The 53,383-nt window shown below is 64.8% G+C and carries 60 protein-coding genes (2 of these 60 only partly in view); 34 read left to right on the top strand and 26 right to left on the bottom strand.

The window, feature by feature from the left end; all coding sequences use genetic code 11:
• From ACVWW6_RS31265 to ACVWW6_RS31245, 5 genes are all read left to right on the top strand, one after another.
• Positions 1-586: the 3' portion of an alpha/beta hydrolase gene (locus tag ACVWW6_RS31265; protein WP_456681990.1), read on the top strand. It extends 185 nt beyond the left edge of the window; the window shows 586 of its 771 coding nt (coding positions 186-771); the start codon falls outside the window, past its left edge; its stop codon occupies positions 584-586.
• 192 nt (positions 587-778) lie between these two features.
• Positions 779-1,273, top strand: coding sequence for a DUF302 domain-containing protein (locus ACVWW6_RS31260; RefSeq protein WP_028171152.1), 495 nt, complete (start codon positions 779-781; stop codon positions 1,271-1,273).
• Between the two features lie 511 nt (positions 1,274-1,784).
• A complete protein-coding gene (locus ACVWW6_RS31255) occupies positions 1,785-4,619 on the top strand; it encodes an ATP-binding protein (protein WP_456681989.1) in 2,835 nt (944 codons plus the stop codon).
• Positions 4,620-4,769: 150 nt separating this feature from the next.
• Positions 4,770-5,531: an SDR family NAD(P)-dependent oxidoreductase gene (locus ACVWW6_RS31250; RefSeq protein WP_304553072.1), complete on the top strand. Its 762-nt coding sequence runs from the start codon at positions 4,770-4,772 to the stop codon at positions 5,529-5,531.
• Positions 5,532-5,698: 167 nt separating this feature from the next.
• Positions 5,699-7,321 carry an ABC-F family ATP-binding cassette domain-containing protein gene (locus tag ACVWW6_RS31245; RefSeq protein ID WP_456681988.1) on the top strand — a complete coding sequence of 541 codons (1,623 nt, stop codon included), beginning with the start codon at positions 5,699-5,701 and terminating at the stop codon, positions 7,319-7,321.
• Here ACVWW6_RS31245 and ACVWW6_RS31240 read toward each other — a convergent pair.
• Positions 7,318-8,292, bottom strand: coding sequence for a glycerophosphodiester phosphodiesterase family protein (locus ACVWW6_RS31240; RefSeq protein WP_456681987.1), 975 nt, complete (start codon positions 8,290-8,292; stop codon positions 7,318-7,320). The genes ACVWW6_RS31245 and ACVWW6_RS31240 overlap by 4 nt on opposite strands.
• A 148-nt stretch (positions 8,293-8,440) precedes the next feature.
• Between ACVWW6_RS31240 and ACVWW6_RS31235 the strand changes: the two genes are divergently transcribed.
• The gene (locus tag ACVWW6_RS31235) at positions 8,441-9,316 is read left to right on the top strand and encodes an MBL fold metallo-hydrolase (RefSeq protein ID WP_456681986.1); all 876 of its coding nucleotides are present in this window, start codon (positions 8,441-8,443) and stop codon (positions 9,314-9,316) included.
• Between the two features lie 186 nt (positions 9,317-9,502).
• Here the strand turns inward: ACVWW6_RS31235 and ACVWW6_RS31230 are convergent, their stop codons facing one another.
• A complete protein-coding gene (locus ACVWW6_RS31230) occupies positions 9,503-9,751 on the bottom strand; it encodes a hypothetical protein (RefSeq protein ID WP_011086960.1) in 249 nt (82 codons plus the stop codon).
• Positions 9,752-9,999: 248 nt separating this feature from the next.
• Between ACVWW6_RS31230 and ACVWW6_RS31225 the strand changes: the two genes are divergently transcribed.
• Positions 10,000-10,458, top strand: a complete 459-nt coding sequence (locus ACVWW6_RS31225; protein ID WP_456681985.1) for a cupin domain-containing protein — start codon at positions 10,000-10,002, stop codon at positions 10,456-10,458.
• 7 nt (positions 10,459-10,465) lie between these two features.
• Here the strand turns inward: ACVWW6_RS31225 and ACVWW6_RS31220 are convergent, their stop codons facing one another.
• Entirely contained in the window at positions 10,466-11,428 is a 963-nt protein-coding gene (locus tag ACVWW6_RS31220; protein WP_456681984.1) for an alpha/beta hydrolase, read from the bottom strand.
• A 106-nt stretch (positions 11,429-11,534) separates the two neighbouring features.
• On the opposite strand from ACVWW6_RS31220, the gene ACVWW6_RS31215 reads away from it, so the two are divergent.
• The 3 genes from ACVWW6_RS31215 (at position 11,535) to ACVWW6_RS31205 (ending at position 14,826) form a co-directional block, all read left to right on the top strand.
• Complete coding sequence (locus ACVWW6_RS31215) at positions 11,535-12,212, top strand: nitroreductase (protein ID WP_038966804.1); 678 nt, start codon at positions 11,535-11,537, stop codon at positions 12,210-12,212.
• Between the two features lie 271 nt (positions 12,213-12,483).
• A complete protein-coding gene (locus ACVWW6_RS31210; protein WP_456681983.1) occupies positions 12,484-14,499 on the top strand; it encodes an FIST N-terminal domain-containing protein in 2,016 nt (671 codons plus the stop codon).
• 123 nt (positions 14,500-14,622) lie between these two features.
• On the top strand, positions 14,623-14,826 hold the full coding sequence (locus tag ACVWW6_RS31205; protein ID WP_028171162.1) for a hypothetical protein: 204 nt from the start codon (positions 14,623-14,625) through the stop codon (positions 14,824-14,826).
• A gap of 59 nt (positions 14,827-14,885) precedes the next feature.
• Here the strand turns inward: ACVWW6_RS31205 and ACVWW6_RS31200 are convergent, their stop codons facing one another.
• Genes ACVWW6_RS31200 through ACVWW6_RS31190 form a run of 3 tightly spaced genes read right to left on the bottom strand, consistent with a single transcriptional unit; the run spans position 14,886 to position 17,507 of the window.
• The gene (locus ACVWW6_RS31200; RefSeq protein WP_028171163.1) at positions 14,886-16,007 is read right to left on the bottom strand and encodes an HD-GYP domain-containing protein; all 1,122 of its coding nucleotides are present in this window, start codon (positions 16,005-16,007) and stop codon (positions 14,886-14,888) included.
• Between the two features lie 49 nt (positions 16,008-16,056).
• Positions 16,057-16,389, bottom strand: a complete 333-nt coding sequence (locus ACVWW6_RS31195; RefSeq protein WP_028171164.1) for a PilZ domain-containing protein — start codon at positions 16,387-16,389, stop codon at positions 16,057-16,059.
• A complete protein-coding gene (locus ACVWW6_RS31190; protein WP_456681982.1) occupies positions 16,386-17,507 on the bottom strand; it encodes a DUF2336 domain-containing protein in 1,122 nt (373 codons plus the stop codon). Before ACVWW6_RS31190 ends, ACVWW6_RS31195 begins: the two co-directional genes overlap by 4 nt.
• Before the next feature lie 300 nt (positions 17,508-17,807).
• Between ACVWW6_RS31190 and ACVWW6_RS31185 the strand changes: the two genes are divergently transcribed.
• Together ACVWW6_RS31185 and ACVWW6_RS31180 are read left to right on the top strand one after the other, a co-directional pair.
• On the top strand, positions 17,808-18,755 hold the full coding sequence (locus ACVWW6_RS31185; protein WP_060911788.1) for a helix-turn-helix domain-containing protein: 948 nt from the start codon (positions 17,808-17,810) through the stop codon (positions 18,753-18,755).
• Positions 18,756-18,805: 50 nt separating this feature from the next.
• Positions 18,806-19,396, top strand: a complete 591-nt coding sequence (locus ACVWW6_RS31180; protein WP_038966812.1) for an NADPH-dependent FMN reductase — start codon at positions 18,806-18,808, stop codon at positions 19,394-19,396.
• A gap of 19 nt (positions 19,397-19,415) precedes the next feature.
• Here ACVWW6_RS31180 and ACVWW6_RS31175 read toward each other — a convergent pair whose 3' ends face one another.
• Together ACVWW6_RS31175 and ACVWW6_RS31170 are read right to left on the bottom strand one after the other, a co-directional pair.
• Positions 19,416-21,497: a methyl-accepting chemotaxis protein gene (locus ACVWW6_RS31175; protein WP_456681981.1), complete on the bottom strand. Its 2,082-nt coding sequence runs from the start codon at positions 21,495-21,497 to the stop codon at positions 19,416-19,418.
• 96 nt (positions 21,498-21,593) lie between these two features.
• The gene (locus tag ACVWW6_RS31170) at positions 21,594-22,034 is read right to left on the bottom strand and encodes a DUF1810 domain-containing protein (RefSeq protein WP_161535115.1); all 441 of its coding nucleotides are present in this window, start codon (positions 22,032-22,034) and stop codon (positions 21,594-21,596) included.
• 192 nt (positions 22,035-22,226) lie between these two features.
• Here ACVWW6_RS31170 and ACVWW6_RS31165 point away from each other — a divergent pair, with 192 nt between their 5' ends.
• The 3 genes from ACVWW6_RS31165 to ACVWW6_RS31155 all read left to right on the top strand — a co-directional run bounded on the left by ACVWW6_RS31165 (position 22,227) and on the right by ACVWW6_RS31155 (position 24,096).
• Positions 22,227-23,177, top strand: coding sequence for a DUF2778 domain-containing protein (locus tag ACVWW6_RS31165; RefSeq protein ID WP_456683199.1), 951 nt, complete (start codon positions 22,227-22,229; stop codon positions 23,175-23,177).
• 66 nt (positions 23,178-23,243) lie between these two features.
• Positions 23,244-23,501: a hypothetical protein gene (locus tag ACVWW6_RS31160; RefSeq protein WP_038966815.1), complete on the top strand. Its 258-nt coding sequence runs from the start codon at positions 23,244-23,246 to the stop codon at positions 23,499-23,501.
• A gap of 91 nt (positions 23,502-23,592) precedes the next feature.
• Entirely contained in the window at positions 23,593-24,096 is a 504-nt protein-coding gene (locus tag ACVWW6_RS31155; RefSeq protein ID WP_456681980.1) for an SMI1/KNR4 family protein, read from the top strand.
• A 187-nt stretch (positions 24,097-24,283) separates the two neighbouring features.
• Here ACVWW6_RS31155 and ACVWW6_RS31150 read toward each other — a convergent pair whose 3' ends face one another.
• Both ACVWW6_RS31150 and ACVWW6_RS31145 read right to left on the bottom strand, forming a co-directional pair.
• Positions 24,284-26,101 (bottom strand): tannase/feruloyl esterase family alpha/beta hydrolase, encoded by a 1,818-nt coding sequence (locus tag ACVWW6_RS31150; RefSeq protein WP_456681979.1) that lies wholly within the window; start codon positions 26,099-26,101, stop codon positions 24,284-24,286.
• A gap of 34 nt (positions 26,102-26,135) precedes the next feature.
• Entirely contained in the window at positions 26,136-26,393 is a 258-nt protein-coding gene (locus ACVWW6_RS31145) for a hypothetical protein (RefSeq protein ID WP_028171174.1), read from the bottom strand.
• 244 nt (positions 26,394-26,637) lie between these two features.
• Here ACVWW6_RS31145 and ACVWW6_RS31140 point away from each other — a divergent pair, with 244 nt between their 5' ends.
• Both ACVWW6_RS31140 and ACVWW6_RS31135 read left to right on the top strand, forming a co-directional pair.
• Positions 26,638-27,192 carry a MarR family winged helix-turn-helix transcriptional regulator gene (locus ACVWW6_RS31140; RefSeq protein WP_028171175.1) on the top strand — a complete coding sequence of 185 codons (555 nt, stop codon included), beginning with the start codon at positions 26,638-26,640 and terminating at the stop codon, positions 27,190-27,192.
• Between the two features lie 102 nt (positions 27,193-27,294).
• Positions 27,295-28,386 carry a TRAP transporter substrate-binding protein gene (locus tag ACVWW6_RS31135; protein ID WP_028171176.1) on the top strand — a complete coding sequence of 364 codons (1,092 nt, stop codon included), beginning with the start codon at positions 27,295-27,297 and terminating at the stop codon, positions 28,384-28,386.
• Positions 28,387-28,575: 189 nt separating this feature from the next.
• On the opposite strand, the gene ACVWW6_RS31130 is transcribed toward ACVWW6_RS31135, so the two are convergent.
• From ACVWW6_RS31130 to ACVWW6_RS31105, 6 genes are read right to left on the bottom strand one after another with little or no spacing between them, the layout of a single operon-like run.
• Positions 28,576-29,358 (bottom strand): ABC transporter ATP-binding protein, encoded by a 783-nt coding sequence (locus ACVWW6_RS31130; RefSeq protein WP_211433923.1) that lies wholly within the window; start codon positions 29,356-29,358, stop codon positions 28,576-28,578.
• Positions 29,346-30,401: a dihydrodipicolinate synthase family protein gene (locus tag ACVWW6_RS31125; protein WP_456681978.1), complete on the bottom strand. Its 1,056-nt coding sequence runs from the start codon at positions 30,399-30,401 to the stop codon at positions 29,346-29,348. Before ACVWW6_RS31125 ends, ACVWW6_RS31130 begins: the two co-directional genes overlap by 13 nt.
• A gap of 6 nt (positions 30,402-30,407) precedes the next feature.
• Positions 30,408-31,229: a GNAT family N-acetyltransferase gene (locus ACVWW6_RS31120; RefSeq protein ID WP_456681977.1), complete on the bottom strand. Its 822-nt coding sequence runs from the start codon at positions 31,227-31,229 to the stop codon at positions 30,408-30,410.
• Positions 31,216-32,253 carry an NAD-dependent epimerase/dehydratase family protein gene (locus ACVWW6_RS31115; RefSeq protein WP_456681976.1) on the bottom strand — a complete coding sequence of 346 codons (1,038 nt, stop codon included), beginning with the start codon at positions 32,251-32,253 and terminating at the stop codon, positions 31,216-31,218. The genes ACVWW6_RS31120 and ACVWW6_RS31115 overlap by 14 nt, the downstream gene beginning before the upstream one ends.
• Before the next feature lie 11 nt (positions 32,254-32,264).
• Positions 32,265-33,035, bottom strand: a complete 771-nt coding sequence (locus ACVWW6_RS31110; RefSeq protein ID WP_375762661.1) for an ABC transporter permease — start codon at positions 33,033-33,035, stop codon at positions 32,265-32,267.
• A gap of 45 nt (positions 33,036-33,080) precedes the next feature.
• Positions 33,081-33,767, bottom strand: coding sequence for a TetR family transcriptional regulator (locus tag ACVWW6_RS31105; RefSeq protein ID WP_456681975.1), 687 nt, complete (start codon positions 33,765-33,767; stop codon positions 33,081-33,083).
• Positions 33,768-33,867: 100 nt separating this feature from the next.
• Here ACVWW6_RS31105 and ACVWW6_RS31100 point away from each other — a divergent pair, with 100 nt between their 5' ends.
• The 5 genes from ACVWW6_RS31100 (at position 33,868) to ACVWW6_RS31080 (ending at position 37,358) form a co-directional block, all read left to right on the top strand.
• Positions 33,868-34,872, top strand: a complete 1,005-nt coding sequence (locus ACVWW6_RS31100; RefSeq protein ID WP_404522484.1) for an ABC transporter substrate-binding protein — start codon at positions 33,868-33,870, stop codon at positions 34,870-34,872.
• Between the two features lie 311 nt (positions 34,873-35,183).
• A complete protein-coding gene (gene minC, locus ACVWW6_RS31095; protein ID WP_011086984.1) occupies positions 35,184-35,879 on the top strand; it encodes a septum site-determining protein MinC in 696 nt (231 codons plus the stop codon).
• Between the two features lie 21 nt (positions 35,880-35,900).
• Positions 35,901-36,716: a septum site-determining protein MinD gene (gene minD, locus ACVWW6_RS31090; protein ID WP_011086985.1), complete on the top strand. Its 816-nt coding sequence runs from the start codon at positions 35,901-35,903 to the stop codon at positions 36,714-36,716.
• Positions 36,713-36,994 (top strand): cell division topological specificity factor MinE, encoded by a 282-nt coding sequence (gene minE / locus ACVWW6_RS31085; RefSeq protein WP_011086986.1) that lies wholly within the window; start codon positions 36,713-36,715, stop codon positions 36,992-36,994. The genes minD and minE overlap by 4 nt, the downstream gene beginning before the upstream one ends.
• 178 nt (positions 36,995-37,172) lie before the next feature.
• Positions 37,173-37,358, top strand: a complete 186-nt coding sequence (locus ACVWW6_RS31080; RefSeq protein WP_028171184.1) for a hypothetical protein — start codon at positions 37,173-37,175, stop codon at positions 37,356-37,358.
• A 19-nt stretch (positions 37,359-37,377) separates the two neighbouring features.
• Here the strand turns inward: ACVWW6_RS31080 and ACVWW6_RS31075 are convergent, their stop codons facing one another.
• On the bottom strand, positions 37,378-37,629 hold the full coding sequence (locus ACVWW6_RS31075; RefSeq protein WP_456681974.1) for a hypothetical protein: 252 nt from the start codon (positions 37,627-37,629) through the stop codon (positions 37,378-37,380).
• Between the two features lie 92 nt (positions 37,630-37,721).
• Entirely contained in the window at positions 37,722-38,114 is a 393-nt protein-coding gene (locus ACVWW6_RS31070) for a hypothetical protein (RefSeq protein WP_011086989.1), read from the bottom strand.
• A gap of 128 nt (positions 38,115-38,242) precedes the next feature.
• Between ACVWW6_RS31070 and ACVWW6_RS31065 the strand changes: the two genes are divergently transcribed.
• Positions 38,243-39,025 (top strand): SDR family NAD(P)-dependent oxidoreductase, encoded by a 783-nt coding sequence (locus ACVWW6_RS31065; RefSeq protein ID WP_456681973.1) that lies wholly within the window; start codon positions 38,243-38,245, stop codon positions 39,023-39,025.
• 1 nt (position 39,026) lies between these two features.
• On the opposite strand, the gene ACVWW6_RS31060 is transcribed toward ACVWW6_RS31065, so the two are convergent.
• A complete protein-coding gene (locus tag ACVWW6_RS31060; RefSeq protein WP_028171187.1) occupies positions 39,027-39,257 on the bottom strand; it encodes a DUF6894 family protein in 231 nt (76 codons plus the stop codon).
• A gap of 533 nt (positions 39,258-39,790) precedes the next feature.
• Positions 39,791-40,792 carry a hypothetical protein gene (locus ACVWW6_RS31055; protein WP_456681972.1) on the bottom strand — a complete coding sequence of 334 codons (1,002 nt, stop codon included), beginning with the start codon at positions 40,790-40,792 and terminating at the stop codon, positions 39,791-39,793.
• 274 nt (positions 40,793-41,066) lie between these two features.
• Here ACVWW6_RS31055 and ACVWW6_RS31050 point away from each other — a divergent pair, with 274 nt between their 5' ends.
• Entirely contained in the window at positions 41,067-41,720 is a 654-nt protein-coding gene (locus ACVWW6_RS31050; RefSeq protein ID WP_011086992.1) for a L,D-transpeptidase, read from the top strand.
• 30 nt (positions 41,721-41,750) lie between these two features.
• On the opposite strand, the gene ACVWW6_RS31045 is transcribed toward ACVWW6_RS31050, so the two are convergent.
• The gene (locus tag ACVWW6_RS31045; protein ID WP_028171189.1) at positions 41,751-42,185 is read right to left on the bottom strand and encodes a COG4315 family predicted lipoprotein; all 435 of its coding nucleotides are present in this window, start codon (positions 42,183-42,185) and stop codon (positions 41,751-41,753) included.
• A gap of 119 nt (positions 42,186-42,304) precedes the next feature.
• Positions 42,305-42,769, bottom strand: coding sequence for a MarR family winged helix-turn-helix transcriptional regulator (locus ACVWW6_RS31040; protein WP_011086994.1), 465 nt, complete (start codon positions 42,767-42,769; stop codon positions 42,305-42,307).
• A gap of 103 nt (positions 42,770-42,872) precedes the next feature.
• Between ACVWW6_RS31040 and ACVWW6_RS31035 the strand changes: the two genes are divergently transcribed.
• From ACVWW6_RS31035 to ACVWW6_RS31015, 5 genes are all read left to right on the top strand, one after another.
• Positions 42,873-44,795: an FAD-binding monooxygenase gene (locus ACVWW6_RS31035; protein WP_456681971.1), complete on the top strand. Its 1,923-nt coding sequence runs from the start codon at positions 42,873-42,875 to the stop codon at positions 44,793-44,795.
• A gap of 145 nt (positions 44,796-44,940) precedes the next feature.
• A complete protein-coding gene (locus tag ACVWW6_RS31030) occupies positions 44,941-45,942 on the top strand; it encodes an SH3 domain-containing protein (protein ID WP_456681970.1) in 1,002 nt (333 codons plus the stop codon).
• Positions 45,943-46,104: 162 nt separating this feature from the next.
• The gene (locus tag ACVWW6_RS31025) at positions 46,105-46,383 is read left to right on the top strand and encodes a hypothetical protein (protein WP_028171192.1); all 279 of its coding nucleotides are present in this window, start codon (positions 46,105-46,107) and stop codon (positions 46,381-46,383) included.
• A gap of 217 nt (positions 46,384-46,600) precedes the next feature.
• Complete coding sequence (locus ACVWW6_RS31020) at positions 46,601-46,780, top strand: hypothetical protein (RefSeq protein ID WP_028171193.1); 180 nt, start codon at positions 46,601-46,603, stop codon at positions 46,778-46,780.
• 72 nt (positions 46,781-46,852) lie between these two features.
• Complete coding sequence (locus ACVWW6_RS31015; RefSeq protein WP_011086999.1) at positions 46,853-47,173, top strand: hypothetical protein; 321 nt, start codon at positions 46,853-46,855, stop codon at positions 47,171-47,173.
• Between the two features lie 21 nt (positions 47,174-47,194).
• On the opposite strand, the gene ACVWW6_RS31010 is transcribed toward ACVWW6_RS31015, so the two are convergent.
• The 3 genes from ACVWW6_RS31010 to ACVWW6_RS31000 form a co-directional block, all read right to left on the bottom strand.
• Positions 47,195-47,764, bottom strand: coding sequence for a TetR/AcrR family transcriptional regulator (locus ACVWW6_RS31010; RefSeq protein WP_456681969.1), 570 nt, complete (start codon positions 47,762-47,764; stop codon positions 47,195-47,197).
• On the bottom strand, positions 47,764-48,108 hold the full coding sequence (locus tag ACVWW6_RS31005; protein WP_456681968.1) for a DMT family transporter: 345 nt from the start codon (positions 48,106-48,108) through the stop codon (positions 47,764-47,766). The genes ACVWW6_RS31010 and ACVWW6_RS31005 overlap by 1 nt, the downstream gene beginning before the upstream one ends.
• A 213-nt stretch (positions 48,109-48,321) precedes the next feature.
• On the bottom strand, positions 48,322-48,987 hold the full coding sequence (locus tag ACVWW6_RS31000; RefSeq protein WP_011087002.1) for an O-methyltransferase: 666 nt from the start codon (positions 48,985-48,987) through the stop codon (positions 48,322-48,324).
• A 97-nt stretch (positions 48,988-49,084) separates the two neighbouring features.
• Between ACVWW6_RS31000 and ACVWW6_RS30995 the strand changes: the two genes are divergently transcribed.
• From ACVWW6_RS30995 to pdxY, 3 genes are all read left to right on the top strand, one after another.
• A complete protein-coding gene (locus ACVWW6_RS30995) occupies positions 49,085-49,729 on the top strand; it encodes a TetR family transcriptional regulator (RefSeq protein ID WP_456681967.1) in 645 nt (214 codons plus the stop codon).
• Positions 49,730-49,821: 92 nt separating this feature from the next.
• Entirely contained in the window at positions 49,822-50,463 is a 642-nt protein-coding gene (locus ACVWW6_RS30990) for an FMN-binding negative transcriptional regulator (RefSeq protein WP_456681966.1), read from the top strand.
• Positions 50,464-50,597: 134 nt separating this feature from the next.
• Positions 50,598-51,410, top strand: coding sequence for a pyridoxal kinase (gene pdxY / locus ACVWW6_RS30985; RefSeq protein WP_456681965.1), 813 nt, complete (start codon positions 50,598-50,600; stop codon positions 51,408-51,410).
• Positions 51,411-51,414: 4 nt separating this feature from the next.
• Here pdxY and ACVWW6_RS30980 read toward each other — a convergent pair whose 3' ends face one another.
• Positions 51,415-52,701 carry a hypothetical protein gene (locus ACVWW6_RS30980; RefSeq protein ID WP_456681964.1) on the bottom strand — a complete coding sequence of 429 codons (1,287 nt, stop codon included), beginning with the start codon at positions 52,699-52,701 and terminating at the stop codon, positions 51,415-51,417.
• A 330-nt stretch (positions 52,702-53,031) separates the two neighbouring features.
• Between ACVWW6_RS30980 and ACVWW6_RS30975 the strand changes: the two genes are divergently transcribed.
• Together ACVWW6_RS30975 and ACVWW6_RS30970 are read left to right on the top strand one after the other, a co-directional pair.
• The gene (locus ACVWW6_RS30975) at positions 53,032-53,196 is read left to right on the top strand and encodes a Flp family type IVb pilin (RefSeq protein ID WP_202633019.1); all 165 of its coding nucleotides are present in this window, start codon (positions 53,032-53,034) and stop codon (positions 53,194-53,196) included.
• A gap of 163 nt (positions 53,197-53,359) precedes the next feature.
• Positions 53,360-53,383: the beginning of a hypothetical protein gene (locus ACVWW6_RS30970; protein WP_028171201.1), read on the top strand. It continues 180 nt past the right edge of the window; only the first 24 of its 204 coding nucleotides appear in the window; the start codon lies at positions 53,360-53,362; its stop codon lies off the right edge, out of view.

The raw sequence follows: 53,383 nt of genomic DNA, 5'->3' as shown, positions 1-53,383 counted from the left end.
CACGCTCGTGGAAAATCCGCTCACCTCGCTCGTCGCTGACGTCGATGCCACCAAACAGGCGCTGGCGAAACAGGACGGCAGGACCGTTCTGGTCGGCCACTCCTGGGGCGGTATGGTGATCACGCAAGCCGGCAACGATCCCAAGGTTTCGGCGCTGGTCTATGTGTCCGCCTTCGCGCCGGAGGTCGGCGAATCCCTGGCGTCGCTGGCAAAGGCCGGCCCGCCGACCGAAGGCGGCAACGCGATCCATCCCGACGCGAAGGGCAATCTGTACATCGATCCCAAGATTTTTCCGTCGGCCGTCGCGGCTGACCTTCCTCCGGAGATCGCTGAGCACCTGGCCAACTCGCAGCTTCCGTTGAATCACGTTGCGTTCGAAGCCCCCGTCAGCATTGCGGCCTGGCACGACAAGCCGGCGTTCGATGTCATCACCACGAAGGACAAAGTCATCGCGCCCGAGGCCCAGAAATTCTTCGCGACAAGGATGAAGGCTCAGACGACGGAAGTCGCCGGCAGCCATGCCTCGCTTGTCGTGCACGCGAAGGTGGTCGCTGAGGTGATCGAAAAGGCCGCGCTCGTGAAGTGACGGTACGACTCCCGGCGCAGTCGCGCCGGGAGCGCCCACGCTCGCGGTGCGCCTGCAAGGGCGACGGCGCGAGTCGGCCAAGCCGCAGGAGCGCCAGCGATATCCTGAAGGAAGGTTTCGATCGCCGCGCTACCCGGCGCGTTCCGATGCGATCGAGCCACTTCATCCATGACAGTTGGTACGGAAGATAAGATGAAAATCCAAAAAGTCGAAGTTGAGCGCTTCAGCCTCACGAGTTCAAAGCCGTTCGACGCCGTCGTGGCTGCGCTCAAGTCGGCGATCGGTCAGCCTGACATTGTCGAATTTTTCAGGGCGACGAGGGCCACAGAATCCTTCCCGGATTTAAAGCGCATTGTACAGAGCGGCCTGGGTCGCACCGACCTTATGCTCTTCGCCGAGTTCGACTTGGGCGACATCTTGCGTCGGGAAAATGGATCCAGGACGCCGAGGATCATACGGCTTGTGGTCGGAAATCCACTCATCATGAAAGAAATGGTCAAGCACGTGCCCGACGCCGGATCTTACGCTCCGGTCACAGTGCTCATTGATGAGCGTGCCGACGGCGTGCACGTCTCTTATGATAAAATGGAGAGTTATCTGCGGCATTATGGCAGTTCGGAAGCCCTTGCCGTCGCCCAAAATCTCGATGCGAAAATCACCGCTTTGCTACGCGAATGTGCAGGCTGAAACGTTCTGATGACGTCTTTGGCTGATGGAAGTGAGTAATTCATACCAATCGCGGAACGCGACGGCCGTTGTCACGGTGCGAGCCAGACGTTGGAAGGAACACTCTGCGCCACGGCGACATGACGAACCATGGGGAGATCGGCCTGATGCAGACGGTCGGGCTCCACAAGCCCGACAGCCATGAACCCTAGATCCCGGGGCGTATTGCGGGAATTTGGCGGCCAGGAGCACACGCCGGCAAAGGGAAGGGCAAGCGCAGCTTGCGACTGGCGGCCTCGCTCAAGCTGATGCGAAGGGCCTGAGGGGCCGCATGTGCCTCGCGAAGCTCGCAATAAAAACGTGCGAATTTGCAAAGACGCCAAGCTGTGACTGACTGTCACATGGAAGAAGCGCTCGCGGCACTGCGATGATTTGAAAGCAGTGCGTCAACTGCTGCCCACTGCCGATTGACGCGCAGGATTGCGAGGCGAGCGGCTATTCCTGTGCACGAAAGCTCAAGGAAAGGCCCGTTATGGTCATGAGCATCGACTCTGCTGAAAGTTCCGATGCGGAAGTATTCTTCGGTCGCTTCCAACTGGACAAGCGTCGTCGGCAACTCCTGAAGGATGGAGTTGAAGTTCGGATCGGCTCGCGCGGTTTCGACATACTGATTGCGCTGACCGAGCGCGCCGGCGAACTCGTCAGAAAACGCGATCTCCTATTCTCCGTGTGGCGTGACGTCGTCGTCGACGAGGCCGTCTTGAGAGTGCACGTGGCCTCCCTTCGCCGGGCCTTGGGCGAAGGTCAGGATGGCGCGCGCTACATCGTCACTGTTTCCGGTCGGGGCTATAGTTTTGTGGCTCCGATCGAGCGCAAACGTGGCAATGGGCTTGCATCTTCTGGATACGTTCCGCCCCCCAGGCATGGACGCCAATTCCCGTCGATCCCCAGATTGTTCGTTGGACGGGACGAAGTCGTCGACGACCTCTGTGCGCTCATCGTGAAGCAGCGTTTTGTCAGCGTCGTTGGAGCTGGCGGTATCGGCAAGACTACCGTGGCCGGGGCTATCATTCGCCGGCTACAACCCGAATTTGGCGATGAAGGCGCCGTTTTTGTCGATTTGGGCGCGGTTGACGAACCTGGCCTAGTCGCTGGGGCGGTTCTCTCCGCGGTCGGCTGCCCGCTCGGAGGAGCCGATGCCCTTGCGGAACTTCTGGGGTTCGTTGCCGGTAAGCGAATTCTAATCGTTCTGGATAGTTGCGAACATCTTCTCGATGCGTCCTCGCATTTGGCCAGCCAACTGTTTCAGTGTACTTCCGGCGTTTGTCTGCTTGTCACGTCGAGGGAGGCATTGAACGTCGAGGGCGAGATTGTGCACCTTCTCAGCCCTCTTGCTTGCCCAATCGACGACGTTCCGAGCGCCGCGGATGCGATGGCGACCCCGGCAGTGAGGCTGTTTATGGATAGAGCCTCATCCGCTGGTTTCGAGGGGGCGCTGAATGACGCTGATGCGCCGGTCGTTTCCGAAATATGTCGCCGTACCGATGGCATCGCGCTGGCGATCGAACTGGTCGCCAGCCGAGTGGGGACCTATGGCCTTCGGGGTGTTGCGGGTCTGCTGGCCAGCGATATGGAGCTGTCACTGACAGGCCAGCGAAACGCTGTCCCACGACACCGCACGCTCCAAGCGATGCTCGATTGGAGCTTCAGGTTGCTTGCCGAAAGCGAACAGCGTGTTCTTTCCCATCTTTCCATATTTGTCGGTCTGTTCACGATTGAGGCTGCCTGCTCCGTTGCCGGAAGTGGGGAGCGAAAAAGCGCCGAAGTCGAAATCGCGATTGCGAGGTTGGTGGACAAATCGCTCGTCTGGGTTCATCTGGTCGGTGATACCGTGTTCTATCGTTTACCCGATGTGACGCGCACGTATGCTGCGGCCAAGCTCGTGGAAATCGGGGAGGCTGAACGGGTTTCCCTGCGCCACGCGCTCTATTTCGGTGCTTTTTTCAAGGCAATCGCGCTCGAGCAGGGGGCTTACGCTGACATCGGACGTTATTCGCCTCACATCGGAAACGTGCGGAAGGCACTCGAGTGGAGCTTCTCAAAAGAGGATCGCTCGATCGGCATCGAGCTTGCCGCAGATTCCGCCCCTTTGTTTCTCGGTCTGTGGTTGCTGGTCGAGTGCCGGCGTTGGTCGGGGTTGGCACTGAAAGCGATTGCGAATTTCGGCCGACTCTCGCATCGAGAGGCACGCTTGCAGGAGGCATATGCAGTCTCGTCACTGCATACCTTGGGTAATACGACCGAAGTTCAGGCCGCCATACGGCGCGGGCTGGCACTTCACGAGGCGAGCGAAGAAGCATTGCCACAGCTGCGACTGTTGGCCGGACTCAACCTTTTCCTCACAAGGCTCGGCGACTTTGAAGGAGCATTGGCTGCAGCGACGAGATGCAGAACTGTAGCCGAGCTAAGCGGTTCATTGAGCGACAGAATTATCGCCGAATGGATGCTGGCGGCGGCTTGCCACCTCGCTGGCGATCAAGTCGCCGAGGTGGCGCATTGCAAGTGCGGTTTCGAGCTGGAGACGTCAATTGGTCGGCTCGACATCAATCTGTTTGGATATGATCACCGTCTGCGCGCCGAGATCGCACTGGCACGTTCTCTATGGTTGCTGGGCTCCCGCAAGCAAGCTCGCAAGCAGGCGCTTGAGGCGATGAACGAGGCAGCTCGGTTGGCCCCGGCGGCGAACTATTGCATGGCGGTGGTCCACTCCGTCCCGGTGCTGCTGTGGAGCGGGAACACCGGTGACGTTGCCGACCATGTCGATCGTGCAATCTCACTGGCTGAGAAGCATTCTCTCCGAGGTCATGCAGCAGCCGCTCAGGCTCTGAGGGGAGAGTGGCTTTTCATGAGCGGGAGGCCCGCGGACGGCGTCGAGGCGCTGCGTCAGGCGCTGAGAGGGCTCCACCGTGAGCAACTTCACATGGTCATCCCGGCGGCATCCCGCGCGCTCGCCGATGGACTTGCTCGAAGCGGAAGGTATGACGAGGCGCGCGAGACCATTCAATCGGCAATTCTATTTGCGGAGCGGATGCGCCAGACGTTCTGGATGCCGGAATTGCTACGCACGCAGGCGCAAATCATCCTGACGAGCCCAAATCCCGACCGCAAGGCAGCAGAGCTGGCGCTTCGTCGATCGATGGATAGTGCAAGAAGCCAACGAGCATCAGGGTGGGAGCTGAAGGCCGCTGTTCCGCTGGCGCGGTCGATGAAAAATCGAGGCCGAGGAGCTGATGCGCACGCGCTGCTTCAACGGGTCTTCGAGGCACGTCCAGAAGTATCGAGGTCGACTGCCCGTCCCTTCCATTGAGCGCTTCGGGTGCAAGATGTCGATCTGGCCAGTCTCCAGGTGACCCGGCAGACGTCAGAATTTTTCATTTTCTAACAGCTTCTAACGCGCGCCGCGCTTCGGAGCGGCGGTAGCGTCAATCTGCCGGATTGGGGTTATCAGGAGAGCGTGATGAAGCAGCGGGGAAGAATTGCGTTGATCACCGGCGGAAGCCGAGGCCTCGGGCGAAACACGGTGCTCAATCTCGCACGGCGAGGCGTCGATGTCATGTTCACCTACCATTCGGCCGTCGCCGAGGCCGAAATGGTCACGCGAGAGGTCGAGCAAATGGGGCGCAGAGCGAGGGCCTTGCAACTCGACGTCGGACGAACGAGTACATTCGAAACCTTCGTCTCGCAAGTTCGAGAGGCACTGGGCGAAATTGGCGCGATCCGTTTCGACTATCTCGTCAACAATGCCGGTATTTCCCACCATAATTCACTTGAGAAGACGACCGAAGCAGAGCTCGACGACATATACCGGGTGAACTTCAAAGGCGTCTTTTTTCTCACCCAAAAATTGCTTCCATTGATGAGTGACGGTGGCCGGATCGTGAACCTCTCGAGCGGGCTCGCACGGATCATCATTCCCGGAAGCGGTCCCTACGGCGCACTGAAGGCCGCAATCGATGTGTTGACCCGCTACCAGGCAAAGGAATTCGCCTCTCGCGGGATTGCCGTCAACGCGGTGGCTCCGGGTGCGGTACAGACAGATTTCAGCGGAGGGATGGTCCGGGACAATCCGGAGCTTAACAAGCAGGTTGCCGGGATGACGGCCCTTGGCCGGGCTGGCGTTCCCGATGACATCGGCCCGATGATCGCATCGTTGCTGTCTGACGATAATCGCTGGGTCAATGCGCAGCGGATTGAGGTTTCGGGGGGCATGGCGATTTAGCCTGCCAGGAGGCGCAGACGGCCGCTCCGACCGGCTCCTGCTGCGGTCCAGCCCTGCCATGCAATATTTACCCGCTGGCAACCGGTGCCTCCGGGCCCCGCCGGGCTTCCCCTGGGAGCCCGCATGGCCTATGACGCTGCAACGCAAAATTCCCCCAAAATGACCCCATGATCCGCCTCGACAACGTCAGCAAGCAAGCCGGCCACCAGATCCTGTTCATCGAAGCCTCCGCGGCCCTCAACAAGGGCGAGAAGATCGGCCTCGTCGGGCCGAATGGCGCGGGAAAGACGACCCTGTTCCGGATGATCGCCGGTGAGGAACTGCCCGACGAGGGACAGGTCTCGACCGATCGCGGCATCACGATCGGCTATTTCAACCAGGACGTCGGCGAGATGTCCGGCCGCAGCGCCGTGGCCGAGGTGATGAACGGCGCCGGTCCCGTCAGCGAGGTCGCAGCCGAGTTGCGCCAGCTCGAGGCTGACATGGCCGACCCTGACAAGGCCGACCAGATGGACGAGATCATCGCGCGTTATGGCGAGGTGCAGCACGCCTTCGAGGAGCTCGACGGCTATGCGCTCGACGGCCGGGCGCGCGAAGCGCTGTCCGGCCTGGGCTTCAGCCAGGAGATGATGGACGGCGATGTCGGCAAGCTCTCAGGCGGCTGGAAGATGCGCGTGGCGCTCGCTCGCATCCTCTTGATGCGTCCCGACGTCATGCTGCTCGACGAGCCGAGCAACCATCTCGATCTCGAGAGCCTGATCTGGCTGGAAAAATTCCTGCACGATTACGAAGGCACGTTGCTGATGACCTCGCACGACCGCGAGTTCATCAACCGTGTGATCTCCAAGGTGATCGAGATCGATTCCGGCTCGCTCACGACCTATACCGGCGACTACGAGTTCTACGAGCAGCAGCGCGCGCTGAACGAGAAGCAGCAGCAGGCGCAGTTCGAGCGCCAGCAGGCGATGCTCGCCAAGGAGATCAAGTTCATCGAGCGCTTCAAGGCGCGTGCTTCGCATGCCGCGCAGGTGCAGAGCCGGGTGAAGAAGCTCGACAAGATCGAGCGGGTCGAGCCGCCGCGCCGCCGCCAGAGCATCGCGTTCGATTTCCCGCCGGCACCGCGCTCGGGCGAGGACGTCGTGGCGCTCAAGAGCGTCCACAAGGGCTATGGCAGCAAGCGCATCTATGACGGCCTCGATTTCATGATCCGTCGCAGGGAGCGCTGGTGCGTGATGGGCGTCAACGGCGCCGGCAAGTCGACGCTGCTCAAGCTCGTCGCGGGTGCGAGCGAGCCGGACCAGGGCACGGTGGCCCTCGGCGGCAGCGTCAAGATGGGCTATTTCGCCCAGCACGCGATGGACCTGCTCGACGGCGAGCGCACCGTGTTCCAGTCGCTGGAGGACGCGTTCCCGACCGCGGGGCAGGGCTCGTTGCGCGCGCTCGCCGGCTGCTTCGGCTTCTCCGGCGACGACGTCGAGAAGCGCTGCCGCGTGCTCTCGGGCGGCGAGAAGGCGCGCCTCGTGATGGCGAAGATGCTGTTCGATCCGCCGAACTTCCTGGTGCTGGACGAGCCGACCAACCATCTCGATCTCGCCACCAAGGAGATGCTGATCACGGCTCTGTCGGATTTCGAGGGTACCATGCTGTTCGTCTCGCACGACCGGCATTTCCTGGCGACGCTGTCGAACCGCGTGCTCGAGCTGACGCCCGAGGGCATCCACCAGTTTGGCGGCGGCTACACCGAATATGTCGCGAGGACCGGGCAGGAAGCGCCGGGGTTGCGGAGCTAGTCTTTGCTCTTGCCGGCGATCGGCTCGATCTCGTTGGTCCAGATCCCGCCGGAATAGCCTTGCGGGAGCCGGGCGAACAACTCCGGCGTATCGATGCCGGAGGAGAACTCGCCGCCGGTGTAAGGGCCGAGCACGAAGACCGCGCTGTTGGAGCCGATCATCCGAGCGAGGAAGCGATCCGGCCAACCCCATAGCCAGGGCGCGACATTGATCGGGACCAGCACCATCGCGTCGCGGCAGGCGGCCGGCATCAGGCCGGTCCAGCCATAGCCGATATAGCCGAGCAGGCAGCGCCGGATCGCCCCGCGTGATATCGTGCGGACCTCCGGAGTGAGGCGACGGATCACCTCGATCGGCTCGTCACCGCCGTAGACCATGATCATCCGCCGTCGCTCGGCCGGCAGCGCGTTCAGCACGGCCGCGAGCTTCTCGCCCTCGTTGGCATCGCGGCTCTTCACGTTGACGAGGAGCCGCCGGTCTGGGAAGGCGGCAAACACGTCCGAGAGCGTCGGCATCATCCCGATGCCCTTGCCGCGAAACGGGAATGTCCTGCCGCCGTCGGCGGTGTAGCCATAGCCGATGTCGAGCGTTTTCAGCTTTGTCATGCTCTGCTCGCGCGTGACGCCCTGGCCGTCGGTGCGGCAGTCGAGCGTCCAGTCGTGGAATACGGCGAACTCGCCGTCGGTGGTCGGGTGCACGTCGAGCTCGACCACGTCGGCGCCGGCCTCGAAGCTGGCTCGCATCGAGCGGAGGGTATTTTCGAGATAGTCGTGCGTCGGCGGCAACATCCGCGCAGCGGTGCAGGTGTCGTTCTTCACGTCGCGCTCGTCGAAGCGCTGCGCCATGCCGCGATGGGCTAGTAACACCGGCTTGCCGTCGCGGTGCGGCGCCAGAAGACTGGTGTTGTTGATGTAGACGCCGGCGGCGGCGGCGATCAGGACTGCCGTCGCAAATCCGAGTTTCCTGCGCACTGTTTCTTCCCCAATTCCGAGATGATCGTCGGTGGCGTTTGGGGTTGATTTGCGGCGATCGTCACGCATAGGTGCCGGACGCGTTGCGCGGCTTGAACGGTCCTGTGCTGCCCGCTACGCTCTCTGCAAAAAAGGGAGCAAAGCAACCATGAAGCAACTGCGGATCGGCGACATCACCATCGACGCGGTGATCGAGCGGGAAGGGCCATGGCGGCGGCCGCAGGATTTCTTCCCGGCCTATGACAAGGGCGTGTTTGCCCGCCATCTGCCGACGATGGAGCCGGAGGTGTTCGACGCCGCGCGCGGCATGATGGTCATCACCTATCAGACGTTCGTCGTGCGCACGCCGCGCTACACAATCCTGGTGGACACCTGTACCGGCGAGGACAAGGGGCATCCGCCGCCGTTCGACTTTCCCGGCAAGGAGCGCTGGCGCAACGAACTGTTCGCGCTCGGCATCTCTTTCGAACAGATCGACTACGTCTTCTGCACGCACCTTCACATCGATCACACCGGCTGGAATACGACCTTGCGTGACGGCCGCTGGGTGCCGACGTTCCCGAATGCGAAATACGTCTTCCACAAGGGTGAGTATGCGGCCTGGGAGGCCGAGAACGCCAAGGGCAGCAACCCGCCCGGCACCGTCTTCCGCGACAATTGCCTGCCGATCGTCGAGGCCGGGCAGGCGCTGCTGGTGGACGATGATTACGCGCTCGATGACACCGTGACGCTGACGCCGACGCCGGGGCATTCGCCCTGCCATTGCTGCGTCAACATCTTCTCGAAGGGCCAGCGCGCGGTGGTCGCGGGCGATCTCATGCATCACCAGATCCAGTGCCGTGAGCCGGACTGGTCGGCGATGCCGGATTGGGATGCGAAACAGTCGGCGGTCTCGCGGCGAAAGTTCTTCGCCTCCGTCGCCGACACCGACACGCTGATCCTGCCGATCCATTTTCCGGCGCCGACGGTCGGGCTGATCAAGCCGCTGGACGGGGCGTTCGACTACCGGTTCAAGCGGGAGTGATGGCGGCGAAACTCGTAAGCGCGTAGGCAGGTCTCGTGTCCCGGACGCGGTGCGGCGCGCAGTGACGCTCCGCTGAGCCGGGACCCATCTCTCGGAATGCACGTGAAAGCGTGGGCCCCGGCTCTGCAGCGCATCGCTGAAGAAGCGCTGCGCTGCGTCCGGGGCACGAGAGTGTCGCAGCCCGCGTTACGCGCTGACTTCGCACTTCTTCATGAAGCTGTTCTTGGCGGCACCGGCCAGCGGCTTGCCGTCGGCGCTGACGGCCTTGGGCGTGCAGGCGTCGGCCTTGCACTTCTTCAGGAACGAGGTCTTGGCCGCTCCCGCCAAGGGCTTGCCGTCCTTGCCGACGGCCTTGCTCTCGCAGGTGTCCTCCGCGAAGGCCGAGCCTGCTGCAAAGGTGGCGACGATCGCAGCCAGGAAAATACGTTTCAGCATGGGTGTCTCCCTAAACCAGAAATGGTGCGGAGATTGGAGCCGGGAATCGTGGCGCAATCAAGCAGGATCGGCGCGTGCCGGGCGCGGGCGCTGATATTTTCGCAGCGCGCGATGAATGCATTTCGCCTTGACGCGCGCGGCTCCGGGCCGGCCTCCGGATTCGCGCCCGCCGCTTGCTGCACTGCGCGCTGACCGCGCGGCCGAGACCTGTTAGGCTGATCCCATTCCAGCAGGAACGGAGTGTTGCCATGGACGCCGTGACGAGCCCGCAGACCGCCGACCAGCATTCTCATCTGGTTCAACCCTCGACAATGGAATGGCAGAAGACGCGCTTTCCCGGCTGCGAGGCCAAGACCTTGCTGTTCGATCGCGGCACGGGGCTGATGACGGCGTTGATGCGCTTCGCGCCGGGATCGGTGCTGCCCGATCACGAGCATGTCGGCATCGAGCAGAGCTACGTCATTGAAGGCGCTCTCGTCGACAAGGAGGGCCCAGCCAAGGGCATCGCCTGCAAGGCCGGCGAATTTATCTGGCGCGAGGCGGGCAGCCGCCACGCCGCCTGGTGTCCGGACGGGGCCTTGATCCTTGCGATCTTCCAGGTGCCGAACAAGTTCTTTGAAGCCGACGGCCGCGTCGTCGATGCCGCCGGTCAGGATTGGGACGAAACGTGGGGGCACACGGCGGCGCAGCGGGCGCCGCGCATCTAGCCGGTCCTCATATGCCGCGCGCGAGCAGCGCCTTGAAGTCGGCGCGCGCACGCTGCGCCTCGGCCCGCGCGACGTCCGAGGCGTCGCCGAGACCAAAATAACCGTGGATCAAGCCTGGGCCCTCATGGTGCTTGACGCGCACGCCGGCGGCTTCCAGCGCCCGGGCATAGGCGGCGCCCTCGTCGCGCAGGGGATCGAACCAGGCGGTGGCAACGATCGCGGGTGCGAGGCCGGCAAGCGAAGCCGCGCGCAGCGGTGAGACGCGCCAGTCGGCGCCGTGGCCGGGATCGGCGAGATAATGGCCGCAGAACCATTCCATCACGGCGCGGGAGAGGAAGTAGCCGTCGGCATTCTCCGTGCGCGAGGGAAAGCGCGCGTTCTCGCGCGCATCGGCATAGTGGCCTGCGACGTCGGTCACGGGATAGACCAGCAGCTGCGCGGCGAGCTTGATGCCGGCATCGCGGCAGGCAATCGCGGTGGCGGCCGCGAGATTGCCGCCGGCGCTGTCGCCGGCGACGCCGAGGCGCCTTGAGTCGCCGCCAAATTCCGCGACGCGGTTGAAGATGTCACGCGCCGCGGCAAAAGCATCCTCGAAGGCGCCGGGAAAGCGCGTCTCCGGCGGGCGACGATAGTCGACGGAGACGACGACCGCGCCGGTCTCGATCGCAAGGTTGCGTGCCTGCCGGTCATGGGTCTCGAGATCGCCCGCGACCCAGCCGCCGCCGTGAAAAAACACCACGGTCGGCGCGGGATCGGAGCCGATACGGTAGAGGCGCGCATCGAGCGGGCCAGCGCCGCCTTTCACCTTGATATCCTGCACCGTATCGACCGGTGGCGGCGGCACGGCCGCGCGCGCGGCAGCCAGTGCGCGCAAGGAATCACGGGCGCTCTGTGGCGTCATCGTGGTCGGATCGCGCAGCGGCAGCAGCGGAATGATCTGGGCGATGACGGGATCGAGCGGTGCGGCCATTGCGGGTCCTTCCACGGCTGGGTTCTTGGTCTTGCTTGCGGGTTAGCATAGATTTTGCGCGCCGCATCGGCAACTGCCGGACGGGTCTGCGCCAGGGAGGTTGAGGTTGGAATTCGAAACGTTGGTTCAGTCGCGCCGCAGCGTGCGCGGTTTCAAGAACAAGCCGGTGGCACGCACCGTGATCGAAGCGATCATCGAGAGCGCCAAGCGCGCGCCGTCGTCGATGAACACCCAGCCCTGGCACGTTCATGTGCTGACAGGCAGCCCGCTGGAAGAGCTGCGCCGCCGCAACATGGAAGAGATGGTCGGCGGCGCCAAGGTCAAGCGCGACATCATCAGCCATGGCGAGTACCAGGGCGTGCATCGCACCCGGCAGGTCGATATCGCCAAGAAGCTATTCGGCGCGATGGGGATCGCACGCGACGACAAGCCGATGCGACAGGACTGGGTGCTGCGCGGCTTCCGCCAGTTCGACGCGCCGGTCTCGCTGGTCTTGACCTATGACCGCGTGCTCGATCCCGGCGCGGTCTGCCATTTCGATCTCGGCGCGCTCTGCTACGGCATCGTGCTCGCAGCCTGGGACCGCGGGCTCGGTTCGGTGATCAACGGGCAGGGCATCATGCGCTCCGACATCGTGCGCGAGGTTGCGAAGATTCCGGAGGACGAGGTGATCATGACCTGCGTCGCGATGGGATATCCCGACGACGGCTTTGCCGCCAACGCGGTGCGCTCGGATCGCGAGGCGAACAGCGACTTCGTCCGCTTCGTCGGATTCGCCGAGTAGTGCACGCAGGCGTGGATGTGTCGGCGATACGGAATCGTGCCGATGTCCGTTGCAATGCCGCCGGCGCGAGGGCGTCGCGCGGATTTGATCTGGATCAAATGCATCGATGCGATCGGTATCATGAGCCCGCGAAACGATGCGACGCCGTAATCCTACGGTGCGCATTCACAGCACAAACGCGCCTGCGCCGCGCGCTTCCTAACCGAATGGCAATTTCGAATCCGTAGTTCACTCCTTTGAGACGCGTCGCGCGTCGAACAAGGATATTGCCATGCTCTCGTTGTTTTCCCAGGCAAGTCACAAGCAGCCCGCGCCGTCGATCGTTGCGGAGGTACGGGAAGAGGCTCCGGCGGTTCATGAGGCCTGCGCGATTCGGGTGCTGGAGAGCGACGACCGGCTGCAAAATATTTCCGAGGGCGACTTCGTCGTAGAGGGCGCGCGGTCGCCGCTGGTTCTCGCGTTCATCTCACCCCACTGCGACTTCGCGCGCGTTGCATCGTCGTTGCGGAGGCTGGCGGGGTCGACGCCGGTGATCGCGATGTCGACCGCGGGCGAGCTGTGCTCGGCGGGCCAGTCGCTCTACAAGCCGACGGGGTCGAACTGGTCGTCCGTCGTCGTGCAGGTTTTTCCGGCCGATCTGTTTCAGTCCGTCAGCATCCACAGCGTCCGCCTCCACAACGACGACATCCGCAAGGGAGAGCCGTCCAGGGCCCATGACGCGCGCATCGAAGCGATCACGCGCGAGGTCGCCGCGATCAGGACGCCCTTCGCGATCGACGTGCGCGATACGATCGCTTTCGCGCTCGTGGACGGCGTGTCGGCGTCGGAGAGCTACTTCATGGAGGCCGTGTACAGGAGCGGCAAGTTTCCGTGCGGTTTCGTCGGAGGATCCGCCGGCGGCAAGCTCGACTTCCAGCATACTCATCTCTACGACGGCAGGCAGGTGCTCGAGAACCATGCGCTGATCGTCTTCATGAAGCTGGCGCCGGGCCGCGCCTACGGTATCTTCAAGACGCAGAACTTCAAGAAGACCGGAAAATCCTTCGTCGTGATGGACGCCGATCCGGATCGTCGCACCGCCTCGGGCGTCATGGAAGGGAGCGAGATCAAGCCGTTCGCCTCCGTGGTGGCGAAGGCGCTGAACACGATTCCGGCGAACCTCATGACGATGATGACGAAGCACTCCTTCGGCATCGAGGTCGGCGGAGACCTGTTCGTGCGCTCGGTCGCGGGCATCGATGCGGACAGCGGCGTCGTGTCGTTCTTCTGCGACGTCAATTCGGGCGACAGACTCGAGCTGCTGGAAGCCACCGATTTCGTGGACCAGACGCGGCGTGACCTCGAGGTCTTCCTGCGCGACAAGCCGCCGGCGATCGGCGCGATCCTCAACGACTGCATCCTGCGCCGCCTGAACAACGAGAGCCAGCTCCGCAACATGAGCGGCATGTGGCCGATGCCGGTCGCGGGTTTTTCCACCTTCGGGGAGCTGTTCGGGATCAACATCAACCAGACGCTGACCGCGATCGTGTTCTTCGACGTCAGGGAAAAGCCGCTGAACGATCCGTTCATCGAGACGTTCCCGATCCACTACGCGCATTTCGTCGAATATTTCACGCGCACCCATCTCAACCGCATGGTCATGCTGAACCGGATCAAGGACGACATCGTGCATCGTCTGACGGAATATCTCAGCGCCAGCGCCACGCTGAGCGGGAAGGTCGAGGGCGCGCTGCGCCAGACGGCTTCGATCAACGCGATCGTGGAGGAAATCCGCTCGGTCATCGTGGCGAGCGCACAATCGGCGGCGCGGGCGACCGACACGACGGCATTGTCGCAGGAGTTCGCCGGCCTCACTCAGGCCATGAACGGGCTGCGGGACATCCTGAAGATCATCGACACGATCGCGGGCCAGACCAACCTGCTGGCGCTCAACGCGACCATCGAATCGGCGCGCGCGGGCGAAGCGGGACGGGGCTTCTCGGTGGTGGCGACCGAGGTGAAGAAGCTCGCGCAGGACACCAAAACCAGCCTCACGCGTACCCACGCCTCGATCGGAGGCATGGAAACATCGCTCGAGTCGCTCGGAGCCAATATCAACGACACCCGGGGCCAGCTGATCCAGACCCAGGAAGGCTACAACAGCATCGTGACGCAGATCGAGGAGATGTTCAAGAATCTTCAGATGATCAACACCGTGCTATCGGACCTCGAGAGCTTCGTGCGCGACCGCAACGGGGCGTTGACCAGCGCCATGAGCGACATCGAGACGCTCAAGCGGATTGGGTAGGGCACAGAGCCTGCCGCTTCGCAAATTTCGGTGACGACCGTTCAGATCGCACTTGCATTCTCTTCGCGCCAGCAGGAACAATGTGCCTCGTGAGAGGTTTGTTGCTGGCGCGAGGGAATAGGCATGCGGCGGCTGGCTAGCCTGATTCTAAGGTTCTTCGGCCCGCGAGTGCGGCGCCCGATCGATGATGATCCAAGTCTTCCTTTCTCAGCCGACGAGTTCGGCCGATTGATCCGCAGCGGCAAACGAGAAGACATGAAGCTGCTGGCCGAGGGCCTCGCCTGCCGCTCCATCCCCCGCCGCGCCAAATACCGGGCGACGCACTAGCGTTCGGCAGCAATTGTCGGCTGCAATTATCGCATGGAGGCGCTCGCCGGTTTCCCGGGCTATCGCGTCAGCGCGACCCGCTTGAACGAGGCGACCAGCGCCTTCTCCAGCTTTCCAGTCATCCCACAGAGAATATTGTAGGCTTCCACGCGCGGCATCGTCGGCTTGTAGTGGCGATGCTCGATCAGCGCTGCGAAGATGTCCGAGATCGTGAGGATCCGCACGATATCGCCGATGCTCTCGGCGCAGAGCGCATCCGGATACCCGCTGCCGTCGAGATATTCGTGATGATGACGCACGGCATCGAGGATTTCAGGCGAAATCCCCTCGTGCCCTTTCAGAAACTCATAGCCCGCGGTCGGATGCGTTTCGATCAGAGCGCGCTCCTCGGCGTCGAGGCGGCCCGGCTTGTCGAGGATGGCGAGCGGGATCTGAGCCTTGCCGATGTCGTGGAACATGGCGGCCGAGTAGAGGCGTTCCAGATCGGCCCTGCCGACGCCGAGGCTGAGGCCGAAGTCGATGGCGACGCCGGTCACGAGCAGGCAGTGCTGATAGGTGCCCTCGTGGTGGCGCCGCACCGTCGTGAGCCATTCCGACAGGCCGTGCTGGGTGATACGATCGGCAATCTGGCGACCGGCTTTCCTGGTGCCGGCGACATCAAGCGGCTCGCCGAGCGTGACGGCCGTGAACATCGACGCGATGGCGGTTGCCGCGGCTGCTGCCGCATTGTCCAGCTGCGTTGTGCCGCTTGAGGAAGCAGACACAGGCTCGGCCGGATCAGCCAGCGCTGCCAGCAGCTTGATCCTGTTGATCGCCCCGGGGAGAACGAGCGTGGCGCCGAGCGCGTAGGCTTGCGATACAGTTGTGTGAGAGGAGTGCTCGACTAGGAAGATCCGCTTCGTGGCCTTCGCCAGCTTGGCAGCCCGCTTCTTGATAGCCGCGATGCTTTCGATGTCACGCAACTCGGCGCGGACGACGATTGCGAAGGGAACTTGCGACAGCTTGGGCGCGGCGTCGAGCCGTTCGCCGGCGACGGCAAATTGCCGCTCGAGCATCGAGCAGACGCCCCACAATTTGTCGGAGGAATCGGCCAGAACATGCACGAACGGGCGTATCGCATCCGGCTCTCGAATGCCGCCGTCGCCTTTGACGGGGCGGGATATGGTTCGCGCGTTCTGCACGTTGCACCTGTTTCTACCGGGAGTTCAAAGAAATCGATGATCCCTGGGCCTATTTGCTTTGAACGGAAGTCTGCGCGGCGGCCGCCGGTGCGCTGGCCGGTTTTTTCTTGCCGTCTGAGGTGATGAAGTGCACGCCGGCCATGGTGCCGTCGATCCAGACCAGCTCGCAGCGACGGTAGGCTAGTCCCGTCGACGACAGCAGCATGAAGAATTCCTTGGCCTGAAGAACGTCCAGCGTGCCCTCGACCTCGAGCTTGGCGCCCGTTTGCGAGACGTCGAGCAGGACGCAACTGCGTCGCCAGGTGCCGTCCGAACCCATCAGGTTGACAGGCTGCTTGTGATCCATCCGTACGCGAAGCGCCTTGCGACCGTCGAACCTCATCGGCTAACCCCCATTTTTGTACAGCGATTTCTCCCATCGCTGGTGTTGGCACCTGCCGCGATTTCCCCCCACCGCACCGTCCATTGGCTGGTCGACAAGAGGAGCGTTTCGAAGATCTGCTGCGCGCGTTCGCGCTCGGCAAAGGAGAGACGTGCACCGCCTCGGTTGCTCAGGATCGCGAGCGTGGTCGCCCAGTTCAGGCGCGAAGCGCGGCAGGCCATGACAAGGGCCTCGCAGTCGTCATCGATCATGACATGCTCAACGATCTCGATCGGGGCTCCCGAGAGCACGGAGAGCGCCGTGAACAGGTTGGCGGTCTCGCCGCGGATCGCAAAGCGGTTCACTGTCGAATCGTTGAGCTTGCCGACCCGGTTGAGGGCGACGATTTCCGGCCTTGCGCTCGCATAGTCGGCCGAGCAAGGCCGCTTTGGAGCAATGAGGGCGGCCGCGACGCCCGGTGCGGCGCCCTGTCCCGGTGCGGCAAAGGCGCTGGGCTTGGCCAAGGCCTTGCCTGGCGCGATGGAGAGCAGCCTGCGCACGACCAGATCTGGTGTACCGGGCCGCAGCGCCAGCGCCTTCGTGATCGCGTCATCCGCCGAGCCATTCTCGACGAGTGCAGTATAGGCCGCGTCGGAGAACCGGGCTCCCGGGTTCCTTAGCAGCGCAAGGCAGACCGTGCGGCCGCCGCGTATGACCAGCACCTCGGCTACAGCCGCTTCGACGCGCGCGCGAGACGCGATTGCAAGTCGATGGCTTTCGCCGCAGGTCGTTGCGACCGTCTCGAGGTCAGCGGCGGACAGCGCCTGCGATTTGAGCAGGATCGGACATGCGACGGCGGAGTCCTCGTGCGAGGCGAGGTGCCTCAATGTCTCTTGCGGCGCAACAGGCAGCTCGGCGAGCGCTCGGCTGAGCTGAATCAGCGAATCCGGAGCGACCCGGTTTGCCAGTCGGAGGAGGACACCGTCGACGACGTTGACGAGCAGTTCCTGAGGCCGGTCGCGGCTGGTTGTGAGCAGATGGACAATGCCTGACAGGATACGCCCGCAGCGCTCTGGCGAGCAGGCCGCGATCGCCTCTTCCAACTCCAAAAGAATATCTGCAGGCGAATTTGCCATCACGGCAGGGCCTGAATCTCAAAAAAAACGAATGAACGAGTTCTATTGCGCCTTAAAGTTGTTAATTTGGATTTTAGACTTTGATCCTTCAGGTATCAGCGCACCGCCCGCTTTACCGGAAACGCTATCGAAATTTGGCAGGACGCCAACCGTCAACTTGTCCTTTGAATTGGACCCTCGCCAACTGATCGAGACAGACTAGGATGATTTTTCGGTCTAACGGGGCAACCGAAAGGGGGGAATTCAGGTCCGCGCTTTCACCCCGGACACGCGTATTTTTCCTGACGCGGTTTTCATTTTGCCATGACCAGCGATGATGATGCGCCAACACTGGCGCCAAAGATATTTCGCTTTTCCGACGTCGATGAGTTTCGCAACGCGATCCGCGGTCTGAACTTCGAGTTCACACCGTTTGTGCGAAGGATCGCGGCTGAGCAGATCATCCTGCAATTGCCAGGCTGCGACGTGAACGTGACGCGCGCTTTTCCGCGGGTTGTGGACGCTGAACTCATCGCGGATTGCACGGCGGTTGGTTTTGCGATGGACGACCTCGACGTTCCCATTCGCTTCAACGGTGCGCAACGCGACCGCGCAGTCGTCGTCATCGGCAGCGGCGGCGCGGCCTACAACACCATCGAGGAAGTGCAGCGGCAAATCGCCTCGGTCGTCTTCCGACCAGAGGTCAAGAACCGCGGCTGGCCCGAGACGCGTTCCAATTTCAAGATCTTTGAGACCAGCACATTGGCGTTGAATGGGTTGCGGAACGTGGTCAGGGAGGTGGTGGCCGCCGCGTCCGAGCCCATCGATCCCACTGAGGCGCCGCTGAAGGCGGCGGCGATGAAGGAGTCCCTGTTCGGCGCGGTCGACGCCGTCTTCGCCAACTTGGTTTCGGCGCGATGGACGGTGAGGCCGAACGACGAGCGGCAGTTCAAGATCTTTCAGGACATCCGCGCGCTGTTGTCCGGCGATCTCGCCCAGCCCATCTACAGTGAGGAGATCGCGCGCGAGCTCGGCCTTTCCGTCCGCACCTTGCATGATGTCGTCCGCCGCTATCGCGGCATGAGCCTGCACCGTTACCTGCGCCTGCGGCGGCTGTGGTTGGTCCGCCAGCGGCTATTGGCGGGCGCCGATAGCGTCAAGGCCGTCGCGCTGGCCTTCGGCTTCTGGCATCTCAGCGATTTCTCCAGAAGCTATCGCGACCGGTTCGGCGAGGCGCCGTCGGAAACGCTGGAGCGCGGACGCAGGCGCTAGCACGACAAATGCGTTGGGGCCGGACTCCGGTTTTGTGCTAGCCTTCAGCCATGAGCAATCGCATCCTCGTCCTCTACGGTTCCTACCGTTCCGACCGCATGGGCATCCGCCTTGCGAATTTTGTCATCAATCGCCTGCGCGAGCGCGGCGAGGATGTCGAGTTCATCGACGCCAAGGCGATCGGCCTGCCGATGCTCGACCGCATGTACAAGGAATATCCCAAGGGCGCCGCGCCCGAGGCGCTGGAGAAGCTGGCCGGGCAGATCCGCGGCGCGGACGGTTTTGTCTTCGTCACCGGAGAATACAATTGGGGCATTCAGCCCGGATTGAAGAACCTGACCGACCATTTCCTCGAAGAATGGTTCTGGCGTCCGGCCGCGATCGTCAGCTACTCCGCCGGCCGCCTGTCCGGCGCGCGCGCCTCGACCGCCTGGCACGGCACGCTGTCGGAAATGGGCATGGTGGTGGTGTCGAGCACCATCGGCGTCGGCCCGATCGCGCAGACGCTGTCGGCGGATTCCGAGCCGATCGGCGAGGGCGGCAAGGCGCTGGAGCGTTCGTTCCCGCGCTTTGCCGACGACCTCGCCTGGTGGATCGAGGCGGCCAAGGCGCAGCGGGCGCGCAAGGCGCCGCCTTATTGAGCTTGAGCGAGCGGCAGCGTCAGGCGGCCCTGACCTCGCCGAGGAAGCGGTCGAACTGTCCGGCGAGATCGCGCGACTGGGTCGAGAGCTGCTCGGCCGCGCCCAGCACTTCGCGTGCGGCAGCTCCCGTGTCGTCGGCGGCGCGCTGCACGCCTGAGATGTTGGTGTTCACTTCCTGGGTGCCGCGGGCGGCTTCCTGCACGCTGCGGGCGATCTCCTTGGTCGCCGAACCCTGTTCCTCGATCGCCGCGGCAATCGCGGTGCCGATCTGGTCGATCTCGGCGATGACGTCGGCGACGTTGCGGATCGCGGCCACGGTCTCGTCGCTCGCAGACTGGATCGCCGTGATCTGCTCGGAGATTTCGGTCGTGGCCTTGGCGGTCTGGCCGGCCAGCGACTTCACTTCAGAGGCGACCACGGCAAAGCCGCGGCCGGCGTCGCCGGCGCGGGCGGCCTCGATGGTCGCGTTCAGCGCCAGCAGATTGGTCTGCTCAGCGATGCTCTGGATCAGGGTGACGACGTCGCCGATCTTCTGCGCGCCCTCGGCGAGCGCGCGTGCCGTATCGCCGGTGCGGCGGGCATTGTCGACGGCGCGGGCCGCGATCTCGGTGCTTTGTGCGACCTGACGGCCGATCTCGGAGATCGAGGAGGTCAACTCCTCGGTCGCGCTGGCGACCGTCTGGACGTTGCTGGAGGTCTGCTGCGAGGCGGCGGCGACGACCGCGGCCTGGCTGTTGGTCTGGGCCGCGGTCGAGGTCATCGACTGCGCCGTGCTTTCCATGGTGGAGGAGGCTTTCGAAAGCCCGCCGACGAGCTCGGTGACCTTGGCTTCGAACGCGCGGGTGAGCTCGTCGAGCGCCTGCGCGCGGCGCATCTTGCCGTCGTTCTCGGCCTGCTTCTCGGCGGCGAGCCGGTCGGCCCGGATCATGTTGTCCTTGAACACCTGCACGGCCGCGGCCATCGCCCCGATCTCGTCGGAGCGCTCGGCGCCGGGGATCTCCTCGGCAACGTTGCCTTCGGCAAGCCGCGACATCCGCGTGGTCAGGCCGACGATGGGCGCGCAGACGCGGCGGCGCACCGTCACGACGAGGCCGATGCTGGCGATCAGCACGGCGACAAGGCCGAGGAGCGCGACAGTGAAGCTGGTGCGTGCAGCCGAGGAGGCGCCCGCCAGGATCTGCTCCGCATTGTCGTAAAGCGCGTCGCGGACCTCGATGATGGTGCCGAGGCCGCGCTGCGTCGCGGCGTAATAGGTGTCCATGTCGTGTTCGTACTTGCCGCTGATCGCACCGTCCTTCACCAGCTTGAGCTCGCGGCCGAACTCCTCGATATAGACCGCGTTGAACTTCTCCAGCGCAGCGGCGACGTTCGCCGGCGTTGCCGGATTGCCGCGCAATTCCAGCAGCGCCATCACGATCTGGTCGTTGCGGCCCTGCGAGCGGCTGATCTCGGCCTTCTCGGTGTCCGTCGCCGGTTTCTTGCCCCCGACGAGGTTCTTGTGCAGGCTGGAGTTGAAGCCGCCGACGTCGCGCAGCGTCATCGCGATGTTGGCGTAGCTCGCCTGCCGGTAGGCGTCGCCGTTGAGGATCGCCATGCGGCGGACCTGCTCGTTGAGCAGCGCGGTCACGGCGCCGTTGAGCACGGCGTTGTCGGCGACGATCTTCTTGGCGGCGTCCTTGCGCGCCTCCGCCGGTCCCCCGAGCGCCTTGTCGATGGCCTCGCGCAGCGCGGTGAATTTCGAATTGATGCCGTCGATGTTGTTGCCGGTGGTGGCGCCGTCGTCGAACGGGCCGGGAAGGTCCTTGCGCAACGCGTTCATCCGGTCGCGGGCGCCGTCGGTCTGCTTGCGCAGCTTGTCCTGCTCGGCGAGCAGCGCCGGGTCCACCGTCGCCGGTCCATAGAGGATGTTGGTCGAAAAGCCGCGCTCGGGGTTGAGATAGCGCGGGATGTCGCCGACGGCGCGGACGATCGCGAGCCGCCCCTGTGCTTCGGTGATCCGCTCCATCGTCTGGTACTTCGTCACGGCGACGTAGACGGCGAGGCCGCCGCCGACGGTCGAGAGCGAGACGATGGCGGTGGTCAGGAGCGTTCCGATTTTCATGTTCTGTCCGGCAATTGGCGCGGGGAGAATTATTTTCCACGGACGATAGGTCGCCCGTGTTAATCTCGGGTTTACGCTGCTTGCCGCCGCGCGAGCTCAGCTGGACGGCTGATCGAGCTTCGACAGGATCTCCAGCGTCGCGCCGTCGCGCTCGCCGGCGAAATACCGGGCGAGCGCCTCACTGAAAATGGGATCATCGGACACGGCGCCGAACAGCGTCATCGAGGAGCGGAATTTGGCGTCGTCGGGCGCGCCGAGGATCGCGTTGATGGTCCGCCCCTGAACGGCGAGCACGAGCCTGGTGCACGCGATCAGGCGCGGGCCAAGGACAGGGTGGGCGAGATAGGCCTCGGCCTCCGCGCGCGAGCCGATGGCGTAGCGCTGCGCCATGGCGCTGAAGCCGAGGCCGGCGACCTGCGGGAAAATGAACCACATCCAGTGGCTCTGCTTCCGGCCCCGGGACAGTTCCCCGGTCACGGTGGGATAGACCGGATTTTGGGCCTGGACGAACCGGTCTAGATCGAAAGGAGCGGTCATTGGATACCTTGGGGGTGCCTTGACGGCCGTGATTATGCCTAACTTTTGGCTCCCAATGTGGTAGCTGGTATAGAGAGTCTCCGGGTGGGGGTGGGTCTCCCCGGGGGTCGATTTGGGGATCTGATGGTTTCCGACACCGCAAGAGCCGAGAGGCTGTTGTCGCGCCGCCGTATCGGGCGGGCCGAGACGATTCTGCTGTCTCTGGCCGCTGTTGCGCTGTCGCTCGGTGCCGCCGCCTGGGTCGCCGATATGGGCGATTCGACCCCGCTGGTTTCCGCCGCGCTACCGCCGGCCAATGCCCCTTCCTTCGAGGACCGTTTTGCTTCGGCATCTGGCAGCGCGCCCGCCCGCGAGCTCGGCCTGCGGACGCTGGAGCGCTCTGCCCTGAATGCGGTCCAGCTCAAGCTGCGCGATGCCAAGGCGATGCTGGCCCAGAAACTCCAGGGCGACGACTGGCGCTCGACCCTGACCGAAGATGACCGGACGGCGGTTGACGAGAGGCGGCCCTCGGAGCGTGCCGACGCGGTCCCGATGCCGCGTTCGCGGCCGGTGCAGGCGGACTTCTCGGCCCAGATCGCGTCCAGCCAGGCCTATGCCGACACCACCCCCAGGGTCGACAACCGCAACTTCTTCGAAAAATTCACCGACAAGATCAAGCTGGCCTCGCTGACCCCCGGCGATGGCCTGTTCAGCAAGGCGCCGGATCTCGCCGCCCTCGGCTACGATTCGCGCACGGCGGTCTACGACATTTCGGCCAAGGCGCTTTACCTGCCGAGCGGCGTCGCGCTGGAAGCGCATTCGGGCATGGGCGCGCTGATGGACGACCCCCAGCATGTCGATCAGCGCATGGTGGGCGCGACCCCGCCGGCGACCTACGATCTGAAGCCGCGCGAAAAGCTGTTCCACGGCATCCGCGCGCTGCGCTTGACGCCCGCCGAGGGCACCAGCGCGCTCGGCCGCGTCGGCCTTCTCACCCACAGCTACATGCTCGGGCCGCGTGGCGATTCCAACGGCTGCGTCTCGATCAAGGACTATGAGCGCTTCCTCAAGGCCTACGACAACGGCGAGTTCAACCGCCTGGTCGTGGTGCCGAGCCTGAGAGGATCGGCGACCGCGTCACAGCGCGGCAGCACCGACTCCTGATATTTGCCTGCCGCGGCGGGGCTGCCGTTTCCCCTTCGTTAAGCCGTCCTTGTCCAGAAGCAGCCCATGAGTGATCCCCAGAATTCCGAGACCCCGCTGCGTACGACGTTCAAGATCAAGCTGAACGGTGACACGCTGGCGATCGCGACCGTCGGCCAGGCCTATCAATTCCTCACCAACTTCAAGTCGGTCGAGTGGATGGAATTCCGCTCGCTGCACGAGGAAGCCATCTCGGCCCTGGAAGGCGCCGCCGGCAACGCCATGCTCGCGGTGCAGGCGACCAACGCCGTGCGCGCGCTGTTCGTCAGCGCGAAGCTGCTCTGAGACAGCCGTTACTCCCCTCCAATCGTCGAACCCGCTCCCGAATGCCTGCGACGAAGGCGTGGCGCGCTTCTGCGCCGAGGAACGGGATCGCATGAATATCGCAGACTTCATTGCCGGCGTTGATCGCGCCCGCGCGGAGCAACCGACGCTCGCAGCGCTCGAGGCATTCGAAAGATCCATCGGCTGCCGCTTGCCGGACGAGTATCGCCAGTTCCTGCTGGCCTGCGCCGGCGGCTATTTCCAGGGCTCTGCCGAGTTCAACTGGCCGCAAGGGCACTGGGCCGGCGCGGTCCAGGAGGTGCTGGGATTGCGGCGCGATGAATGCTCGCTGGTCCAGACGCGTCAGACTCCGCAATGGCCGACCGTCGATGAACTCCTCTGGATCATGAGCGACCACGGCGGCAACCCGATCTGCATGACGATCGACAAGGCGCATTTCGGCAAGATCTGGTTCATCGATCACGAGATCGCCGAATACGAGAAGCCCTGGACGCTTGCCGAGGCGATGTCGAACGAATGGGGCTACGTGCTGCCGCTCGCACCGACATTCGGCGATTTCGTCGCCGGATTGTATGAGCAGGCTGAGGCCTCGTGAGAACCTGCTCGTGTCCCGGACAAGCCGCAACGCTTACAGCGTTGCGGCGCAGAGCCGGGACCCAGATGGCCACTCGGCATGGCGGATGGATGGGCCCCGGCTCTGCAGCGCATCGCGCTCGACGATGCTTCGCATCGCGAGGGAGACGCTGCGCTGCGTCCGGGGCACGAGAGAGGCTGAGAGCGTCTCAGTGCCTGCCGTCGCCATGCCCGTCGTCGTCATCATGGAAGTCGTGGTCGCCGCCCGGCCTGAAGCCGGGGTCGATGCAGGCGAAATTGCCGGCGTCGTTGGTCATGCCGCTGCCCTTGTAGGCTGCAATCTTCGGATAGACGCATAGCGGCCTCGTGCCGCTGGCCGGGAAGTTCATGGCTATGCGCGGATCAAAAAGTCCGCCGGTCGGGTAGGGCGAGGTGGCGTTGGTATTGGTCGCGACAATGCGTTCAGGCGCGATGCCTTTCTCGACCCAGTCGGTGATGGCCTTGACCTCGTTCTGCGCGAAGCTCGCGGTGGCCGCACCGCCGCCGCAATGGGCCATGTTCGGCACCATGAACAGCCGCGCGAAGTCGGTCGCGCGCCCGTTCATGCGCCTGTCCATGTTGCGATACCAGCGGGCGATGGCAGCACCGGAGAAAATGCCGTCATTGACGGAGGAGGAGACGATCAGCTTGCCGCCGCGCGCCCTGAACGGCCGCAGGTCGGTCGAGACCGCGGCCATGAAGTCCATGCTGCTTTCAGGATAGGCTTGCGTCTTCGCGAAGATCTTCGGCGCGTCGGTGTCGAAGTTGAAGCTGAACACGAAGGCTTCCTGGCCGTTCGGCCCGTTGACGGGCGTGACGACGGGCGGGGTCTGGAAGATCATCGGGATCGCGCCTGCGCCGAGCGTCAGGTTGATCGCGGTGTTGACGTTCGGCACCGGCGCCGTGACGACGTTCCAGAGTTGCCAGCCCGCGCCGGGCGCGGTGGGCGGCGTCCAGATGCCGGCATCCCAGAACCAGTTCGAATAGAGCCGTTGGCCGCGGGAATTGACCGGCCCGGCATAGATTTTCTTCAGCGCGTCCACCTGTGCGCCGGTCAGGCACGTGCCGCCATGCGGCGTGCTGCCGTGCGAGCCGGTGCCGCAGGTGTAGCTGGCGAGCGCCGGATACACCTTCTTCGCCGTGCAGGCGTGATAATTGTCGACGATGCCGTCGACCAGCCCGTCGAGCGCGTCGCAGGCGCTCAGGATCGCGGCCGAGGCCACCTGGAGATCCTGCACCGGAAACGTGTCGGGAATGAAGGGCTGTCCGTTGACGTCCTTGCTGGTGGCGAGCGTGCCGAGCACCTGCTCGTTCCAGGCTTCCGCAAGGGCCGCCTGTGGCAGGTTGAAGCCGGGATTTTGCGAGATCACGCCGTCGAACAGCCAGGGGAATCGCTGCGACGCCATCATGGCGTCACGTCCGCCGTTCGAGCAGCCCATGATGTAGGAATAGACGGTGTCGAGGCCGTAGTAATAGGAGATGATCTGCTTCGAGATCGTCGCGGTGTTTTCGATGCCGTTGTAGCCGTAGTCCCTGCGCGCCTGGGCGTCGATCGCGAAATGCGCGGAGCCACCGGCATTGGCATCGTCGTCCTGATGTCCGCCGACCGGATTGCTGGCGTTGTCTTCATGCCCGCCGTCGTCGGCGGCCACGGCCCAGCCCTGACCGAGTTCGACGCCGGCGGCGCCCTGCGGATCGGCCTGGAGGCTGCCGTCGGTGCCGCCGCCGCCCATCATCTCGAAACGGCCATGCCAGGTATCGGGCAGGTTGAGCGCGAAGCCGATCCCGTAAGTGAAATGATCGGGGTCCTGCGTCGAGACGCGCTTGTTGATGATGCCGATCACGTTGCAGTAGCCCGCCTTCTGGGTCGCGCTCAGGATCTGCGTGTTCGGCAGCGTGAGGCCGGTGAGGGCCGTGCAGGACGCGCGCGGGCAACACCACTCGGCGGCAGGCCGTGGGCCATTGCCTGCGGGCCGAAAGCCGTCCAACCGGCAACAATGGTCGAGGCGAGAAGTAACCGTTTCATGTCATGCCCTCCAGCTTGATGATTGTCGAAAGCAGCGGTCGTCCACGCGACATCGTGCGGCGCCGGCCGTTGCGGCAGGCGTCGTCAAGGCTGCAAGCGATGTCGCTGTCGGTCGGGACGTCCTGGTCGTCGGGAGGCCGGGGAGCTTCGCGATGCGGATCGCAGCGCGCGGAACGCAATGCGCCGACGGCCGCAATCGTGTCGCCGCGATGCGCGATGGCATGCGGATCGTCGCCGTTCCCTGATGCAGGCACCGACGTTAGCTCCCCTGAAGCCTGCTCGTGCGACGGCAGGTTTTCCCGATCCTTAGGCAAGCGATGTTGCCGTGTCAACATGACGCAACACGCGAGTCCGCGGTGCAACCTGTCGTAGAAGCTGCATCGGCAAGGCGCGACGCCGCGCGGCTTCTCGATCCCGGTCCGCTGCGATAGACTTGGCGTTCGAATCCCGGACCACCGGGCGGATGCCGCCGCGCCGGCTTGTGAAAGATGGTCGTCGATGGAGCCGGAGAAGGCTGGCGTCAGGAAGCGATCCCCGAAGGGAGCGTCGCGCAGGGCGCAGGTAGCAAAGCCGGCGCGATCCGCCTCGCGTGCCGCGCCGGCCGGAAAGCCCGCCCGGCCAAAGTTGCTTGCCTCGGACGATCTGTCCCGTTCACTCGGCTATCGCATCCGGCGGGCCCAGCTCTGGGTGTTCAGGGATGTCAGCCGGCGGCTGGCCGCCTTCGACATCAGTCCGGCGCAGTTCTCCGTGTTGTCGGTGATCGAAGCCAATCCCGGCGTCAATCAGCTTGCCATCGCGCAATCCTTGTCGATCGAGCGGGCGGGGCTCGGGCGGCTGGTGGATCATCTGGAGCGGCGCGGGCTGGTGCAGCGTTCGGCCTCCGCCGTCAACCGCCGCTACTACGTGCTGTATGTGACCCAGACCGGCGCCGCGCTCCTCGGCCGCTTGCGGCCGTCGATCGCCGAAAGCGAGAAGACCCTCGCCGCCAAGATCGGGCCGCGCGCGTACAAGGAATTGCAGCGAGCGCTGTCGATCTTCCTCCAGGACACTTGATCCGGAACACCTTGAACTCGGCGACGGGAACGGGCAAACGGTCCGCGAAGACCGTGGCCCAGGCCATCCATTTGAAGCCTTGCTTTAGGGAGAGACCCCATCATGAAACGCCGTACATTCCTCAAGGGTGGCGCGGTCGCTGGCGCGACGACGCTGGTTGCTGCACCTGCGATCGCGCAAGGCGCGCCCGAGATCAAATGGCGCCTGACCTCGAGCTTCCCGAAATCGCTCGACACGATCTACGGCACGGCGCAGACCTTCGCGAAATACGTCGCTGACGCCACCGACAACAAATTCCAGATCCAGACCTTTGCGGCCGGCGAGCTCGTCCCCGGTTTGCAGGCGCTCGACGCCGTCAGCGCGGCCTCCGTCGAGATGGCGCAGACGCCGCTCTACTTCTACATCGGCAAGGAGCCGGCGCTGGCCTATGCCACCGGCGCGCCGTTCGGCATGAACCATCGCCATCAGGAGTCCTGGTGGTATTTCGGCGGCGGCGCCGATCTCGCCAACGAGGCGCTGAAGCCGTTCAAGGCGCATGCGATCCTCTGCGGCAACTCCGGCACCCAGATGGGCGGCTGGTTCCGCAAGGAGATCAAGACCGTCGACGATCTCAAGGGCCTCAAATTCCGCATCGCCGGCATGGGCGGCCATGTGCTGGCGCGCCTCGGCATCGTGCCGCAGCAGCTCGCCGGCGGCGACGTCTATTCGGCCCTGGAGAAGGGCTCGATCGACGCCGCCGAATTCGTCGGTCCCTATGACGACGAGAAGCTCGGCTTCCAGAAGGTGGCCAAATACTACTACTTCCCCGGCTGGTGGGAAGGCGGCGCCATGCTGCACATGATCGTCAATGACGAGAAGTGGGCTTCGCTGCCCAAGCACTACCAGGCCATCGTCAACCAGGCCGCCTCTGCGGCCGGCGCCTGGATGCTCGAGAAGTACGACAGCGTGAACCCGGCGGCGCTGAAGCGGCTGATCGCCAACGGCGCCGAGCTGAAGGCGTTCCCGCAGCCGGTGCTGGAGGCTTGCTACAACGCGACCCAGGAGCACCTGAACGAGCTCGCGGCCAAGAGCGACCTGTTCAAGCGGACCAAGGAGAGCCACGACGCGTATATGAAGGAGCTGCTGTTCTACACGCAGATCGCGGAAAACTTCTACGACAACTATTTGCTCAGCAAGATGCGCAACAAGACCTGATTGCAGCAAGAGGGCGCGGTGTTTTCAGGCGTGATCCGAAGGACACTGTCATTCCGGGGCGCGCCTCTTGGCGGGAGCTATGATGCGCAATTGCGCATCTGAGAATCCATTTCACCGCGTGTCTTGCCGCCCGATGGATTCCGGGCTCGCGACTTCGTCGCGCCCCGGAATGACGGCGGAGGGAGCGGTCTACGCCGCGCCCAGCCCGAGCTTTGCGTAGATGCGCCGCGCATAGGCACCGAACGCATCCGTTGTCTTGAGCGGAAGGTCGCGCGGGAAGGGCAGGTCGATCGGGAAGTAGTCGGCCATCTTCGCCGGGCCCGCGGTCAGCACGGCGCAATGCGAGGACAGGAACACCGCTTCCTGGATCGAATGCGTGACGAAGATGATGGTCTTGCCGCTCTCGCGCCAGATCCGCAGCATCTCCAGGTTCATCTGCTCGCGCGTCAAGGCGTCCAGCGCGCCGAACGGCTCGTCCATCAGGATCAGTTTTGGATCGTGGATGAAGGCACGCGCGATGGCGGTGCGCTGCTGCATGCCGCCGGACAGCTGCTGCGGATATTTCTGCTCGTAGCCGGCAAGCCCGACCAGATTGAGCAGGTCGCGCGCCCGTTCGCGCGCGGCTTTCATCGGCAGGCCGACGATCTCGGCCGGCAGCAGCACGTTGTCCAGGATCGTGCGCCATTTCAGCAGCAGCGCCTGCTGGAACACCATGCCGATGTCGCGGGTCGGATCGAACGGGCTCCTGGCGCTGCCGATCTTCACGGTGCCGCCGTCGGCGCCGTGCAGGCCCGCCAGAATCTTCATCACCGTGGTCTTGCCGCAGCCGGACGGGCCGACCAGCGAGACCAGCTCGCCTTCCTTCACGTCCATGGTGACGTCGGAGACGGCGAGAAACTCCGCGCCGCCGCTGCGGTAGACCTTCCGGACGCCGCGCAGGCTGATGAAGGGCTCGTCCGTCATGCCAGCCATTTGCTGAGGTTGGCGGCCACGAAGTCATCGTCGCTGAGGTCGGCGTGCTCGCGGCAGACGCGGTCGATCTCCTCCTTTTGGCCGGGGCTGAGGCCCTCGGCCGGATCGAGGCACCACAGCCCCTGCATCAGGCCCTGACGCCGCAGGATCTCGTGGCAGCCGGCGATGCAGCCGTGGAAATTGTTGGCGACGTCGAAGAAGGCGCTGTTGCAATCGGTGACGCGGGCATCGAGCGCGAGCAGGTCGGCCGGCACGCTGTCCTTGTGCCGCGCCGCCTTGCAGCGCTCGAATTGCCCGATCGCGCTCGCCGTCCAGACCGACCAATGGCCGAGCAGTCCGCCCTTGAAATAGGTGCGCGTGGTGACGCCGTTGTCGCGCAGGTCGAACGGCAGCATGAGATCGAGCAGGATATGGTCATCATTGCCGGTGTAGAGCGCGACGCGGTCGAGCGCATCCGCGGCTGCGACGCCGCGCAGCACGTCGAGCGTGCGGTAGCGGTTGAACGGTGCGATCTTGATCGCGATCACATTGTCGATCGAGGCAAAGCGTTGCCAGAATTGGCTCGACAGGATGACGCCGCCGACGGCCGGCTGGAGATAGAAGCCGACCAACGGAATTTCGGCGGCGACCGCGGTGCAGTGCGCGATAATCTCGTCCTCGGAGGCGCTCTTCATCGCGGCGAGGCTGAGCAGGCCGGCGTGATAGCCGATGTCGCGCGCGGTGCGCGCTTCAGTGGTTGCCTGCCTGGTCGGACCGGCAAGTCCCGCGACCATCGCCAGCGGACGCCTGGTCCAGCTCGCCGCGGTCTCGGCGGCGAGCTCCAGCACGGGACGATAGAGGCCGACGTCGCGGATCGCGAACTGCGTCGTATGCACGCCGACCGCCAGACCACCGGCGCCGGCGTCGATGTAGTAGCGCGTCAGCGCGCGCTGATGCGTCTTGTCGAGCTTTCGCTCGGCGGTGAGCGCAAGAGGGTGCGCCGGCAGCACGGTGCCGTCGGCGATCAGCTTGCGAACGTCGGCATTGATCTGGCTGTGGTGCATGATGTCCTATCCAAATTCAGGGCCGGCGACGGCGAAGGGCATTTCCTCGCCCGCGGCGGTGGCGGGGCCGAAGCGCATGCGCTGGAACGGGCGTTCGACGGTCCAGCCCGAAGCGGTCAATCCCTCCAGGAACGCGCCTTGCGAGGCGACGGCGTCGAGCAGGAGGGGGCGGGTCTCGGATCGCGCGATCGCCTGGACCAGGGCCAGCGCTTCGACGGCATGATCTGCGAACAAGGGACCGATGTGGCGCGCGGTTCTGCCGTCGCGGACCAGCGCGATGCATCCATTCGAAGCGACGATACGCGAGCCGGAGCGCTGTGCGAAGGCGGTCAGGAGGGCGGTCCGGTCGAAACCGGTGACCCGCCGGTCCCGCGCACAAAGCGCGTCAAGCGTCGCGGCCGAAGGCGGTCGCGCCGACGCTTGCGCTGAATTGACCAATTTCAGCCGGCGTAATTGCAGGGTCGGCGTGAAGCCGAGCGGCCCGTACACGGCAGCCCCATCGGGTGTCGCGTCGAGCCAGCTGGTCAGGCCGTTCTTGCGCGCCGTCTCCAGGCAGGCGTCGACGAGGCGCGTCGCAAGGCCACGGCGGCGATGCGTGCCTGATACCAGCACCATGCTGATCCAGGCGTTGCTGCCGGAATAGGGCAGCAGTGCCGCTGTCGCGACCAGCCGCATGCCATCGCGAATACCGAACACGACGCCGTCGCGCAGGAAAATGCGCCAGTCCTCTTCGGTCTGGTTCCAGTGCGCTTCGACCGACAGCACGAGCCCGGCGATGGCATCGTTCACGCCGAGCTTGATGATGGGCGGGGTGTCAGTAGCGGCCATCGCGCACCTCGTATTTGGTGGGCTTGCCGAGGCTCGGCATGGCGCGGGACACCCAGTCGGCGGTCCAGGCGATCAACTGCTCGGTGTCGACGACCGGCAGGCCGAACAGCTCGACCGCCTGCGAGGTGTCGGTGAGCCACGCCGTCGGCTCCTCCTTGCCTGTCAGCACCGGGGCGCGGCCGAAGCGAGCGCCGAATTTTGCGGCGAGATCGCGCACGGCGAGAATTTCGTGACCGCTGACATTGATCGGCGAGGTCGGCGCCGTGCAATGGGCGAGGCAGCGCAGCGCCTGCGCGGACGCATCGCCCTGCCAGATGAAATTGACATGGCCCAGGCTGACGTCGATCGGCGCGCCGGTGAGGACCTTGGTGGCGATGTCGTGCAGCACGCCATAGCGCATGTCGATCGCGTAATTGAGCCGGAACAGCCGGCCCGGCGTCGAAAACTTGCGCGAAAAATACTCGAACATGCGCTCGCGGCCGACGCAGGACTGGGCGTATTCGCCGGGCGGATTTGGCGCCATGTCCTCGGTCGCGCCTTTGCCGTCGACCGGCACGAAGGGATAGACGCAGCCGGTCGAGAACGCCACGATCCGCGACGACGGAAAGGCCTGCGCGACAAGGGCCGGGACATGCGCGTTCATCGCCCATGTCAGCGACAGATCGCCCTCGGCGCCGAACTTGCGGCCGGCCATGAAGACGATGTTGGGCGCCTTCGGCAGCGCGTTGATCGCGGCCTCGTCGAGCAGGTCGCAATTGATCGTCTCGACGCCGCGCCGATGCAGCCAGTCCTTGACGCCCGCCTCGCTGAAGCGCGCGACGCCGATGACGCGGCGATCCGGCGCGGCGGCTTTGGCGAGCCCCGCCAGCGTCGGGCCCATCTTCCCGGCGACGCCGAGGATCATGATGTCGCCCTCGACCTTGTTGAGGTCGTCGATCAGCGCCTGGGTCGGCCGGCACAGGAGATCGTCGAGCGCGGCGATGTCAGGAATGGTCTTCGGCAGCGTCTGGCGGGTGAGGAGCATCGGTCGGTCCTTTAGGTTTGCCTGGCATCGCCGACCACGAACATGCGCTCGAGGGCGAGCACGAGGCCGTAGAGAGCGACGCCGAGCAGCGTCAGCAGCACGACGGCCATCACCATCGCGGGCGTGTCGAGCGAGGACTGCACCTGGATCATGAGGTAGCCGAGCCCGCGCTCGGAGGCGATGAACTCGCCGACGATGGCGCCGGCAACCGCCAGGATGGCGCCGACCTTCATGCCGGAGAACACGTAAGGCAGCGATCCCGGCAGCTGGATCTTGCGGAACAGCGTCCAGCGCGAGCCGCGCAGCGATTTGACGAGATCGAGCAGATCCGGTTCGACCTCGCGCAGGCCGCGGGCGGTGGTGAGCAGGATCGGGAAGAAGCAGATGCTGAAGGCGATCAGGATGTTCGGCACGATGCCGTAGGAGAACCAGACGATCAGAAGCGGGCCGAGCGCAACCTTCGGGATCATGTTCAGCGTCACGAACAGCGGCAGCAGCACCATGCTGACCAGCGGCGCCCAGCTGAAGATCACCGCGAGGGTGACGCCGACGAATGCGCCGAGTGCGAAGCCGCCGAGGATCTCGATCGCCGTCACCAGCGTGTTGGCGCCCCAGGCGTAGCTCGCGGTTCCCAGTGTCTGCACGGTCGCGAGCGGCGAGGGCAGGATGAATTTCGGCACGTGGAAGGCATCGACCGCGACCTGCCACAGCACGAGCACGGCGAGGTGCACGATCAGGATGATCGCAAAGCTGCGGGCCGGGCCTGCTCCGTCACCTGCCACCTTTCGCTCCCCGTTGTTCGCGGCCTCTCCGCCACGACGGCAAGCCTAACCGTCCCCGGGGCAAGTTTCAACCATCTGGTTGATTATGGCCGGAGGCGACTGGAGCACCAGGTCGACGACATGCCTGCGCCGGGCGCGGCGCTGGGCGCGGCTCGACAGGTCCTTGCCGAAGATTGCCGACAGCGTCGGCGTGTTGGAGAAGAAGAAGTAGCTGAGGCCCGCGATGGAGATGTAAAGCTGGACGGGGTCGATCCCTTTCCGGAACAGTCCGCAACGCACGCCCTCATGGAGGATGTGGGAGACGCTTTTCACCAGCGGGGAATGCATCGCCTCCAGTCGCGTGGAACCGCGGACATGGCGGGCGCCGCCGCGGTTCTCGTCGTTCAGAAGCACGATGAAATCAGGGTTTGCCGCCAGGTGGTCGAACGAGGCTTCGATCAGCCGGCGGATCGCCTTGTCGGGCGGCAGGCCTTCCAGATTGAGCCTGCGCTCCTGCTCGCGGATGTCCTCATAGACCCATTCGAGCACGGCGAGGTAGAGCGCGTCCTTGTCGCCGAAGTAGTGGTAGACGAGCTGCTTGTTGACGCCGGCGCGCTCGGCGATCTCGTCGACGCGGGCGCCCGCAAGGCCGTGCCGGGCGAACTCCAGGCGCGCCGCGGTCAGCAGCTTCTTGCGGGTGGCGACCGGGTCGCGCCGCTGCGGCACGGTGTCGCCAGATCGTTTTGCGGGCATTTCCAACCAAACAGTTGACAAGTGGAGGGCGGGCTTGTTGCATTGGTAGCCTCACATGGGGAGAGCGACAAGCCGGGTCGCGGCAATGAGGAGACAAGCGATGAAGCGTTTGCAGGCGGCGGTTGTGACCCTGATGCTCGGCTTGCCGGGCGTGCCCGCGAACGCGGGCGAGGCGGTGAACCTGATCCTGAACTGGACGCCCACGGCCGACCATTCGCCCTATTATTACGCGAAGGCGCAGGGCTGGTACGAGAAGGCCGGCATCGACCTCACCATCGAGACCGGCAAGGGCTCCGGCGTCTCCGCCGCCAAGGTCGGCTCGGGCGGCTCGCCGTTCGGCGTCGCCGACCTCGCCACCATGCTGGTGGCGAAGAGCAAGGGCGCCGACACGGTCGCGGTGATGAGCGTCTACGCCAACACCGGCCAGACCTTCTACTGGCTGAAGAGCTACGGCGTGAACGGGGTGAAGGATTTCGCCGGCCACAAGATCGGCAATCCGCCCGGGGACGCCTCGCGCGTGATGTGGCCGGCCTTCGCCAAGGCCGCAGGCCTTGCGCCTGATGCGGTCGGCTTCGTCAATATCGGGCCCACCGCGAAGGTCGCGGCGCTGAAGAGCCACACCGTCGACATCATCAGCGACTTCTACAATGAGCACGATGTGAAGGCGATCGAGTTCGGCCAGGACCTCGGCTACGTCAACTGGAAGGACATCGGGCTCAACCCTTACGGCAACTCGCTGATCGTCAACGGTGCTTACTTGCAGAAGAACCCGAAGGTGGTCGAGGATTTCGTTCGCGTCACGCAGAAGGCCTTCGCGGCCTGCGTCGCCGACGTCACGCCGTGCCTGAAGGCGCTGCTCGACCAGGTCTCCGGCCTCGACAAGGAGAACCAGGAGCGCCAGTGGGAGCGCATCAAGTTCCTGATGACGGACGAGTTCACGACGACGAAGAGCCTCGGCTGGATCGACGGCGAGCGCATGAAGAAGGACTACGAACTGGTCCAGACCTATCTCGGCATGGAGAAGCCGTTCGACGTGACGACGGCGTTCACGACCAGGATGCTGGATCCCGCCATCAAGATGGATGCGAGCAAGGTGAAGAAGTAGGGGGGCTTCCGTATCGTCGTCCTGGCGAAAGCCAGGACCCCCGCGCGAGCGCTCGCGCTCGTCGCGATTACCCCAAGACGTCGTTTGGCGAAGACTCGTCGTTCGGTACTCCCACCGTCCGTAATCGATGGATTCCGCGGTATGGGTCCTGGCCTTCGCCAGGACGACACCGGATGTCACGGCGGCTGTCCCGTGCGGACGAGCCGCCCGAGACCCACACCCAACTCATGTAACCCCATGGAGAAATTAACCAGCCGTTAACCACATCCGCCGCATCGTTAACCATTCAATAACAGGGAACGAGTCGGCCGATGGAGGCTGCAGCAAAAGTCCAACGCCAAATGGTGCGCCTGCGCGGGCGCTCCTACGTGGCCTTCGTGTTCGTGCCGACGGTTCCGATCCTGGACTGGCTCCAGGAGATCGACGCCACCATCGCCCGTTCGCCGGGTTTCTTCGCCGGCCGGCCCGTGGTGATCGACCTGTCCTCGGTCGATCTCAGCCAGTCCGGCATCAATCATCTGCTCACCAGCCTTCAGGACCGCAACATCCGCGTGCTCGGGATCGAGGGCGTGGAGGAGGGCCGGCTGACCCCCATGATGCCGCCGCTGCTCTCGGGCGGGCGCAGCTGCGTGGTCGAGCCGAGCGCGCCGAAGAAGGTCGAGAAGGCGGAGGCCAAGCCAACCTCGCTCCTGCTCGAAAACCCCGTGCGCTCGGGCCAGACCGTGATCTTCCCCGAAGGCGACGTCACCATTCTCGGCTCCGTCGGCTCCGGCGCCGAGGTCGTCGCCGGCGGCTCCATCCACGTCTACGGCGCGCTGCGCGGCCGGGCCATGGCGGGGGTTAACGGGCACACGAGCGCCCGCATCTATTGCCAGAAGATCGAGGCCGAACTGCTTGCAATTGATGGGTTTTACCAGACTGCGGACGACATCGATGCCGCCTTGCGCGGCAAGCCGGCGCAGGCCTGGCTGCAGGGGAATACCATGCGAATTACAGCACTGAACTGACCAGCAAAGGAGACATTTCAGATGAGTAAGGTACTGGTCGTGACATCAGGCAAGGGCGGGGTCGGCAAGACCACGACGACCGCCGCGCTGGGGGCTGCCCTGGCGCAGCGCGGCGACAAGGTCGTCGTCGTCGATTTCGACGTCGGCCTGCGCAATCTCGATCTCGTCATGGGCGCCGAACGCCGCGTCGTGTTCGACCTCATCAACGTGGTGCAGGGCGTCGCAAAACTGCCGCAGGCGCTGATCCGCGACAAGCGGCTGGAGAATCTCTGGCTGCTGCCGGCCTCGCAAACCCGCGACAAGGACGCGTTGACGGAAGAGGGCGTCGGCAAGGTCATCGACGATTTGCGCGGCCGCTTCGACTGGGTGATCTGCGACAGCCCGGCCGGCATCGAGCGCGGCGCCTCCATGGCGATGCGGTTCGCGGACGAAGCCGTCATCGTCACCAATCCGGAAGTGTCCTCGGTGCGCGATTCCGATCGCATCATCGGCATGCTCGATTCCAAGACGGTGCGGGCCGAGAAGGGCGAGCGGGTCGAGAAGCACATCCTCATCACCCGCTATGATGCCTCCCGCGCGGCGCGCGGCGAGATGTTGACCATCGACGACATCCTCGAAATCCTGGCAACGCCCTTGCTCGGCATCATTCCAGAGAGCCAGGACGTGTTGAAGGCCTCCAACGTCGGCACGCCGGTGACGCTGTCGAACGCGGACGGCGCACCCGCACGGGCCTATATCGATGCGGCGCGGCGGCTGTGCGGCGAGACCGTCGCCATGCAGGTGCCGTCGGAGCGCAAGGGCTTCATGGATCGTCTGCTGCGACGGAGGGCTGCATGAGCATGGGTCTGCTCCGACTTCTCCGCGGCAACAAGGCTTCTGCACCCGTCGCACGCGAACGGTTGCAGATTCTGCTCGCGCATGAACGCGGAATGCGCGGCCAGCCCGACCTGCTCGGCGTGCTGCGTGAGGAAATTCTCGCCGTCGTGTCCAAGCACGTCACGCTGGATCCGACCAAGGTCATCGTGCGGCTCGAGCGCGGCGACGAGGTGTCGACCCTGGAGGTCGATATCGAGGTGCCAAACGATCTCGAGCGCAAGCGCGTGGCGGTCGCGTAGGGGACGCGGCCGACGACATCAGGTTTTGGGGTGGGTGAGAAGGCGGTCCGCCGGGCATGGCGGGCCGCCTTTTATCGTTGCTGCGGGTGATCGGAACGAGACCCGCGACTTGATCGTTGTAGGAAATCCGCGGCTCCACCAAGCGTGCATCGCGGTTTCATCACACGGGAGAGCACCCATGATGTCGGAGCTCCAGGTCCACACCGTCGCACGCCAGATGCTCGAACGGCACGGCTTTGCTGCGATTGCGAAGGCCGCCGAGCAGGCCCAGGCCTGCGAGGGCCGCGGCGAGGCCGATGAGGCCAAGGAATGGCGTCACATCGAGGATGCCATGAAGGTCATACGTGGGCCGCACCAGAGCTGACCACGGGGAACGGGAACAGTCAGCGCTCCTCGTGATCGGTTCCCTGTGCCGGGGCGCGATGTTGCGTTTGCGGCTGGCCGCGCTCGTTCGTTTCCTTGCAGGAAAGCTGCTCCCACGAACCGTCGGGCGCCTGCTGATAGGCGCTACAGGACGACGAGGAGGTTGATTTGTCCTCGCCCTTCTGGGCGTCGGTATTCTTCGCAAAGGCCGGGGCGGTCAGCACGGCACTGATCGCGAGGGCGCCGGCGAAGACGAAATGAGCCATCCGCATAGGGATCTCCTGTTCGAAGAAGCCCGCATGCTGGCGAGGATTGTGACGATTATTGGCCGCGGCGGCGGTTCCGCCGCGGTGTGCTTAACGCTCTAGCCGCCCTTGCTACGGATCAGGCCGGCGAGGTTGGTCTTCTGGGCCTCGCACCAGCCGGGCATGCCAAGGCGGCGCTGGTCCATATCGGTCGCCTGCGTCGCCACCGCGACCTCGGCCATCAGCTCGTCGTCCTGCTTCTCGCCCATCTTGCCGCCGGTATGCATCCAGGCGATCGCCTTGCGCACCTTCTCGGTGGTGCCGTCGGGCAGCTGCATCTGCTGCGCCTTCTGCACGAGGTCCTGATAGACGAGATCCGTGTTGGGGCACTCGACCTTGGCGGCGAAGGCCTGCAAGACCATCGTCACATAGGTCGAGCGTGGCGGCGCGTCGCCCGCCTGTGCCGGCGCGGCAAGCAGCAAAAGGCCCGTCATCAGAAAACCATAGCGCATCCTTGGTACCTCCTCGATTTTTTTGGGAGGCTAGCGTCCGGCGCGTCGCTCCGCAATGGCGCCGGGACGCAATTGTCGCGCCTCCGTGCGGTGCGCTAAATTGGCTGCTCCCGGACCCGGAGAGCGACATGAGCCTGTTCAGCACGCCGTTCGATCCCCAACGCGACACGGCGCTCGTCACCGGCGCGGGCAATGGCATCGGCCGCGCGATCGCGCAGGCGCTGGTCGGCGAGGGTGTCCGGACCGTGTTCGCCGATGTGAGTGCGGAACGGGTCAGTGCCGCGATCGGCGCGAGCGAGAGGCCTGGACACGCGGTGCCCTGGGTCGGCGATCTTGCGAGGCTCGACGCCTGCGATGCGCTGCTTGCCGCCTCACATGCCGCGCTGGGCGAGGTGACGCATTTCGTGCATAGCGCTTCGCCGCCGCGACGCGAGGCCGATCATGCGCTCGCGGTGGATCGCAGGACCTGGCAGGAGATGCACGCCGTCAACCTCGATGCGGGTTTTCACCTGGCGCGCGAGATCGCCAAGCGGCTGATCGCGGCGAAGCGGCCCGGCTCGTTCCTGTTCCTCACCTCGCTGCATGCAGGCACGCCGCGCAACCTGCCGCATTACTCGACGGCGAAGGCGGGGATGGCGATGCTGGTGAAGGAGCTGGCGAAGACGTTCGGACGCCACAACATTCGCGTCAACGCGCTGGTGCCCGGTGCGATCGCTGCCGGCGGTTTCGTCGCGGATGCCTCGCTGGCGCGGCACATCCCGCTCGGGCGTCTGGGCGAGGCGAAAGACCTCGCACCGATGGCGCTCGCGGTGCTGTCGAACAAGCTCTCCGCTTACGTCACCGGCGCGGCCTTCGTCGTCGACGGCGGATTGTCGCTGACGAACTGGTTCGAGGCGCCGGTGCTGGAGTAGCTTAGCGCTGCCAGGCCGGCACGGGATCGAGCGGCGTGCGATAGAGCTCGTTGTGATCGCGGTCGGTGACGCGCACCGCGCAACCCTTTTGCTGAAGCTCCGGCTTCACCTGCGACAGCTCGTTGGCCAGTTGGTGGGCGCGATCGGAGGCGACCTCGATATCCTCGAGGATGATTCCGCCCTGGTTCTTGAACTCTTCACCAACCACAAGATCGAAGTAGTAGTAAGGCATCCGAATTCCCCGGTGTTACGACCCAAGTCTCGACGACAAGTCTGGAAAACAAGTCTTCAACGGAAGTCTCAACACATCCCGGATGGTACCACTGAGTCGATCTTTATCGAATGAATGAAGCGCGCAATCTCTGTGCTTATGGCGCAGAAATGATGTGCAGCATGCAGGCGCGTTAAGATTTTATTAAATATGTCAGCGTGATCATGAGGCATGGAATTGCAACAGAACCGGGCTCCGGGAACCGGCAGTTGCAAGAGAAGGCCGTCGGCATAGATCCCGACGGCCTTTTCTCTCTTGGCCTATTCGTTCGTCGTAAGACGATCGAAGCATCGATCTCCGTAGTGGCCCGGACTCAACGCATCGCATCGAGTCGGACAGGTTGCAGCGACGCTGCGTTACCGATGCTGTGCGATCGCCCGGCGTTGGTCTAGAGCCTTTCCCGTTCCGATGGAATCGGAACGGGAAAGGCTCTAGATTCTTGTTTTGACGCGTTTTCTTTACGCGAACCGGTATCCACTTCGCTCGAAAACGCTCTAGCGCAGCGGCATTGGCGGACGCACGACGGGTCCATCGTCATCGGCAACGGCTTGTGTCGTGGCGGCCGGCGCGACCGGCGGTGGGGCCGCGGCAGCCTGTGACGGTGGCGGCGGAGACGCGGCCGGTGCGGGCGAATACGCCGGCATGTAGGTCTGCGTCACGGCCGGCTTCGGCTTGCGAACCGGTGGAACCGGAGGCCGCGGCGGTAGCGCGGAAACGCGCGCGCGCGGATCGACCGGCATCGTCGCAGCCATCGGCTTCGGTGCGGACGGCTTCGCCATCTCGCGCGCCATCTGCTCCTGTCCGGCCTTCAACTCGGCGATATTGGCCTTGAGCTGCTCGATCTGCTGCGCCATCGCGGCAAGATCCCGCGTCATCGATTGCACCGACTGAGCTGCTTCGAGCGGCGCTGCTGCGGGCACGGCCGGAGACGCAGACTGAGTCGCTGCCGGCGTCGGGGATTGGTCGGCTGTTTGATCGGTTGCAGCTTCCGCCGCGGGCGGGGCGGACTGCGCAGCGGCGGCCGGCGCCGTCTGTGACGTCGAAGGCATCAGCGACGCCAATACGGGTTTCCAGTCGGCGAGCATTTGCCTCGCCACGTCGCCGTGCCTCTCCCAGGCGATGGTGGCAGCCGCGCTGCCGCCCGCGAACAGAAACGTGACGAAAGCGCCGCGCAGCCACTTGCCGGCGGCGGATCGCTTCTGCCGGCCGTGACCGTCGCCGGCCGTTACGCGCACCGCGGTGTCGACCGAGGGCATCGCCGGCTGCGGCTCCACAACAGGACTGAACTTCGGCTCCGGATTGATTCTGGGCCCGGGCGCGAATTTCGGCTCCGGACGCGGCGTGATGTCAGGCGCCAGCGCGGGGGCAGCGCCGACGGGGCGCGAGGCCAGCACGATATCCGGCGAGATCTGAACCGCGTCGTGCGGATCGTTGTCCTTGACCGTGTCCTTCACGATCTCATCGACGATTTGCTTGCTGTTCAGCATCGCGAGCATCGCAGCTCCTTTGAAGCCTTCGTCGTCCGCATTGGCGCGAGCCGATCTGTTGAGGTGAGCCCCATCCCAAGTCTGATGACGCACGAGTCCAGCCGGGTTTGACCAAAGCAAGGCGAGGGGATGGAGATGATGCGACGGTCTTCTGCCGTTTGTGGTGATGGAACTCCGCCGGAAAAACACGCGGACGTGTTCCGCATTGCCTTGTTTTCAGCACGATTTGGGCAATATCTGACGCTGCTGGGGGTGCTGCTATCCGCTATCGGGGGGGCCGGCGGTGCCAAGATCTGTTCTCGCTCTTTTCGTTGTTGCCATGCTGCCGCTCGGCGGCTGCATGCAGACGACGCTTTCGCCATCCACGGATGCGAGCATGACGCCGCGCGACCGGCAGTTGCTCGCGCATACGCCATACGCTCAGGCGAACGTGCCCGAGCAATATCTCCGTCATATCGTCGATTACCAGCGCAAGGAGCAGCCGGGCACGATCCTGGTCGATACCGATGCGCGCTACCTCTATTTCGTGCTGCCCGAGGGCAAGGCAATCCGCTACGGCGTCGCGGTCGGCGAGGAGGCCATGGCCTTCTCGGGCGTCGCGCGCGTCGGCCGCCTGGCGGAATGGCCCGATTGGGTTCCGACAGCGGACATTCAGGCACGGCTTGGGCCGTATCCGGCGCGCGTCGCCGGCGGTCCCGCCAATCCGCTGGGCGCACGCGGCATCTATCTCTTTGTCGGCAACAAGGACACGCTCTACCGCATCCACGGCACCAACCAGCCCGAATATATCGGGCAGGCGATCTCATCAGGCTGTATCCGGATGCGCAACGAGGACGTGATCGATCTCTACGACCGGGTGAAGCTCAATTCGATGGTCGTGGTGCTGCCGCCCGGGCAGAACGCGCAGGTCGAGACGGGCACGCGCTGGCGCGGGTGACCAGCGCGTCACGGCGCTGCCGCTCGGGCCCTACTCCCCGGGCCGTGCGATGCGCCATTGCAGCGTCGTGGCGTTGCCGTTGGCATCGCCCGGCGCCTTGTCGGCGGGTGACGTGTAGAGGGGGCGATAGCGGTATGCCCACATCCTGCTGCCGTCGTTGCGGCTGATCACGGTGAAGTCGCCGACGGCCTTGGCGTCGGCCGTTGCGGCGAGCGGAACCCAGCTTTCGGCGCACTTGCCGTTGCAGTTCGACGTCTTGCCGGTGGTGTCGCGCTCGTAATAGTAGAGCGTCATGCCCTTGGGATCGACGAGCTTGGGACCCTGCTTGGTGATGACCACCTTCGCCGGCGCGGTCGTCGCCTCGGGCTTGGGCGGAGGAGGGGTATCGCCGCCGCCATGGCCGTTTGCGAGCGCATGGCCGGTCGAGAGCGCGATGGCCGCGGCCGCAATGAGGAACCTGAACATCCGAAACTCCCGAACGGCAAAGTTAATCGCGCGTTAAGCGCCGAATGGGGCCGACGGTAGCAGCCGAAGGTTAGTTCCTGGTTTCGCGGCGCTGCGACAATTACGGGCATGAATGCGGCTTAGGCCTGCACATCGCGGAGCGGGGCGCGGCTGAGCTCGTTGCCGGCAGCGATCGCCTTGCGCATCAGACGCATCAGCTCCTCGCCTTCCCTGGCGCTGAGGCCGCGCAGCATGATGCGCTGTGCGGACTCGACCGCCGGCGTGATCTTGCGCAGCGTGCGCCGGCCCTCGTCGGTGACCTCGAGCTCGCGGGCGCGGCGGTCGCGGCTCGAGGCGCGGCGCTCCGCCAGCCCCTTCTGCACGAGGCGATCGATCACGCCGGTGATGGTGGTGCGGTCATAGGCGATCAACCCTGCGAGCGTCACCTGATCGAGCCCCGGATTGGCCTTGATGGTCGCGAGCGCGGCGTATTGCACCGGCGTGAGGTCGAAGCCGGCATCCCCGACCTCGGCCAGGAAGACCGCGACCGCGATCTGCTGGAAGCGGCGCGCCAGATGACCGGGCATGTCGTTGTTGTCTTTCACCGAATTCTCCTGAGGTCACAGGGACGGCGGGATCCGTTGACAAGTATACTGATAGTCAGCATACTGAGCAATATCGAAGAAGACGTTGACGGGAGAGGTGCTCATGCAATTCCATCTCAATGGATTTCAGCCGGGCGACCCTGAAATCGCCGATCCCGCTGAACGCGTTCAGGCCCCCGGTGCCGCGGGCGGCGTGCCCGACGAGGTCGACGTCCTCATCGTCGGCTGTGGGCCCGCAGGCCTGACGCTCGCGGCCCAGCTTGCCCAATTTCCTGACATCAAGACCTGCATCGTCGAGCAGAAGCCGGGCCGGCTGTCGGTCGGCCAGGCCGACGGCGTCGCCTGCCGCACCATGGAGATGTTCCACGCTTTTGGCTTCAGCGAGCGCGTGCTGAAGGAAGCCTATTGGGTCAACGAGACGACGTTCTGGAAGCCGGACGAACGGCGGCCCGAGACCATCGTCCGCAGCGGCCGGGTGCAGGACGTGGAGGACGGGCTGTCGGAATTCCCGCACGTTATCCTCAACCAGGCGCGCATCCATGACGGCTTTCTCGACGTCATGCGCAAATCGCCGGCCAAGCTCGAGCCCTATTACAGCCGCCGCTTGCTCGACCTCCAGGTCGATCCGGCCGCGGGGCCTGCCGACCATGCCGTGACCGTGCGCCTCGAACGCGTCGACGCCGAAAACGAGGGCAAGGTCGAGACGATCAGGGCGCGCTATGTCGTCGGCTGCGACGGCGCGCGCAGCACCGTGCGCAAGTCGATCGGCCGCGAACTGCACGGCGATTCCGCCAACCACGCCTGGGGCGTGATGGACGTGCTGGCGGTGACCGATTTTCCGGACATCCGCTTCAAGGCCCTGATCCAGTCGGCGAAGGACGGCAGCCTGCTGATCATTCCGCGCGAAGGCGGCTACATGGTGCGCATCTATGTCGAGCTCGCCAAGCTCGACGTCGGCGAGCGCGTCGCCAGCCGCAACATCACCGCCGATGACGTGATCGCCAAGGCGCAGCGGATCCTGAAACCGCATACGCTTGACGTGAAGGAGATCGCCTGGTGGTCGGTCTACGAGATCGGCCAGCGCCTGACCGACAAGTTCGACGACGTGCCGGAAGCCGAGACCGCGACCCGCCTGCCGCGCATCTTCATCGCCGGCGATGCCTGCCATACCCACAGCCCGAAGGCGGGGCAGGGTATGAACGTCTCGATGCAGGATGCCTTCAATCTCGGCTGGAAGCTCGCCGCCGTGCTCCACAAACAAAGTGCGCCAAGCCTGCTGCATTCCTATTCGGCGGAGCGCCAGGCCGTCGCGAAAGAGCTGATCGACTTCGACCGCGAATGGTCGGGGATTCTGGCCTCTGCGGCCAAGGCCGGTGGCGCCGATGCCGCCATGACGCAGGACTATTTTGTCCGGCACGGCCGCTATACGGCCGGCACCGCGACGCATTACACGCCCTCGGTCCTCACGGGGGCCTTGTCCCATCAGCATCTTGCGGAAGGCCTCGTGATCGGCAAGCGCTTCCATTCCGCGCCGGTGATCCGGCTGGCGGACGCAAAGCCCGTTCATCTCGGCCACGCGGCGCAGGCCGACGGACGCTTCCGCATCTATGCATTTTCCGGCGCGGAGAATCCGGCGGCGGCCGGCTCCGCCATTCGTGCATTGTGCAATTTTCTCACCGAGGCAGGGGAATCGCCGGTGAGACGATATACCCCGGGAGGCGCCGACATCGACGCCGTGATCGATCTGCGCGCGGTGTTTCAGCAAGATCATCGCGAGCTTGCGATCGAGGCGATGCCACCGCTGCTGCTGCCGCGCAAAGGCCGCTACGGTTTGCTTGACTACGAAAAGATGTTCTGTCCGGATTTCAAGAGCGGTCACGATGTGTTTGCGATGCGCGGCATCGATCGGAAGGCCGGTTGCATGGTCGTCGTGCGGCCGGATCAATACGTCGCGAACGTGCTGCCGCTCGACGATCTTGCCGGGCTCGCGTCGTACTTCGACGGGTTCATGCTGCCGGTGAATTGACGTTCGCCGTGTTGCGCTCGTCGTACCGATGAACGGCGGATGAATATTGAACTCCGCGCGCATTCAATCTTTCGGCTGATGCGGCAGCTCTAGGAGGAACGCTCGTTCCTTCTGCGCGTTCCGACTCGCAGAGGAGGAATACGCCATGAGACTCAGAAGCATTTTGGTTGCAGCACTGCTACTCGCCCCGACGGCCGCGCTGGCCGCGCCGGGCATCGTCACCGTCTCGACCGGCTTGCGCGCCGGACCGGGGTCGGGATTCCCCGTGGTCGATCGCATCCCCGAGGGCGCCCGCGTCAACATCCATGGCTGCCTGCGCGGCAATGCCTGGTGCGACGTGAGCTTCTCCGACGATCGCGGCTGGGTGTCGTCGCAATATCTCGAATATCTCTACCGCAATCACTACGTCTATCTCCCCGACTATGTCGACGAGATCGACGTGCCCGTCGTGCCCTTCGTGCTGAGCTCGTACTGGTCGAGCTATTATCAGGGGCGGCCCTGGTATCGCCGCCATGCCTACTGGAATAGTTACTGGAGCTCGCACGAGCGCTTCGCGACGCGGATGACGATTGATCCGAGTGCGGCCCGTATCGGCCGTGCGGCGACACGCGATGCGGCGATCGCACTGGGGCGCAATGGCGCGAATACAAAGGGCGCCGCCGCGATCTCCGGACGCGATGCCGTGACGGCACGGCATGACGCAGCCATCGCCAAGCGCGACGCTGCGGTTGCGGCCGACCGGACTCGCGTCGGGCGAAGCGATCGCCTGGTGAATGCGCGGACGACCGTGCAGCAGAACCGCAACCCGCGCGACGCGCAGGCGCGCATGATGCACGAGCATGCGGCGAGCCGCGCCGCAACGCGTGCGCAGCCGCAGCCGCAGCCGGTAACGCGTGCGCAGCCGATGGCGCGTGCTCATGAAGCTCCGCGCGTGTCGGCCGCGCCTGCGGCCCGGCCCGCGACGCCGCATGTGGCGCAGCCGAACGTCAGCCATGGCGCGCCGATGAATGCCCATGCGCAGATGCCGGCGCCGCGCGCGGCAGCACCTGCGATGCCGCATCCGGGCGGCGGTGCTCAGCACATCAACGCCGCTCCGCGTGGTGGCGCGCCGGCCGGCGGTCCCGGTGACGGTCACGAGAAGCACTAACGTCATTGCGAAAGCCCGGCCCTCGCGCCGGGCTTTCTGTTAGTCGGGTTCCCTGCGCGTACAATTTAAGAAAGTTCTTCGCGGGCAGATTTCATCGATCGTAATATGTCTACCCAAAGCTGTAAGCATCCACTCGGGGCAGCGGGGCACGGGAGGATGACGATGAGACAGAGCCAGGCGGAGACGCGCCGCCAAAATGTCGCGAAGCGGTCCATGACGAAAGAGGTCAAGCAGTTGACCGGCTTGATCGCCACACTGCGCGAGTCGCTCGAAAGCATCCACAAGCAACGGGCGAACGCCAAACTCTCCGGCGCCGAGATGGGTCTTCTCGACGAACGGCGCAACAATCTGCTGCTTACGATCGCGGCCCTGGACGATCGCCTGTCGGCGGTGCAGGGGCTGATCGATCTCGGCCGTCCGCACATCATCCGCGTCCATTAGCGGAGTTCGGAGGTGGCGCGATCGGTTCCGTTGCTGATGTGACGGGCCGGCCCCCAGCTGCCGAACGCGGCACGCGTTCGATCCGGTCACCCGGCTGCGGGTGCGCCGGTGCGATGCTGCCTGCGGATGGCACCAAATTGCCACGCTCCCGGCGAATTGCCGCCAAAGCCCGCTGCCACGAGGAAGCGGGTGCAGGGGCAACGCAAGGGGACACGCATTGGCCTACAAAATGATCGCAGAACGCGACAACGAGAAGTACAGTTTCGCCCGCGAGAGCCGCCTGCTCATCGTGGCGAAGGCAAGGGTGTGGGCGAGCGAGGGATGGCGGGTCGTCATCACCGACCAGGACGGCAAGGCCTACGCGCCGCCCGAATTCGATCAATTGCTGGCGGCGTGACCGCAAGACGGGGCTAGGGGACGACATTTGACTTCGCACTTTCGGCCAGGGCGCGACCTGATCGCGCCCCTGATGATTCTCGCAGCCGCCGCCGCACTGACGGCGACGGTCGCATCCGCTCAAAATCTCGATGCCGGCAAGTCGGCCGAAAAGCTGTTTGCCGATGGTTGCGCGACCTGCCACCGGAGCCCGCGCGGTCTTGCCAAGGGGCGCTTCAGCCTGACGCTGTCATGGTTCCTGAAGGACCACTACGCGACCAGCTCTGACTCCGCCAAGGCGCTCGCCGCGTATCTGGAGTCCGTCGATGCGCCGCCACCGCGAGCCGCGGCCAAGCCCGGCGCAAAATCCTCCCGATCCGCGCCGCGTCCGCCCAAGCCAGTGACAAGCCAGTAGCCAGCGCCGACAAAAAGGTCGCTATCCGCGCCGATAGGTCTGCGCGATCAGCCGGCCGTGCACGGCGCGCAGCTCGGCGTTCATGCGCGTCTGTCCGGTCGTGACATAGGACAGCCAGGCGCCGTCGGCGGCGAGGCGCACGACATGGAGCTCCGGCGTGCCGTCGGTCGCGCGATGCCGCTTCAGGCGTGCCTTCATCCAGTCGTTCCAGAGCCGGCGCAGTGACGGATCGGTGACGACCACCATGCTCAGCGCCGCCCAGGGCGTGGTGAAGCCGAACGCCTTGCCGGTGAACACCGCATTGACATAGGCGCGCGTAAAGCTGCCGCGCGGCTTGGGATCGGTTTCGATTGCGGCGTCGATCTCGGCATCGACGTGGGCGAGCAGATCGGCGAACAGGCCCTCGATCAGCGCCTGCTTGCTGCCGAAGTGATGAAACAGGCCGCCCTTGGTGACGCCGGCCGCCGCCGCCACGGCCTGCACCGTGATGCCGGAGACGCCATGGTCCGTGGCAATGGCCGCAGCGTGGTCGAGCAGGGCGCGCCGCACCTGCTCGGGCTGCTTGGCGCGGCTATAGGCGCTGGCCGGCATCAGTGCACCATCGTCTCCGAGAACAGGTTGATGATGACGACGCCGGATACGATCAACCCGATGCCGACGAACGCCGCGGCGTCGAGCATCTGGCGGAACAGCACGAAGGAGACGGTGGCGGTCAGGATGATGCCGACCCCGCCCCAGATCGCATAGGCGATGCTCAGGGGGATCACCCGGATCGCGACCGACAGCGCGTAGAACGAGGCGACGTAGAACAGCACCATGGCGAGCGTCGGCCACGGCCGCGTGAACTGTGCGGATTGCTGCAGGAAGGCGGACGCGATGACCTCGGAGACGATGGCGAGGGCAAGCGCGGTGTAGGCATTGAAGGCGGAGGTCATGGCAGGCTCGGGCGTAGCGCAGGAAAGATACCGCGCGGTAGGTATGTTTAGCACGTGGAACATCGCTCTGCTGGTAGCTGCTATCACATGTGAGTGACGAGGGTGCGACACGGACGCGGACGTGATGTTCCGCGGTCTGTCGCCGATGACGCGAAGCCGCCGCGCGATGAATCGCGCAGCGGCTCAATGGCATCGCGGCGGCTCGACGTGGCGTCAGTTGATCCGCACGGAGAGTTCGACATCCTCGGCAAAGGCCGTGGAGATGTAGCCGCTGCCGGGCATGCGCACGCGCGCGAGATAGTCGGGGCTGTCGTCGGCATTGTCGGCGACGATGATCGCGCCCGGCTTGAGATGGCCCTCGACCAGATCCAGGATCTCAGGGTAGAGCGCCTTGGCGCCGTCGAGCAGCACGAGATCGATCGTGTCAGGGAGATCGGCCTTGAGCGTCTTCAGCGCATCCCCTTCGCGGATTTCGACGAGATCGAGCAGCCCGCCGGCCGAGAGGTTGTCGCGTGCCCGCGCTGCCTTGGACGGCTCGAACTCGCTGGTGATGAGACGGCCGCCGCCATTGTCGCGCAGGCCCGCGGCGAGGTGCAGGGTCGAGATGCCGAAGGAGGTGCCGAACTCGACGATCGTTCTGGCGCGGGAGCTGCGCGCCAGCATGTAGAGTAGGGCGCCGGTCTCGCGGGATACCGCGAGCGGGACGTCCTTCAGGCGTCCGTAGAGGTCGGCGTAATCGGTCTTGCTTCGCATCATCCGCGCCCGGTCGGCGTCGGACAAATCGGCGACGGCTGCGAGCGTTGCGCCCCGTGTTGCCTCGGCCTCGAGGAACAGGCGGTCCAGCAGCGGCGCAAGCGATGTGATGGTTGGGGTGGTCATTCGTTGCCTCCAGGGTTCGCGAAGAAGCGCGTGCTTGCGCGAAGACTGAAATACGACTAATTCGTCGCATTTCCTATTCGCATTCCCCAGGCGCGCCATGGCCGATCGTCGAAGCCGTTCAATTTCCTCGCGAAAGCAGCCGCAACAGGCCCGCTCCACGGGGCTTGTGGCGGCCATTCTGGATGCGGCTGTTCAGGTCCTGGCGAAGGAGGGCGCGCAGCGTTTCACGACGGCGCGGGTGGCCGAGCGGGCCGGGGTGAGCGTCGGATCGCTCTATCAATATTTTCCGAACAAGGCGGCGATCCTGTTCCGCCTCCAGAGCGACGAGTGGCAACGCACGAGCGAGCTCTTGCGCGGCATCCTCGCCGACCGGACGAAGCCGCCATCGGCGCGGCTGCGCGCGCTGGTCCACGCTTTCATTCGCTCCGAGTGCGAGGAGGCTGCGATCCGCACGGCGCTCAGCGACGCCGCGCCGCTCTATCGCGATGCGCCCGAGGCACGCGATGCGCGGGCCGCCGGCAAGGGCATCGTCGCGGCCTTCATGCGGGAGGCGCTGCCCAAGACATCGGATGCGACGCGCGCTCTCGCCGGCGAACTGATCACGACGACGCTGAGCGAGGTCGGCAAGCGCTTCTCGGAGACGCCGCGCAGCGCGGCGGAGATCGCGCGCCATGCCGAGGGGCTCGCCGACATGTTCTGCGCCTATCTCGGCGAGCTGGCACGGCGCCGAGATCATTGCTGACATCCGCGTTTGCACCCCAATATCGTTTCGGATTTCGCCGGATGATGAGGTAGCCTCGCAACATCTTTCGTCCAGCCATCGAGCGCCGCGCCATGCATGTCCTCCGTCCCCAATTCCGCATCGAGGAGCAGCGCGCGCTGGAATTCGCTGGGCAGCGCGGCTTCGGCGTGATCGTTGCGGCGGATGAGCGCGGCCCGCGCGCCTCGCACGTGCCGTTCGTGCTGGATCAGCGCGACGGGCAAGTCATCGTGCAGATGCATCTCACCGCAAAGAATCCGCTCGTGCCGCTCGCGGACGGTACCAGGCGTTTCCTGCTGATCGTTGCCGGCGACGATGCCTACATCTCCAACGACTGGTATTCCTCGCGCGACAACGTCTCGACCTGGCTCTACGAGGCGGTGCATCTGTCGGGCGTGGCGCATCTGCGCGGGCTCGACGAGAACCGCGGGCACGGCGATGCGCTGCTCGCGGTCGCCGAGGCGCGGTTGCCGAAGCAGCCCTGGGACCTCGCGCAGATGGAGCCGGACAAGCGCGAGAGCATGTTGGCTGCGATCCGCGTCATCGATCTCGTGGTGGACCAAATCGAGGGGCAGGCCAAGCTCAACCAGCATAAGAGCGATGCGGACCATGTCGCGGTCGCCGACCACCTGGCGAGGTCGGAGGAGACCGGGCACCGGCGGCTGGCGCGGAAGATGCAGGCGCTGCGGCCGGAGCTTGGGTATGAGAGGCCCTAGACTTGTCGCCCGGATGGAGTGCAGCGAAATCCGGGGGGCTAACCGCGCGGCGCCAGTCCCGGGTTACGCTGCGCTCCATCCGGGCTGCGCTTGCTACCTTGCCTCGCTCGGCATTTAACCTTACGGACCGCCCCATGCTCGTCATCTCCATTCAAAGCCAGGTGGTCCACGGCCATGTCGGCAACAGCGCGGCCGCCTATGCCATGCAGGCGGAGGGCGTGAACGTCGCGGCGGTGCCGACGACGTTGCTGTCGAACCATCCACGCTATCCGAGCCTGCGCGGGCGGGTGCTGGAGACCGAGCTCGTCGCCGATCTCCTGAAAGGTGTGGAGGAGCGCGATCTCGTCGACGAGGCCGCGGTGCTCGTCACCGGCTATCTCGGCTCGCCCGGCAATGCCGCCGTCGTCGCCGATTTCGTCGAGCGCGCCTTGAACCGCAATTCCAAGCTCATCTATCTCTGCGATCCCGTGATCGGGGACGACGGCCGCGTCTATGTCGCCGACGGCATTCTGGACGTGGTACGGCACCGCCTGCTGCCGGCGGCGAACCTGACCACGCCGAACCAGTTCGAGCTCGAGCTGCTCTCGGGCATCACGATCGCGGACGCGCAGGACTTGCGTGCGGCGTGCGCGGCGCTGGCGGTGGCCGGCCGCATCGACGTCGTCGCCACCGGTTGCACACTCGCGGATACGCCGGACGGGCAGGTGGAGACGATCCTCTGCGCCGACGGGCAATTGTCGCGCTTTGCGACGCCGCGCCTGCCGATCCGCCCCTATGGCACCGGCGATCTCCTCACCGGCCTGATCGCCGCGCATGTCGCCAAGGGAAAGGCGATGGAGGCGGCGGTGCGGCTCGCGGTCGAGACCATCTTTGCCGTGCTGGTGCGTACGCAGGAAGCGGGATCAGCCGAGATGCGTCTCGTGCCGCTGCCGACGCGGAAGCCGTAACGGTTCAGGTCGCCCGCTTGCCGGCCGATTGCGCCGACTTCTGCGGCTTCGCCTTCTCACGCGCGGCCTGTGCCTTTGGCGGCTTGGCGCTGGCCATGGCCCGCATCTTCTTCGGCCTGGCGTTGGCGGCTTCCCTGCGGTCCGCCGAGCCGCGCTTCGATACATATTCCGCGCCGTCGACCGGGCCGACATGCGGCGGATCGCGGCCGAGATAGGGCCGGCCGATGCCGAGCGCCTTGCCGTTGGCATCGACCCATTTCCACAGCACCTCGGTCGAGACCCAGCGCTGCGCGCGGTTGTTGCCGGCGGTCGAGACGATGTCGGCGGCCATGCCGTGGCCGTAGCCACCGCGCGTGCTGCCGCCATGATAGGAGCGGTCTGAGGCGGCCTTCAGGCCGCTCGCGATCGACTGGCGATAGTCGTCGCGGAACGCGCTGGTGATCCCCGGCGAGAGGCCGGCGGCTTCCGCCGCGAGCAGCGTGCGGAACAGCTTGCGCTTAAAACTCTTGTCCATGCCGCCGATGACGTAATCCATCATCGACATGCCGGCGTGCTCGGCCGCCTTCGGATCCTTCCAGCCGAAGTCCTCGTCGACCAGCTTCGTGAAGCTGCGCATCACCGTGACCATCTTGCCCCTGCGCTTGACGGTGACGGCGCGGCGCTCCTCGACCTTGATCGAATCCTCCTTGGGAGTGCGCTGGTAGAGCGCCCAGAGATAGCGGTCGATGCAGGCATCCATCACGAAGCATTCGTCGAGCACGGCGACGGTGTCGGCGGACGGCGAGGCCTTGCTCTCGGTTGCGGCCGGCCCGGTCGCGATCGCCGCGGGCGACAGCGCGTCGGTCGCCACGATCTCGGTGGGATCGGCGGATGCGAGCTTGACGGGCTCCTGCACCGGTACGGCCTCGCTGACGACGGGCGCCGGCTCGGGCAAGATCTCCGGCGCGGGCGGCGTGCTCGGCAAGATCAGCGCGGGATCGGCCGAGGCGAGCTTGATGGCGGGGGCGGGCACTTCGAGCACTGCTGCTTCAGCGCTTGCCGGCTCGGGGGCTTGAGCCACCGCTGCGGCGATGTCGGCGGTCAGGGCGATGCCATCTTCGATGGTCGCAGCGCGCGGGACGTCGGCGAGGTCGAGGCGGCCGAGATCCTTTGCGCGTGAGACGGTGGCTGCATTGGCGCCGCTGTTCTCGATGAGGGCAGGGGCATAGGCGGACAGAGAGAGCGCCAGCCAGCCGGCCATGACGGCCGAGGGGCATGCGACTGCCACCAGAAGAGACCGCCGATCGTCCATGATCCCTGCCTCCAAACGGTTCTGTTCGAACGCGTCTCGTCGAACAGTCTTGCACAGAAAGGCACGCAGCGCGTCGATTGTTCGGAGGACGGTGTGGCGGCGCAATGGCGCAAATGGCTGAAAACGGGCTTTTCCGGCGGGTGTTGCGAAGATGCAACGCGAGTTCCATTGCGGCTTCGTGGGGCTTTGGAGCGGGAAATGGCCTGCAAATGCTGCTTTCATTGTCGTCAAATTGAGCCGGCTGAATTCACTCAATCTTGGATTGCGGTCTGGCATTCCTCTCGCACCGGTAACGTCCGGTATTCGTTGGGAAGGACACGAGTTTTGAAATTGAAATGCCTGTTGGCCGACTTTGCCGCCGATGAATCCGGCGCCACCGCGATCGAATACGGCCTGATCGCAGCGGGGATCGCGCTTGCGATCATCGAGATCATCTACGCGCTCGGCACCAATCTCGTTGCGAAGCTGCAAGCGCTGGCGACCGCGTTGAAATAAGTTATTCGTCATGCTGACGCGCGAGGCGTGCGGCGTCCGGCCCGCGCTTCGTGACGATCATGATGCGCCCCCTCTGACAGGGCCGGGTAGGCTTGTCTGTGCGCATCGTCTGGACGCGGTGTTTTCGCTGCAACCTTGCGGCGGCTTGCGCGTTGGTGCGGCCATGACGCATTCCTCACTTCGTCCC

Source organism: Bradyrhizobium sp. USDA 3311 (assembly GCF_054062495.1).
The sequence above is the reverse complement of the archived record's forward strand: the minus strand, read 5'-3'. Positions and strand labels throughout refer to the sequence as shown.

Bases quoted from the DNA above. Each gene is read 5' to 3' on its own strand.
- ACVWW6_RS31260 (WP_028171152.1), top strand. From the start codon at position 779: ATGAAAATCCAAAAAGTCGAAGTTGAGCGCTTCAGCCTCACGAGTTCA.
- ACVWW6_RS31255 (WP_456681989.1), top strand. From the start codon at position 1,785: ATGGTCATGAGCATCGACTCTGCTGAAAGTTCCGATGCGGAAGTATTC.
- ACVWW6_RS31250 (WP_304553072.1), top strand. From the start codon at position 4,770: ATGAAGCAGCGGGGAAGAATTGCGTTGATCACCGGCGGAAGCCGAGGC.
- ACVWW6_RS31245 (WP_456681988.1), top strand. From the start codon at position 5,699: ATGATCCGCCTCGACAACGTCAGCAAGCAAGCCGGCCACCAGATCCTG.
- ACVWW6_RS31235 (WP_456681986.1), top strand. From the start codon at position 8,441: ATGAAGCAACTGCGGATCGGCGACATCACCATCGACGCGGTGATCGAG.
- ACVWW6_RS31230 (WP_011086960.1), bottom strand. From the start codon at position 9,751: ATGCTGAAACGTATTTTCCTGGCTGCGATCGTCGCCACCTTTGCAGCA.
- ACVWW6_RS31225 (WP_456681985.1), top strand. From the start codon at position 10,000: ATGGACGCCGTGACGAGCCCGCAGACCGCCGACCAGCATTCTCATCTG.
- ACVWW6_RS31220 (WP_456681984.1), bottom strand. From the start codon at position 11,428: ATGGCCGCACCGCTCGATCCCGTCATCGCCCAGATCATTCCGCTGCTG.
- ACVWW6_RS31210 (WP_456681983.1), top strand. From the start codon at position 12,484: ATGCTCTCGTTGTTTTCCCAGGCAAGTCACAAGCAGCCCGCGCCGTCG.
- ACVWW6_RS31205 (WP_028171162.1), top strand. From the start codon at position 14,623: ATGCGGCGGCTGGCTAGCCTGATTCTAAGGTTCTTCGGCCCGCGAGTG.
- ACVWW6_RS31195 (WP_028171164.1), bottom strand. From the start codon at position 16,389: ATGAGGTTCGACGGTCGCAAGGCGCTTCGCGTACGGATGGATCACAAG.
- ACVWW6_RS31185 (WP_060911788.1), top strand. From the start codon at position 17,808: ATGACCAGCGATGATGATGCGCCAACACTGGCGCCAAAGATATTTCGC.
- ACVWW6_RS31180 (WP_038966812.1), top strand. From the start codon at position 18,806: ATGAGCAATCGCATCCTCGTCCTCTACGGTTCCTACCGTTCCGACCGC.
- ACVWW6_RS31175 (WP_456681981.1), bottom strand. From the start codon at position 21,497: ATGAAAATCGGAACGCTCCTGACCACCGCCATCGTCTCGCTCTCGACC.
- ACVWW6_RS31170 (WP_161535115.1), bottom strand. From the start codon at position 22,034: ATGACCGCTCCTTTCGATCTAGACCGGTTCGTCCAGGCCCAAAATCCG.
- ACVWW6_RS31160 (WP_038966815.1), top strand. From the start codon at position 23,244: ATGAGTGATCCCCAGAATTCCGAGACCCCGCTGCGTACGACGTTCAAG.
- ACVWW6_RS31155 (WP_456681980.1), top strand. From the start codon at position 23,593: ATGAATATCGCAGACTTCATTGCCGGCGTTGATCGCGCCCGCGCGGAG.
- ACVWW6_RS31140 (WP_028171175.1), top strand. From the start codon at position 26,638: ATGGAGCCGGAGAAGGCTGGCGTCAGGAAGCGATCCCCGAAGGGAGCG.
- ACVWW6_RS31135 (WP_028171176.1), top strand. From the start codon at position 27,295: ATGAAACGCCGTACATTCCTCAAGGGTGGCGCGGTCGCTGGCGCGACG.
- ACVWW6_RS31130 (WP_211433923.1), bottom strand. From the start codon at position 29,358: ATGGCTGGCATGACGGACGAGCCCTTCATCAGCCTGCGCGGCGTCCGG.
- ACVWW6_RS31125 (WP_456681978.1), bottom strand. From the start codon at position 30,401: ATGCACCACAGCCAGATCAATGCCGACGTTCGCAAGCTGATCGCCGAC.
- ACVWW6_RS31120 (WP_456681977.1), bottom strand. From the start codon at position 31,229: ATGGCCGCTACTGACACCCCGCCCATCATCAAGCTCGGCGTGAACGAT.
- ACVWW6_RS31115 (WP_456681976.1), bottom strand. From the start codon at position 32,253: ATGCTCCTCACCCGCCAGACGCTGCCGAAGACCATTCCTGACATCGCC.
- ACVWW6_RS31105 (WP_456681975.1), bottom strand. From the start codon at position 33,767: ATGCCCGCAAAACGATCTGGCGACACCGTGCCGCAGCGGCGCGACCCG.
- ACVWW6_RS31100 (WP_404522484.1), top strand. From the start codon at position 33,868: ATGAAGCGTTTGCAGGCGGCGGTTGTGACCCTGATGCTCGGCTTGCCG.
- minC (WP_011086984.1), top strand. From the start codon at position 35,184: ATGGAGGCTGCAGCAAAAGTCCAACGCCAAATGGTGCGCCTGCGCGGG.
- minD (WP_011086985.1), top strand. From the start codon at position 35,901: ATGAGTAAGGTACTGGTCGTGACATCAGGCAAGGGCGGGGTCGGCAAG.
- minE (WP_011086986.1), top strand. From the start codon at position 36,713: ATGAGCATGGGTCTGCTCCGACTTCTCCGCGGCAACAAGGCTTCTGCA.
- ACVWW6_RS31080 (WP_028171184.1), top strand. From the start codon at position 37,173: ATGATGTCGGAGCTCCAGGTCCACACCGTCGCACGCCAGATGCTCGAA.
- ACVWW6_RS31075 (WP_456681974.1), bottom strand. From the start codon at position 37,629: ATGCGGATGGCTCATTTCGTCTTCGCCGGCGCCCTCGCGATCAGTGCC.
- ACVWW6_RS31070 (WP_011086989.1), bottom strand. From the start codon at position 38,114: ATGCGCTATGGTTTTCTGATGACGGGCCTTTTGCTGCTTGCCGCGCCG.
- ACVWW6_RS31065 (WP_456681973.1), top strand. From the start codon at position 38,243: ATGAGCCTGTTCAGCACGCCGTTCGATCCCCAACGCGACACGGCGCTC.
- ACVWW6_RS31060 (WP_028171187.1), bottom strand. From the start codon at position 39,257: ATGCCTTACTACTACTTCGATCTTGTGGTTGGTGAAGAGTTCAAGAAC.
- ACVWW6_RS31055 (WP_456681972.1), bottom strand. From the start codon at position 40,792: ATGCTCGCGATGCTGAACAGCAAGCAAATCGTCGATGAGATCGTGAAG.
- ACVWW6_RS31045 (WP_028171189.1), bottom strand. From the start codon at position 42,185: ATGTTCAGGTTCCTCATTGCGGCCGCGGCCATCGCGCTCTCGACCGGC.
- ACVWW6_RS31035 (WP_456681971.1), top strand. From the start codon at position 42,873: ATGCAATTCCATCTCAATGGATTTCAGCCGGGCGACCCTGAAATCGCC.
- ACVWW6_RS31030 (WP_456681970.1), top strand. From the start codon at position 44,941: ATGAGACTCAGAAGCATTTTGGTTGCAGCACTGCTACTCGCCCCGACG.
- ACVWW6_RS31025 (WP_028171192.1), top strand. From the start codon at position 46,105: ATGAGACAGAGCCAGGCGGAGACGCGCCGCCAAAATGTCGCGAAGCGG.
- ACVWW6_RS31015 (WP_011086999.1), top strand. From the start codon at position 46,853: ATGATTCTCGCAGCCGCCGCCGCACTGACGGCGACGGTCGCATCCGCT.
- ACVWW6_RS31010 (WP_456681969.1), bottom strand. From the start codon at position 47,764: ATGCCGGCCAGCGCCTATAGCCGCGCCAAGCAGCCCGAGCAGGTGCGG.
- ACVWW6_RS31005 (WP_456681968.1), bottom strand. From the start codon at position 48,108: ATGACCTCCGCCTTCAATGCCTACACCGCGCTTGCCCTCGCCATCGTC.
- ACVWW6_RS31000 (WP_011087002.1), bottom strand. From the start codon at position 48,987: ATGACCACCCCAACCATCACATCGCTTGCGCCGCTGCTGGACCGCCTG.
- ACVWW6_RS30995 (WP_456681967.1), top strand. From the start codon at position 49,085: ATGGCCGATCGTCGAAGCCGTTCAATTTCCTCGCGAAAGCAGCCGCAA.
- ACVWW6_RS30990 (WP_456681966.1), top strand. From the start codon at position 49,822: ATGCATGTCCTCCGTCCCCAATTCCGCATCGAGGAGCAGCGCGCGCTG.
- pdxY (WP_456681965.1), top strand. From the start codon at position 50,598: ATGCTCGTCATCTCCATTCAAAGCCAGGTGGTCCACGGCCATGTCGGC.
- ACVWW6_RS30980 (WP_456681964.1), bottom strand. From the start codon at position 52,701: ATGGACGATCGGCGGTCTCTTCTGGTGGCAGTCGCATGCCCCTCGGCC.